At 60.8% G+C, this 55669-nt stretch carries 55 protein-coding genes (2 of these 55 only partly in view); 33 read left to right on the forward strand and 22 right to left on the reverse strand.

The window, feature by feature from the left end; translation table 11 throughout:
* The 4 genes in view from ANTHELSMS3_RS00335 to ANTHELSMS3_RS00350 are tightly spaced (each overlapping or abutting the next) and all read right to left on the reverse strand, a layout consistent with a single transcriptional unit that may run on beyond the window.
* On the reverse strand, nucleotides 1–172 hold the 5' end (the start) of the coding sequence (locus ANTHELSMS3_RS00335) for a metal ABC transporter permease (RefSeq protein WP_198319860.1). The gene continues 758 nt to the left of window position 1, outside the view; the window shows 172 of its 930 coding nt (coding positions 1–172); it begins with the start codon at nucleotides 170–172; its stop codon lies beyond the left edge, outside the window.
* The gene (locus ANTHELSMS3_RS00340; protein ID WP_094033136.1) at nucleotides 169–1386 is read right to left on the reverse strand and encodes a metal ABC transporter permease; all 1218 of its coding nucleotides are present in this window, start codon (nucleotides 1384–1386) and stop codon (nucleotides 169–171) included. Before ANTHELSMS3_RS00340 ends, ANTHELSMS3_RS00335 begins: the two co-directional genes overlap by 4 nt.
* Complete coding sequence (locus tag ANTHELSMS3_RS00345; RefSeq protein WP_094033137.1) at nucleotides 1383–2201, reverse strand: metal ABC transporter ATP-binding protein; 819 nt, start codon at nucleotides 2199–2201, stop codon at nucleotides 1383–1385. Before ANTHELSMS3_RS00345 ends, ANTHELSMS3_RS00340 begins: the two co-directional genes overlap by 4 nt.
* On the reverse strand, nucleotides 2198–3154 hold the full coding sequence (locus tag ANTHELSMS3_RS00350; protein ID WP_094033138.1) for a metal ABC transporter solute-binding protein, Zn/Mn family: 957 nt from the start codon (nucleotides 3152–3154) through the stop codon (nucleotides 2198–2200). The genes ANTHELSMS3_RS00345 and ANTHELSMS3_RS00350 overlap by 4 nt, the downstream gene beginning before the upstream one ends.
* A 366-nt stretch (nucleotides 3155–3520) precedes the next feature.
* On the opposite strand from ANTHELSMS3_RS00350, the gene ANTHELSMS3_RS00355 reads away from it, so the two are divergent.
* The 5 genes from ANTHELSMS3_RS00355 to ANTHELSMS3_RS00375 all read left to right on the forward strand — a co-directional run bounded on the left by ANTHELSMS3_RS00355 (nucleotide 3521) and on the right by ANTHELSMS3_RS00375 (nucleotide 7589).
* Nucleotides 3521–4273 (forward strand): pyridoxine 5'-phosphate synthase, encoded by a 753-nt coding sequence (locus ANTHELSMS3_RS00355; protein ID WP_094033139.1) that lies wholly within the window; start codon nucleotides 3521–3523, stop codon nucleotides 4271–4273.
* 88 nt (nucleotides 4274–4361) lie between these two features.
* Nucleotides 4362–5195 carry a 2OG-Fe(II) oxygenase gene (locus ANTHELSMS3_RS00360; RefSeq protein ID WP_254694811.1) on the forward strand — a complete coding sequence of 278 codons (834 nt, stop codon included), beginning with the start codon at nucleotides 4362–4364 and terminating at the stop codon, nucleotides 5193–5195.
* A gap of 85 nt (nucleotides 5196–5280) precedes the next feature.
* Nucleotides 5281–5742, forward strand: a complete 462-nt coding sequence (locus ANTHELSMS3_RS00365) for a hypothetical protein (protein ID WP_094033140.1) — start codon at nucleotides 5281–5283, stop codon at nucleotides 5740–5742.
* 23 nt (nucleotides 5743–5765) lie between these two features.
* Entirely contained in the window at nucleotides 5766–6167 is a 402-nt protein-coding gene (gene acpS / locus ANTHELSMS3_RS00370) for a holo-ACP synthase (RefSeq protein WP_094033141.1), read from the forward strand.
* Between the two features lie 342 nt (nucleotides 6168–6509).
* Nucleotides 6510–7589: an IS110 family transposase gene (locus ANTHELSMS3_RS00375; RefSeq protein ID WP_094033142.1), complete on the forward strand. Its 1080-nt coding sequence runs from the start codon at nucleotides 6510–6512 to the stop codon at nucleotides 7587–7589.
* On the opposite strand, the gene ANTHELSMS3_RS00380 is transcribed toward ANTHELSMS3_RS00375, so the two are convergent.
* Nucleotides 7568–9622, reverse strand: coding sequence for a trypsin-like peptidase domain-containing protein (locus ANTHELSMS3_RS00380; protein ID WP_157733367.1), 2055 nt, complete (start codon nucleotides 9620–9622; stop codon nucleotides 7568–7570). The genes ANTHELSMS3_RS00375 and ANTHELSMS3_RS00380 overlap by 22 nt on opposite strands.
* 139 nt (nucleotides 9623–9761) lie before the next feature.
* Between ANTHELSMS3_RS00380 and lepB the strand changes: the two genes are divergently transcribed.
* Genes lepB through rnc form a run of 3 tightly spaced genes read left to right on the forward strand, consistent with a single transcriptional unit; the run spans nucleotide 9762 to nucleotide 11545 of the window.
* Nucleotides 9762–10595 (forward strand): signal peptidase I, encoded by an 834-nt coding sequence (gene lepB, locus ANTHELSMS3_RS00390; protein ID WP_094033145.1) that lies wholly within the window; start codon nucleotides 9762–9764, stop codon nucleotides 10593–10595.
* A gap of 10 nt (nucleotides 10596–10605) precedes the next feature.
* Nucleotides 10606–10857 (forward strand): hypothetical protein, encoded by a 252-nt coding sequence (locus tag ANTHELSMS3_RS00395; RefSeq protein WP_094033146.1) that lies wholly within the window; start codon nucleotides 10606–10608, stop codon nucleotides 10855–10857.
* Nucleotides 10858–10867: 10 nt separating this feature from the next.
* A complete protein-coding gene (gene rnc / locus ANTHELSMS3_RS00400; protein ID WP_094033147.1) occupies nucleotides 10868–11545 on the forward strand; it encodes a ribonuclease III in 678 nt (225 codons plus the stop codon).
* 494 nt (nucleotides 11546–12039) lie between these two features.
* Here the strand turns inward: rnc and ANTHELSMS3_RS00405 are convergent, their stop codons facing one another.
* A complete protein-coding gene (locus ANTHELSMS3_RS00405; protein ID WP_254694812.1) occupies nucleotides 12040–12738 on the reverse strand; it encodes a thermonuclease family protein in 699 nt (232 codons plus the stop codon).
* Between the two features lie 97 nt (nucleotides 12739–12835).
* Between ANTHELSMS3_RS00405 and ANTHELSMS3_RS00410 the strand changes: the two genes are divergently transcribed.
* From ANTHELSMS3_RS00410 to recO, 4 genes are all read left to right on the forward strand, one after another.
* A complete protein-coding gene (locus ANTHELSMS3_RS00410) occupies nucleotides 12836–13708 on the forward strand; it encodes a DMT family transporter (RefSeq protein ID WP_094033148.1) in 873 nt (290 codons plus the stop codon).
* 172 nt (nucleotides 13709–13880) lie between these two features.
* On the forward strand, nucleotides 13881–14789 hold the full coding sequence (gene era, locus ANTHELSMS3_RS00415) for a GTPase Era (RefSeq protein WP_094033149.1): 909 nt from the start codon (nucleotides 13881–13883) through the stop codon (nucleotides 14787–14789).
* Between the two features lies 1 nt (nucleotide 14790).
* Nucleotides 14791–15120 carry a DUF1491 family protein gene (locus ANTHELSMS3_RS00420; protein WP_094033150.1) on the forward strand — a complete coding sequence of 110 codons (330 nt, stop codon included), beginning with the start codon at nucleotides 14791–14793 and terminating at the stop codon, nucleotides 15118–15120.
* Between the two features lie 133 nt (nucleotides 15121–15253).
* The gene (recO, locus tag ANTHELSMS3_RS00425) at nucleotides 15254–15985 is read left to right on the forward strand and encodes a DNA repair protein RecO (RefSeq protein WP_094033151.1); all 732 of its coding nucleotides are present in this window, start codon (nucleotides 15254–15256) and stop codon (nucleotides 15983–15985) included.
* Here recO and ANTHELSMS3_RS00430 read toward each other — a convergent pair.
* Nucleotides 15954–16355 carry an META domain-containing protein gene (locus ANTHELSMS3_RS00430; protein ID WP_094033152.1) on the reverse strand — a complete coding sequence of 134 codons (402 nt, stop codon included), beginning with the start codon at nucleotides 16353–16355 and terminating at the stop codon, nucleotides 15954–15956. The two genes, recO and ANTHELSMS3_RS00430, sit on opposite strands and share 32 nt — an antisense overlap.
* Before the next feature lie 96 nt (nucleotides 16356–16451).
* Between ANTHELSMS3_RS00430 and pgsA the strand changes: the two genes are divergently transcribed.
* Genes pgsA through ANTHELSMS3_RS00450 form a run of 4 tightly spaced genes read left to right on the forward strand, consistent with a single transcriptional unit; the run spans nucleotide 16452 to nucleotide 18628 of the window.
* The gene (pgsA, locus tag ANTHELSMS3_RS00435) at nucleotides 16452–17114 is read left to right on the forward strand and encodes a CDP-diacylglycerol--glycerol-3-phosphate 3-phosphatidyltransferase (RefSeq protein WP_094033153.1); all 663 of its coding nucleotides are present in this window, start codon (nucleotides 16452–16454) and stop codon (nucleotides 17112–17114) included.
* A gap of 2 nt (nucleotides 17115–17116) precedes the next feature.
* The gene (moaD, locus tag ANTHELSMS3_RS00440; protein WP_094033154.1) at nucleotides 17117–17362 is read left to right on the forward strand and encodes a molybdopterin converting factor subunit 1; all 246 of its coding nucleotides are present in this window, start codon (nucleotides 17117–17119) and stop codon (nucleotides 17360–17362) included.
* A gap of 3 nt (nucleotides 17363–17365) precedes the next feature.
* Nucleotides 17366–17809, forward strand: a complete 444-nt coding sequence (locus ANTHELSMS3_RS00445) for a molybdenum cofactor biosynthesis protein MoaE (RefSeq protein WP_094033155.1) — start codon at nucleotides 17366–17368, stop codon at nucleotides 17807–17809.
* 48 nt (nucleotides 17810–17857) lie between these two features.
* A complete protein-coding gene (locus tag ANTHELSMS3_RS00450; protein ID WP_094033156.1) occupies nucleotides 17858–18628 on the forward strand; it encodes an FCD domain-containing protein in 771 nt (256 codons plus the stop codon).
* Between the two features lie 542 nt (nucleotides 18629–19170).
* Here ANTHELSMS3_RS00450 and ANTHELSMS3_RS00455 read toward each other — a convergent pair.
* Both ANTHELSMS3_RS00455 and ANTHELSMS3_RS00460 read right to left on the reverse strand, forming a co-directional pair.
* Entirely contained in the window at nucleotides 19171–20526 is a 1356-nt protein-coding gene (locus ANTHELSMS3_RS00455; protein ID WP_094033157.1) for an ammonium transporter, read from the reverse strand.
* Nucleotides 20527–20555: 29 nt separating this feature from the next.
* Nucleotides 20556–20894: a P-II family nitrogen regulator gene (locus ANTHELSMS3_RS00460; protein ID WP_094033158.1), complete on the reverse strand. Its 339-nt coding sequence runs from the start codon at nucleotides 20892–20894 to the stop codon at nucleotides 20556–20558.
* Nucleotides 20895–21149: 255 nt separating this feature from the next.
* Between ANTHELSMS3_RS00460 and ANTHELSMS3_RS00465 the strand changes: the two genes are divergently transcribed.
* A complete protein-coding gene (locus tag ANTHELSMS3_RS00465; RefSeq protein WP_094033159.1) occupies nucleotides 21150–23306 on the forward strand; it encodes a transglycosylase domain-containing protein in 2157 nt (718 codons plus the stop codon).
* A 92-nt stretch (nucleotides 23307–23398) separates the two neighbouring features.
* Here the strand turns inward: ANTHELSMS3_RS00465 and ANTHELSMS3_RS00470 are convergent, their stop codons facing one another.
* Both ANTHELSMS3_RS00470 and ANTHELSMS3_RS00475 read right to left on the reverse strand, forming a co-directional pair.
* Complete coding sequence (locus ANTHELSMS3_RS00470; protein WP_094033160.1) at nucleotides 23399–23986, reverse strand: MlaC/ttg2D family ABC transporter substrate-binding protein; 588 nt, start codon at nucleotides 23984–23986, stop codon at nucleotides 23399–23401.
* Nucleotides 23987–24001: 15 nt separating this feature from the next.
* The gene (locus tag ANTHELSMS3_RS00475) at nucleotides 24002–24748 is read right to left on the reverse strand and encodes an MlaA family lipoprotein (RefSeq protein ID WP_094033161.1); all 747 of its coding nucleotides are present in this window, start codon (nucleotides 24746–24748) and stop codon (nucleotides 24002–24004) included.
* 195 nt (nucleotides 24749–24943) lie between these two features.
* Here ANTHELSMS3_RS00475 and ANTHELSMS3_RS00480 point away from each other — a divergent pair, with 195 nt between their 5' ends.
* The 3 genes from ANTHELSMS3_RS00480 to ANTHELSMS3_RS26585 all read left to right on the forward strand — a co-directional run bounded on the left by ANTHELSMS3_RS00480 (nucleotide 24944) and on the right by ANTHELSMS3_RS26585 (nucleotide 28312).
* Nucleotides 24944–26674, forward strand: a complete 1731-nt coding sequence (locus ANTHELSMS3_RS00480; protein WP_094033162.1) for a type I secretion system permease/ATPase — start codon at nucleotides 24944–24946, stop codon at nucleotides 26672–26674.
* Nucleotides 26671–27975, forward strand: a complete 1305-nt coding sequence (locus tag ANTHELSMS3_RS00485) for an HlyD family type I secretion periplasmic adaptor subunit (RefSeq protein ID WP_094033163.1) — start codon at nucleotides 26671–26673, stop codon at nucleotides 27973–27975. The genes ANTHELSMS3_RS00480 and ANTHELSMS3_RS00485 overlap by 4 nt, the downstream gene beginning before the upstream one ends.
* Nucleotides 27976–28141: 166 nt before the next feature.
* On the forward strand, nucleotides 28142–28312 hold the full coding sequence (locus ANTHELSMS3_RS26585; RefSeq protein ID WP_157733368.1) for a hypothetical protein: 171 nt from the start codon (nucleotides 28142–28144) through the stop codon (nucleotides 28310–28312).
* 95 nt (nucleotides 28313–28407) lie between these two features.
* Here ANTHELSMS3_RS26585 and holA read toward each other — a convergent pair whose 3' ends face one another.
* Genes holA through leuS form a run of 3 tightly spaced genes read right to left on the reverse strand, consistent with a single transcriptional unit; the run spans nucleotide 28408 to nucleotide 32628 of the window.
* On the reverse strand, nucleotides 28408–29433 hold the full coding sequence (gene holA, locus ANTHELSMS3_RS00495; RefSeq protein WP_094033165.1) for a DNA polymerase III subunit delta: 1026 nt from the start codon (nucleotides 29431–29433) through the stop codon (nucleotides 28408–28410).
* Complete coding sequence (gene lptE / locus ANTHELSMS3_RS00500; protein ID WP_368074427.1) at nucleotides 29430–29891, reverse strand: LPS assembly lipoprotein LptE; 462 nt, start codon at nucleotides 29889–29891, stop codon at nucleotides 29430–29432. The genes holA and lptE overlap by 4 nt, the downstream gene beginning before the upstream one ends.
* 13 nt (nucleotides 29892–29904) lie before the next feature.
* The gene (gene leuS, locus ANTHELSMS3_RS00505) at nucleotides 29905–32628 is read right to left on the reverse strand and encodes a leucine--tRNA ligase (protein ID WP_094033167.1); all 2724 of its coding nucleotides are present in this window, start codon (nucleotides 32626–32628) and stop codon (nucleotides 29905–29907) included.
* 287 nt (nucleotides 32629–32915) lie between these two features.
* On the opposite strand from leuS, the gene ANTHELSMS3_RS00510 reads away from it, so the two are divergent.
* Nucleotides 32916–34175: a glycosyltransferase gene (locus tag ANTHELSMS3_RS00510; protein ID WP_094033168.1), complete on the forward strand. Its 1260-nt coding sequence runs from the start codon at nucleotides 32916–32918 to the stop codon at nucleotides 34173–34175.
* 82 nt (nucleotides 34176–34257) lie between these two features.
* On the opposite strand, the gene ANTHELSMS3_RS00515 is transcribed toward ANTHELSMS3_RS00510, so the two are convergent.
* Nucleotides 34258–34770: a DUF3576 domain-containing protein gene (locus ANTHELSMS3_RS00515; protein WP_439098662.1), complete on the reverse strand. Its 513-nt coding sequence runs from the start codon at nucleotides 34768–34770 to the stop codon at nucleotides 34258–34260.
* 290 nt (nucleotides 34771–35060) lie between these two features.
* Here ANTHELSMS3_RS00515 and ANTHELSMS3_RS00520 point away from each other — a divergent pair, with 290 nt between their 5' ends.
* From ANTHELSMS3_RS00520 to ANTHELSMS3_RS00550, 7 genes are all read left to right on the forward strand, one after another.
* Nucleotides 35061–36035, forward strand: coding sequence for a porin (locus ANTHELSMS3_RS00520; protein ID WP_094033169.1), 975 nt, complete (start codon nucleotides 35061–35063; stop codon nucleotides 36033–36035).
* A gap of 92 nt (nucleotides 36036–36127) precedes the next feature.
* Nucleotides 36128–37588 (forward strand): tetratricopeptide repeat-containing sulfotransferase family protein, encoded by a 1461-nt coding sequence (locus ANTHELSMS3_RS00525; RefSeq protein ID WP_094033170.1) that lies wholly within the window; start codon nucleotides 36128–36130, stop codon nucleotides 37586–37588.
* On the forward strand, nucleotides 37579–38232 hold the full coding sequence (locus ANTHELSMS3_RS00530) for a YggS family pyridoxal phosphate-dependent enzyme (protein WP_094033171.1): 654 nt from the start codon (nucleotides 37579–37581) through the stop codon (nucleotides 38230–38232). Before ANTHELSMS3_RS00525 ends, ANTHELSMS3_RS00530 begins: the two co-directional genes overlap by 10 nt.
* A 67-nt stretch (nucleotides 38233–38299) precedes the next feature.
* Nucleotides 38300–39766, forward strand: coding sequence for a PLP-dependent aminotransferase family protein (locus ANTHELSMS3_RS00535; RefSeq protein WP_094033172.1), 1467 nt, complete (start codon nucleotides 38300–38302; stop codon nucleotides 39764–39766).
* 48 nt (nucleotides 39767–39814) lie between these two features.
* Nucleotides 39815–40747 carry a bifunctional riboflavin kinase/FAD synthetase gene (locus ANTHELSMS3_RS00540; RefSeq protein WP_094033173.1) on the forward strand — a complete coding sequence of 311 codons (933 nt, stop codon included), beginning with the start codon at nucleotides 39815–39817 and terminating at the stop codon, nucleotides 40745–40747.
* Complete coding sequence (locus ANTHELSMS3_RS00545) at nucleotides 40744–41214, forward strand: YcgN family cysteine cluster protein (RefSeq protein WP_094033174.1); 471 nt, start codon at nucleotides 40744–40746, stop codon at nucleotides 41212–41214. The genes ANTHELSMS3_RS00540 and ANTHELSMS3_RS00545 overlap by 4 nt, the downstream gene beginning before the upstream one ends.
* On the forward strand, nucleotides 41211–42278 hold the full coding sequence (locus ANTHELSMS3_RS00550; protein ID WP_094033175.1) for a threonine aldolase family protein: 1068 nt from the start codon (nucleotides 41211–41213) through the stop codon (nucleotides 42276–42278). Before ANTHELSMS3_RS00545 ends, ANTHELSMS3_RS00550 begins: the two co-directional genes overlap by 4 nt.
* 48 nt (nucleotides 42279–42326) lie before the next feature.
* Here ANTHELSMS3_RS00550 and hspQ read toward each other — a convergent pair whose 3' ends face one another.
* Nucleotides 42327–42653, reverse strand: a complete 327-nt coding sequence (gene hspQ, locus ANTHELSMS3_RS00555; protein ID WP_094033176.1) for a heat shock protein HspQ — start codon at nucleotides 42651–42653, stop codon at nucleotides 42327–42329.
* 248 nt (nucleotides 42654–42901) lie between these two features.
* Between hspQ and ANTHELSMS3_RS00560 the strand changes: the two genes are divergently transcribed.
* On the forward strand, nucleotides 42902–43498 hold the full coding sequence (locus ANTHELSMS3_RS00560) for a lytic transglycosylase (protein WP_094033177.1): 597 nt from the start codon (nucleotides 42902–42904) through the stop codon (nucleotides 43496–43498).
* 21 nt (nucleotides 43499–43519) lie between these two features.
* Here ANTHELSMS3_RS00560 and ANTHELSMS3_RS00565 read toward each other — a convergent pair whose 3' ends face one another.
* The 5 genes from ANTHELSMS3_RS00565 to ANTHELSMS3_RS00585 all read right to left on the reverse strand — a co-directional run bounded on the left by ANTHELSMS3_RS00565 (nucleotide 43520) and on the right by ANTHELSMS3_RS00585 (nucleotide 50702).
* On the reverse strand, nucleotides 43520–44113 hold the full coding sequence (locus ANTHELSMS3_RS00565) for a LolA family protein (protein ID WP_094033178.1): 594 nt from the start codon (nucleotides 44111–44113) through the stop codon (nucleotides 43520–43522).
* Nucleotides 44114–44181: 68 nt separating this feature from the next.
* Entirely contained in the window at nucleotides 44182–44769 is a 588-nt protein-coding gene (locus ANTHELSMS3_RS00570) for an exopolysaccharide biosynthesis protein (RefSeq protein WP_094033179.1), read from the reverse strand.
* 125 nt (nucleotides 44770–44894) lie between these two features.
* Nucleotides 44895–48029 (reverse strand): DNA translocase FtsK, encoded by a 3135-nt coding sequence (locus tag ANTHELSMS3_RS00575; protein WP_094036831.1) that lies wholly within the window; start codon nucleotides 48027–48029, stop codon nucleotides 44895–44897.
* A 22-nt stretch (nucleotides 48030–48051) separates the two neighbouring features.
* Entirely contained in the window at nucleotides 48052–49230 is a 1179-nt protein-coding gene (locus ANTHELSMS3_RS00580; protein WP_094036832.1) for an aminotransferase class I/II-fold pyridoxal phosphate-dependent enzyme, read from the reverse strand.
* Nucleotides 49231–49373: 143 nt separating this feature from the next.
* Entirely contained in the window at nucleotides 49374–50702 is a 1329-nt protein-coding gene (locus tag ANTHELSMS3_RS00585; RefSeq protein WP_094033180.1) for an amidase, read from the reverse strand.
* Nucleotides 50703–50749: 47 nt separating this feature from the next.
* On the opposite strand from ANTHELSMS3_RS00585, the gene ANTHELSMS3_RS00590 reads away from it, so the two are divergent.
* On the forward strand, nucleotides 50750–51997 hold the full coding sequence (locus tag ANTHELSMS3_RS00590) for an FAD-dependent monooxygenase (RefSeq protein WP_094033181.1): 1248 nt from the start codon (nucleotides 50750–50752) through the stop codon (nucleotides 51995–51997).
* Between the two features lie 58 nt (nucleotides 51998–52055).
* Complete coding sequence (locus ANTHELSMS3_RS00595) at nucleotides 52056–52808, forward strand: SDR family NAD(P)-dependent oxidoreductase (RefSeq protein ID WP_094033182.1); 753 nt, start codon at nucleotides 52056–52058, stop codon at nucleotides 52806–52808.
* A gap of 72 nt (nucleotides 52809–52880) precedes the next feature.
* Here ANTHELSMS3_RS00595 and ANTHELSMS3_RS00600 read toward each other — a convergent pair whose 3' ends face one another.
* Nucleotides 52881–54401: a DUF2125 domain-containing protein gene (locus ANTHELSMS3_RS00600; protein WP_094033183.1), complete on the reverse strand. Its 1521-nt coding sequence runs from the start codon at nucleotides 54399–54401 to the stop codon at nucleotides 52881–52883.
* A gap of 154 nt (nucleotides 54402–54555) precedes the next feature.
* Here ANTHELSMS3_RS00600 and ANTHELSMS3_RS00605 point away from each other — a divergent pair, with 154 nt between their 5' ends.
* Both ANTHELSMS3_RS00605 and ANTHELSMS3_RS00610 read left to right on the forward strand, forming a co-directional pair.
* Nucleotides 54556–55311: an SDR family oxidoreductase gene (locus ANTHELSMS3_RS00605; RefSeq protein WP_094033184.1), complete on the forward strand. Its 756-nt coding sequence runs from the start codon at nucleotides 54556–54558 to the stop codon at nucleotides 55309–55311.
* Nucleotides 55308–55669 carry the 5' portion of an enoyl-CoA hydratase/isomerase family protein gene (locus ANTHELSMS3_RS00610; RefSeq protein WP_094033185.1) on the forward strand. It continues 247 nt past the right edge of the window, so only the first 362 of its 609 coding nucleotides appear in the window; it begins with the start codon at nucleotides 55308–55310; its stop codon lies beyond the right edge, outside the window. Before ANTHELSMS3_RS00605 ends, ANTHELSMS3_RS00610 begins: the two co-directional genes overlap by 4 nt.

The following is a 55669-nucleotide window of genomic DNA, read 5'->3' on the forward strand; positions in this document are numbered from 1 at the left end:
TCAGCAGAAAGGCGACAACGATCCCCGGCAGCACAACATGGCTGATGGCATCGCCGATTAGCGCCTGCCGCCGCAGGATCAGGAAATTCCCCGGCAATGCGCAAGCGACAGAGGCCAGAATCCCGATCAGCATCGGCGTCAGCGAGAACATGACAAACTCACTTCCCATCACACGCCCTCCGCCACGGACCGGGGCCCGCCGATCCGCCGGTCGAATTCTGCGATTTCATCCGGGGCGAAGACCTGTTCGATCGGTGTCAGCCCGTCATAGCGCCCGGTCAGCCCGGTGTCCTGATGGATTTCCCGCGCGACGTCCCAGCGCCGCTCATCGCGCGCAATCTTGGCCGCCTGGGCGCGTCCCGTTTCGGTTGCGACCCCGTCGGCACGGATCAACGCCTCGGCCCGCAGGACGCGTAGGGTCAATTCGTCGTGGATTGGTTCGGACCGCGACAATGCCAGCAACCCTTGCCGCCGATGCACACGGCGCTGAAACCTGCGATGCCGCAACAGCGCAGCAGCCAAACCTCGCACCGGGGCAAACAACAGCGACACCACAAACAGCGCCGCAGAAACCAGCACGATGATCGGCCCCGTCGGCAGATCGGGGGCAGAGGCCGACAGTGCAGCGCCCAAATATCCCGACAGACCGCCCAGCGCGCCCGCGTACCAGATCACGATATTGCTGCGCTCGGTCCAGAAGCGCGCAGTCACTGGCGGGATGATCAGCAGGGCAACGATCAGGATCAGCCCAACGATCTTTAGCCCGATCACCGTCACGGCCATCACAAGGACCATCATCAGCCGGTCCACCGCAGGCACGTTGACCCCGTTGGCCGCCGCATATTCCGCATCGAAGGCCACCAGCGTCATCGGTCGCCGCATGATCCATGTCGCCAGCACCGCCAGCGACCCGCCCACGGCAATCACCACTGCGTCCTGAAACAGCATTCCGGCCGTCGACCCCAGTAAAAAGGACTCCAACCCCGCCTGACGCCCTGACCCCATGGTCTGGATCACTGTCAGGATCACGATGCCAAAGCCAAAGAACACCGACAGCACCGCACCGATGGCCGCATCCTCTGACAGACGCGTCCGTCGCGCCACCCACTCGACCGCAAGCAGACCGATTCCGGCTGTTATCGCCGATCCCAGCAACAAGCCCAGCAGGTTCCGGCCATCGCCGCCAAACGACACCATTAAAATAAAGGCCAGCCCGACACCGGGCAGCGTGGCATGGGCCACTGCGTCAGAGACCAGAGCGCGTTTGCGCAAAAACAGGAACGTCCCCGCCGCACCGGCAGCAAAGCCCAAGAGCGTGGCCCCAACCGCGACCAGCGCCGCGTTGTAACCGGCCTGCAACAGCAGCGCCTCGATTAAGGGAGTCACGCGCCCTCTGCCAGCCGCAACTGGTCGATATGCGTGGCCGCCAGCCGCCCGCCGTAGGTGGCGTTCAGTGCCTCGGAAGTAAAGGTCGTCTCAACCGGGCCTTCGGCGATCTTGCGCACGTTGATCATGAAGACGTGGTCAAAATAGTCGCGCACAGTTGCAAGGTCATGATGGACGCAAACCACCGACTTGCCCTCTGCCTTGAGCGATTTCAGTACGTCGATGATCGCCCGCTCTGTCGCGGCATCCACCCCGGCAAAGGGTTCGTCCAACAGATACAGGTCCGCATCCTGCGCCAGCGCGCGGGCAAGGAACACCCGCTGCTGCTGGCCGCCCGAAAGCTGGCCAATCTGACGATCCGCAAACCCACCCATGCCGACCCGGTCCAGACAGGACAACGCGCGGGATTTCAGACGCCCGGTAAAGCGGCCCAATAGACCCACCTGACGATATAGCCCCATCATCACCACATCGATCACCGTGGTCGGGAAATCCCAGTCCACGCTGGCCCTTTGCGGGACATAGGCGATGCGGGCGCGGGCGGCGTCAACTGGTTCGCCAAAGCTGGTAACGTCGCCCGACAAGCGCGGGATCACACCCAACGCAGCCTTGAGCAAGGTCGACTTGCCCGCCCCGTTGGGTCCGATGATCGCCGTCATCTGCGCCGCCGGAAAGGTGGCGTCCACAGAGAACACCGCCGGTTTTTCACCGTAAGAGACGGTCAACCCGCGCAGCGCCAAAGGGGCATCGGATTTCTGCGGCAGGCGCGCCGCCTGTCCGTCTGCGGCAGCAAGTGTTACTGGCGTGTCCGTCATCCGTTCAACAATCCTTTCATGCCCGCCGTTGGAGTATCCCCGCCCAGCGCACGCGCAATCACCGTCGCGTTGTGATCGATCATACCAATATAAGTACCGACATAGCTGCCGGGTTCCCCCATGGCGTCCGAGAACAGCTCTCCGCCGATCTGCACCTTGTGGCCGCGCGCAGCAGCCCCTTCGATCAGGGCGCGGATGTTGCGGTCAGAGACCGAGCTTTCGACAAAGACCGCCGCAATGTCGCGATCGACCAGCACATCCACCAGATCGGCGATGCGCCGCAAACCGGCCTCGGACTCGGTCGAGATGCCCTGAATCCCCAGCACTTCGAACCCGTAGGCTTTACCGAAGTAGTTGAACGCGTCATGGGCGGTGATCAGCACGCGACGTTCCGCCGGGACGGTGGCCATGATTTTTGCCGCATAGGTCGCCAATTCCTGCAATTCGTCCAGATGGATCGCCGCATTGGCGGCGAATGTGTCTGCGTGGTCTGGCTGCGCCTTCGTCAGCGCGGCGCGCACATTGTCAACGACATGAACCCAGAGATCGGGAACCATCCAGACGTGCGGGTCGAACTTGTCGTCATAGTCTTCATGTGCCAGTAGCAGGTCGCGCGGCAGGCTTTCGGCCACGGCCGTCACAGTGCCCCGGTCGCCAAGTTCATGCAGAAAATCCTGCATCTGCGCCTCAAGGTACAATCCGTGCCACAGTACCACGTCGGCACGCGCCAAGGCGACGATGTCGCTGCGGGTCTGGCGATAGCTGTGCGGGTCCACCCCCGGCCCCATAAGGGCGTTGACCTCGACCAGATCGCCACCGACCTGCCGTGCCGCATCCGCAATCATGCCTGTGGTCGCAACCACCGACAGCTTGCCCTGCGCCACAGCGGGCATGCTTGCTAGTGCAAGAGGAAAGGCGGCCAAGCCGGTCAGAAAGGTTCTTTTGGTCAGCATCACGCCTTTGGCTCCTGAATGGCGCACACCGGGCATTGCTTGACGCACGCGGAGTGCCTGTTTCACTCAACCCATATTGCGAACAACTCGCAAGAGTCAATGTTATTGCGAGGCATTCTCAATTACCTAGCGCATAGAACTCGGGATTCGCCCCGCAGGCGCCTGTTTTTTGGGCATCTCCCCGCCTCCCGCTGGGCCCATGCCCGACACTACGCTTTTTTTGTTCGCGCTTCGCGAACCGACATCATTCACCCTGACTGCCAGCAGCGGTTCGACGAAAAGCGGTTGGGCGCGTGTGGAATTCCTACTTTCCTTTCTACCGTCGTCATTCTAGCTTTTGATCAAATTGCAGATCGGGAGAACATTATGCCCCCCAACACCGGCCCCTTGCGCCTTGGCGTCAACATCGACCACGTTGCCACGGTGCGCAACGCGCGGGGCAGTGCCTATCCCGATCCAGTGCGCGCCGCCAAACTGGCCGAAGCCTCTGGTGCCGACGGCATCACCGCGCATCTGCGCGAAGACCGCCGCCACATCTCGGACGCGGATATCGATGCGCTGATGGACCATCTTTCGGTGCCGCTGAACTTTGAGATGGCCGCCACCGACGAGATGCAGAAGATCGCGTTGCGCCACCGCCCCCATGCGGTCTGCATCGTGCCGGAAAAGCGCGAAGAGCGCACAACGGAAGGCGGGCTGGAGGTCGCACGCGAAGAAAACAGGCTGGCCCATTTTATCGCACCGCTCCGCGAGGCGGGCTGCCGGGTGTCTATCTTTATCGCCGCCGACCGCCGCCAAATCGAGGCAGCGCACCGAATTGGCGCGCAGGTGATCGAACTGCACACGGGTGCCTATTGCGATTTCCACGCCGAAGGCCGGTTTGACGAGCGCGACGCCGAACTGGAGCGGATGCGCGAAATGGCCGGATTTGCCCACTCGCTGGGTCTGGAGGTGCATGCAGGCCACGGGTTGACCTATGAGACGGTCAAACCGGTAGCCGCCTTTCCCGAGGTAATGGAACTGAACATCGGCCATTTCCTGATCGGCGAGGCGATCTTTCTGGGATTGGGCCCGGCCATGGCCGAGATGCGGCGTTTGATGGATGCTGCGCGCGCCTGACACCTGAATTGATAGGTTTGTCACCATTTTCTTGCCGCAAATGGACAGTATGACCGCCGCATCGCGCCTGTCAGCAAAGGGTATCGCCATGCCAGTCATCCAGATGGATCCCGAAACACTTGCCATCGACGTCGAAGTGGCCAAGGCCGCTGGCGCGCGGGTTAGCGCAGAGTATCAAGCCCGCCAGCCCTATCCTTACGGCTGTTTCGATGACTTCCTGCCCGAAGAGGTTCTGGACCGTGTGCTGCAAGAGATCCGCACCCTGCCAGAGGCGGAAACCATGTTCGACCGGCCGCAGGAAAAGCTGAAGTCCAGCTACCTGCCCGAGCGTCTGCCGCCCTACACGCGCAATCTGTTCTATGTGCTGAACTCTCGCCCATTTGTGCGGTTCCTCGAAGAGATGACCGGCATCAGCGGGCTGATCCCCGACCCCTACTTTGCAGGCGGCGGCGTGCATGTGGTGGCCAATGGCGGGCATCTGGATATCCACGCGGATTTCAACCACAACGCCAAGCTGAACCTTGAACGCCGCCTGAACATCCTGATCTACCTGAACAAGGACTGGCAAAAGGAATACGGCGGTTCGTTCGAGATCTGGAACACCGACATGTCAGAGCAGGTCGCCAGCTTTGTCCCTGTATTCAACCGCATGTGCTGTTTCAACACCGGATCCGACACATGGCACGGCAATCCGGAGACGGTGAATCACCCAGATGGAGAGCCGCGCATGTCGCTGGCGCTGTATTACTACACCGCCACATGGGACTATACGCGCAAGTCGCACACCACCCTGTTCAAGCCGCGACCGGGCACGCAGGATCAGATCGACAAACAGGTGAAACGCGCCGACAGGTTGCAGGAAATCCTGCCGCCGGTGATCTTTCGCAAGGTGATCGGTCGGCTTCAACGGTTGGGTTTTTAGGCCGGGTCGGAAAAACCCGTCCTCGCTTTGCCAAACGGTTCGGCCTAGGGTTTCACAGAACCCCAGACAGCCCCGGTGATCCGCCATGCCCCGTTTTCTGACCGCTTTGCCCCTTGCTCTGCTGCCCGCACTGGCCGCCGCGCAGGAAGACCCCGTTGTCACCGTCAGCGACTGCGACTGGCAGGCAAGCGCGTGGAACCTCGCCGAGCCGTGGGAAGAGAACAGCCGCACCTTTTCCAACGGCAAGACCCGGCTGGCGCTGCTGGACACCATCGAACCCGCCGCAGCATGGGCGCATATCCTTGTCTTGTCGCCGCCCTATTCTGAGATGGGCGACCGCCAATGCAAAACCATCGGCTATGGTGGCATGGGGTTTGGCGGTATTCGCTTCAATGAGCTGACCTCGAGCTATGATCCTGCCACCGGCCTTAGTTTCAACGTGCCGGTACAGGCCTACAATTCGGCGATTGCCGATTTCGACTGGTATTCACTGCGGTTCACGCTCAATCAGGCGACGGGCGATATCACCACCGCCCTGACGCAGTGATCCCCGGACAGAGACCCTTCCATATGATCCTTGGCATTGGCACCGATCTGGCCAACATCGACCGCATCGCCGGCACGCTGGAGCGGTTCGGCGACCGGTTCCGCAACCGCGTCTTCACCGAGGTGGAACAGCGCAAAGCGGACCGCCGCCGCGACGTGGCGGGCACCTATGCCAAACGCTGGGCTGCGAAAGAGGCCTGTTCCAAGGCGCTGGGGACGGGTCTGCGTATGGGTATCGCGTGGAAGGATATGGCGGTGTCGAACCTGCACACCGGCCAGCCGGTGATGGAGGTGACAGGCTGGGCGAAGGAACGACTGGACGCCATGACACCCGAGGGGCATGAGGCGATCATACACGTCACCCTGACGGACGATCACCCCTGGGCGCAGGCTTTTGTGGTGATAGAGGCGCGGCGGGTGGGGTGATCCCCCCCCTGTTACCGCAAGGGTACTTTCACTTACGAACGATCGTTAAAACGGATAGTCATACGATTGATACCAGTTCTCGGATGGTTTGACTCAAACACTGATCGACCATTCGCTGGGTTGGTGCCGTATGGCTTCTCGGTTTGGTTTGACCCAAACAGCGACCGACCTGACACGTGTCTTTCCCTGGACCTGTCGATCATCCGGGAACGCCTGCGGCGAGCTTGTCTCAAAGGTGTTGCCGTGACCCCAGAAGGGCCTGACCATCCGGTCTCATGACTGTCCTGTCCCTGCATCCATCGAGGCGATGCTCGTTCTCTTGCCGCAGAAAAGGATCGTCAAATGGCTGAAACCCCTGAAACATCTCACGTCGTCGGAGGCGTCGATACCCACAAGGATTTACATGTTGCAGCTGTCGTAGATCATTACGACCGCGTGCTCGGCACCGAGAGCTTTCCCACGACCCGTCATGGCTATCGCTTGATGTTGATCTGGATGCGGTCTTTCGGGGATCTGCAACGCGTCGGCATCGAATGTTCGGGCAGCTATGGCGCAGGGTTGCTGCGCTATTTGCAGACAGCTGGTGTCGAAGTTCTGGAGGTGGTCACTGCCCCTGACAAAAACGAGCGCCGTCGCCGCGGCAAGAACGACGACTTCGACGCAGAAAGTGCGGCCCATGCCGCCTTCACCGAACGGCGCACTGTCACACCGAGAAGCCGTGACGGTATGGTCGAAAGCCTCCGTGTTCTAAGGGTTTGCCGAAAGACAGCCGTTCAGGCGCGCCGCATTGCTTTGCAAATGATCCAGACGACGATCATCTGTGCCCCCGATAGATTGCGAGAACCCCTACGTAAGATGACGCGAATGCAGTTGATCCGCACACTGGCAGCTTGGCGGCCCGATCTCACGGCCTTTCGGCAGGTCGAAGAAGCCTATCGCATCTCGCTCAAATCCCTGGCGCGGCGTTACCTCGAACTGCATGACGAGATCGCCGATCTGGATGACATGATCGAAGCCATCGTCAAAGATCTTGCCCCAGAGCTACTCGAACAGATCGCGATCGGCCTGAACAGCGCGGCGCAGCTGCTGCTGACGGCTGGAGACAATCCGGAGCGGTTGAAATCCGAAGCCAGCTTTGCCGCCCTTTGCGGCGTCAGTCCCGTGCCTGCGTCTTCTGGCAAAACTGTCCGGCACAGGTTGAACAGAGGCGGTGATCGCGCAGCCAATAGTGCGATCCACATTATCGCCATCGGACGTTTGCGACTGGACCCACGCACTCAAGCCTACGTTGCCAAACGGATCGCTGCCGGAAACTCGAAACTGGAAGCCATTCGCAGCCTCAAACGTTATATCGCGCGCGAAGTCTTCGGCATCATCATGCGCCGCTACAAAGAGATCAATCAGACACAAATCGCCGCTTGACTCTTAGAAGGGCGTCCAAGGCGATCAACGATCTTTTCGACGGTCTCAACCCACTTTTCATCGTCGGCCATTACGTAAACCTGAAACCAGTCATCGAAAGGAACCCAGTCGGTGATCTGCAAAGGATCAGCGTCTGGAGGCAGAAAAAGATACGGCTCTTGCCGACCGGATAGAGTTACGACGGCGTCGCAACGGCCCTCCAAGTAAGCAATCTGGACATCTTCTTCAGTCACAAACGGCCAAAGCAATTCATAACTTACTTTTTGGTTTCGCAAGAACTCCTTGAGAACAGGCGCTTCGATTGCAAGATCATGGCAAAAGCTCGGGTACTTCTTGCCGGTTGCTTCATTCAACTCGCTAACGGACTGAATGCCCAACGTCTTTGGAAGCAATATCGCCATATTTCCGCGCACCACACTGCCGACCTTTCGGTATTTCCTATCCGTCGACCAATTGGACAGGAGGTCCTCGGTGCTGACGAGCACTTCGGCTGTGCCCTTGTGAAGATGTGAAAGCCCATTCATAGGCCCCACGTCGAACCGTTTAACCTTGAACTGGTACTCTCCGAACAGGTGTCCGGCTAGAACATAGCAAAACGCGTCGTCCACCCCTTCGGACACGGCACAGTTGACACGCCCCCTTTCAATGATCTTGGCATGTGTTTTGCCCTGATCCTGTAACTGGTTCAGCAACGTCTGGGCCCGTTCGGCCTCCGGTGTGCCGGCAAATTTAGCCTTCACTTCTTCAAGCCGGGTCCGGCGGTCCTTCGGATCTTCGATGCGTTCCGCGGCCGCCAGTGCCCCTGCCGCATCGGCGACCAGGTCGACGGGAGCATCAAGCAGATCAAGCATGAAACGGGCATTGGCCGCCGCATCGGTTTCCGGGAATTGGGCGACGATTTCCCCCAGCCTGCCCCTGCGCGCCACGACGTCTGCAATCTCGCGCGCTTCGGTTAGGGCCGCGCGCGCCTCTGCCTCCACATCTCGTTCCGGTAGGGCTTTCAGCATGCCATTGGCGCGTGCTGCGATCTTGGTTCCCGGGTAGCGTGTCAGAATATCGGTCAGAACCTCCCGTTTCGGCGCCAACCCCTGCAGCGCTGGCAAGCCCTGCAAGGTCCGTTCCACCGCGCTCAAGGGCGCAAACCCAAGGTCCAGCGCCTCGTTTACCGGTTCGAACTTGAACCCGATGTTGAACCCGTCCCGGACCCGTCCAAAACTGTCTTTGACCACATCAGCGCCTTGATGCAGGCCTACCACGACGCGTTCATCCGCATCCAAGATCAATGCGCCCGAAGACCCACCGAAAGTTTCACACATGTGACGCAGGTTAGGTGCATGATCAGGCAGGTCCGATTGCTCACTGGCCACGGCGCAGGTGCCCGAGGAAAACTGGGTGGGCTGGGCAATCGGGTGATGAACCATTAGCAATGCATCCTGCGGCTGTGTTCGCGTTTGAAAAATTAGTGGAATATGCCCACCCATCGCTCCGTTGGCGTCGCCTTTGACCTTCAGGATCATCGCATCAACGTCGGTGACAGATGCAACTTCGACAGGCGAGACGTCAAAGCTTTGGACATCTCCAATGAAGTCCACCTGACGAAAGTCGAAGTGCACTTTCACTGCCTCGATTTCGGTGAACCCCAACGCGGCGACGCGATCATCATGATAGCAATGCCGGGCCGTGATCAGCTGATTGCCGGGCAAAAGGGTGGCCGTGCAGAGTCCGACAAACTTGTCACTCTTGACCCTGAACCCGCCGACCGGATCAAGGTATTCGACCTGCCGCCCATCGGGCGTCCGCAGGCAAACATCCAGACGCCCGACAAAGCGCGCCAACTCCTGGACCTCTTTCTGGGCCCTGCGAATAGGCTGCCAGAGGCCCCTAGCCTGCTCTGCCTCGTCAAGAAGGAGTTGCTTGAAGGTGGCTTCGAATTGCTTGGTTCTGTCCAGCCGGAAGTCACATGCGTCCCGGGCATGGGCCTGAACACCCAAACCTGCCAGAAGCAAGCCAAGCAACAAACAAAATCGAATCACGGCAACTACTCCGGCTTGAAAGTCGTTGACGCAGCGTAGGGTTCACCGGTTCAGCCGGTCAACGGCGGGACCTCCCACCTTGACACGCCTTGCCCTGCCGCCCATGAAACGCCGGAACGACAGGCAAGGGGCTCGCCATATGGCAACCGAAGAGAAAAAAGGCGGTCTCTGGGAGACCATCAAGACAATTGTCTACGCGCTGCTGATTGCGGGCGTCTTCCGGACCCTCCTGTTTCAACCATTCTGGATTCCGTCGGGATCGATGAAGGACACGCTGCTGATCGGCGATTTCCTTTTCGTGAACAAGATGGCCTATGGTTACTCCTACGCCTCCTGCCCCTCTGTCATCATCCCGAGCGTTGGCATCAACGTGGACGCGCAGGACCTGTGCGGATGGGCCGACGGCGACAATGCACGTCTGTTCGGCGGTGAACCGCAGCGCGGCGATGTTGTGGTATTCCGTCACCCGGTGTCGGGCCGCGATTTCATCAAGCGGCTTATCGGCCTGCCGGGTGAGCGCATCCAGATGCGCAATGGCGTGCTGCACATCGACGGCCAACCGGTGGAGGTTACCCCGGACGGCACCTTTGAAGAACTCGCCGCCCCGCAGGGACCGCAGGGCCTGCGGCCGCGCTGTGCCAATGGCACGGTTGGCGACGGAGCTACCTGCCACAAGGAAAAACTGATCGAGACGCTGCCCGGCGGCGTCAGCCACTCGATCCTCAACATTTCCATGCAGGGGTCGGACAACACCCCCGTCTACACTGTGCCCGAAGGCCATTACTTCTTCATGGGTGACAACCGCGACAACTCTTCGGACAGCCGGGTGCCCAGCATCGCGAACGGCGTGGGATTTGTCCCCTACGAAAATCTGATCGGTCGGGCCGACCGGGTGATGTTCTCCTCCGCGGGCCGGTCGATGCTGTACTTCTGGACATGGCGCAGCGATCGGTTCTTTGAAAAGATCGAATGAGCCGGATGCAATGGGCTTTGTCCGTGAGGTGTTGAACTGCCACGGGCTGACCGGACGAGGTCAGCTTGCGCTGTCTGTGATCCCAGTTTCTGGGCTAATGGCCGCACAGATGCTGGTTCCTGCCCAAAGTGGTGTCGGCGCCGCCATCGCCCTATTTCTGGCGCAGGTGGTGCTGCTGCTCCTGAGCCACTCCCCGCGACGGTTGCAGGGCCGGTTCGCCTGGTGCTCTATTCCCTGGAAGGACCCGACGGGCGTGACCTGAGGACTGTCGAATGAAACTATCCGTAGAACTGACCACTTTGCAGAAAGCGTTGGGCCATCATTTCGCCGATCCCCGGCTGTTGCTCCGCGCGGTCACTCATGGGTCGCGCTCTGGTCCGGGGCGCGAAGACAATCAACGGCTGGAGTTTCTTGGCGACCGGGTTCTGGGTCTGGTCATGGCCGAGGCGCTGTTGCAACGCGACAGCGCCGCGTCCGAAGGTCAGCTTGCGCCACGCTTCAACGCATTGGTGCGCAAGGAAACTTGCGCAGATGTTGCGCGTGATGTCGGGTTGGGCGATGCGCTGAAACTGGGCCGGTCAGAGCAATTGTCCGGTGGCCGGCGCAAACAGGCGCTGCTGGGCGACGCGATGGAGGCAGTGATCGCTGCCGTCTATATCGACGCTGGCTTTGACACGGCGCGGGACCTGATCCTTCGCCTTTGGGGCGCCCGGATCGACGGCGTGGACGAAGACGCCAAGGATGCCAAGACCAGCCTGCAGGAATGGGCACAGGCCCGAGGGCTGCCCCCCCCTGCCTACGTCGAAACCGCGCGCACCGGGCCGGACCATGCGCCTGTCTTCACTATTCAAGCCCGACTGCATTCCGGCGAGACGGCTGAAGCGACCGCCGGCTCCAAACGTCAGGCCGAGCAGATGGCGGCGAAAGCGTTGCTGGAACAATTGGGATGATGTTCCGCTAAGTTGAATCCTCCAACACCGTCTCCGGCAATGCGTCTAGTAGCCGTCCCTGGAACGATTTCATCTATCTTTTCAAGGTCGAACTCGCGGCCCGACAGACGCCCGCGCAGCGCCTGCTTGACATCAGGTGGATCAAGATTCCGCTCCACCTAGATCCGCATTGCAAGGGTGCGCGATGCTGCTTGCCTGTCGTGCCGGGACACGGCGTCCGCCCTCGCCAACAGCCCTGCGGTGAAGTCACTGCCGTGGCTGCAGGGCGACCGCCTGTGTCATCTGCCCGGACACCTCGCCGATTATCAAACCACGGCGCTGCCACCGTGGGCCCAGATGGTCCAACCGGGCATCACGCTCGTCCAATCTCTGCCGGGTCAAAGGGTTCGTATATCGTCCGCGACGTAACCCTTCCCCTTCAGACCTTCTGATGCGACTTCACCCCAACCGGCTCCCCCACTTCACTACGCAGATAATCTTATGGCGGGAGGGGCCTATGAGCGGTTTGCGCCTTTGTTGCCTTGCCGCGCGTCAAACGCCTCCCAGACATACATCCGGCCTTTCTGCCGCGCATCTGCCAGCCACATCTTTTTGCGGGCATCTGACGTTTCAAGGGCTGCGTAAATTCCACCAGAATATTTGGGCCAGCCAATCGCGAGCCCAAGCTTTACCATCTCGGCCGACAGGTCGCGTCCGTCAGGCAGATAGCAACGGGCCACTGTTCGTCCGTGTGCATCCTGACTGATCAGTTCAGCCCGGACCTTTTGCCCTTTGCATAGCCTGACCAATGCCCACTTCGCTTTCTTTCCGAAGGGATGATTCATCTCTGGCGCATCGACTCCGAATAAACGAATCTGCGTTTTCTTAACAACAATTGTATCCCCGTCCACGACGTAGGCCGCGCCTGTGCGCACCGCATCAATGGGCGCGCTCTCGACACTATCGTTTGGGTCGTAGGGCTTTGGATCCGGCAGCGGCGCTCTTACAACGCGGGGCGTTGGCGGCACGCTCGGAGCAAATGCCGGTTCATGGGGGATCTGGTTCCATTTTTCGCGTTCCTTCCGCCGCCGTAAAGCTTTCAAGCCATACACCAGTGCAGCCGCGCCGAAAGCCACGACAACAAATACCCAAGTTTCAAAATCATTCATGGCAGGCAGTTCAATCCATTTAAGACTGACGCCATTCAGGATCAAACCTGCCCCGAATTGCAAGTGGCCCGAGCGATATTAATTTGGCCCACTTGTCCATTCTCCATCGGTATGAAATGGCATCCACAAACCGGAGCCTCCTATGACCGACAATCGGCGCGGCGCATTCTACATGATCCTCGCCATGCTCGGCTTCGGGGTCGAGGATGCCTTTTTCAAATCCGCCACTGGTTCTGGAGGGATAACGCCTGGTCTGGGCACTCTGCAATTCGGGCTGCTGGCCATGGCGCTATACGCCCTGTACGCCCGCCTAAGCGGCGTGCCGGTCTGGACACGCGACTACCTGCGCCCCGGCCTGCTGATCCGCACCGCGTTCGAGATCACAGGACGCCTCTTCTTTGCACTTAGCCTTGCCTACACACCACTGTCGACCACGTCGGCGATCCTTCAGGCCGCGCCGCTGTTTGTCATGCTGGGCGCGGCGGTGGTCCTCAAGGAACACATTGGCCCGCGCCGCTGGATTGCGATGAGCATCGGCTTTCTGGGGGTGCTGCTGATCGTACGCCCCTCGCCTTCGGGGATTGAGGCAAACGCTATCCTCGCCCTTCTCGGCATGATCGGCTTTGCCGGACGCGATCTGGCGACGCGCACAGCGCCAACGCATGTGCACGCGGCGCAACTGGGCGTTCTGGGCTTTGCGGTCGTCAGCGTCGCGGGCTTGGTGATCCTAGCCTTTGAGCCCGGCACCCCGTCTCTGCCTTCCCCAAAAGCCGCCGCTCTGATCTGCGGCACAGCCCTGTGCGGCGTAGCGGGATACACCGCGATGACCTTTGCCATGCGCACCGGAGAGGTTGGCGTCGTCGCCCCTTTCCGCTACAGCCGCCTGATCGTAGCGCTCATCCTTGCCTATACCCTGTTCGGAGAACGCCCCGATACCATGACCCTGACCGGGGCGGCATTGATCGTGGGTGCCGGGATCTACTCGCTCCTGCGCGAGCGGCGCAAAATGCGTTAACCTGCGCGCACGGCGCGTGCCATGCGCCGCTTGCGCGTGGAATTTGCGCCAGAACTTCACGGCCACGACAAGGCGTAAATCTGATTCGCGGCGCGTCCGGGGAATCCACTAGCGTTGATCCCGGTTTTCCCCTAAATCACCACCTTCACCTTTTAGCCCCCCGGGATCCTCCATGACCACACGCGCCGGTTTCATCGCCCTGATCGGAGAGCCCAACGCGGGCAAATCCACACTCACCAACCACATGGTGGGGGCCAAGGTCAGCATTGTAACCCACAAGGTGCAAACCACCCGCGCCCGCATTCGCGGCGTGGCAATGGAGGGCGACAGCCAGCTGATCTTTGTCGACACACCTGGCCTATTCAAACCGCGCCGCAGGCTGGACCGCGCCATGGTCGCCGCCGCATGGGGCGGGGCGGCGGATGCCGATGTGACCGTACTGCTGATCGAGGCGCATCGCGGCGTCACCGAAGGCGTCGAACGCATCCTCGAAGGGCTCGCCGATCTGCCCAAGGGGCGCAAGATCGCCCTTGCCATCAACAAGATCGACCGGGTCGAGGCCCCTGTTCTGCTGGCCTTGACCAAGGACATGAACGACCGGTTTTCCTTTGCCCGAACCTTTATGATCTCCGCCGAAAAGGGCTATGGCATCGAAGAACTGCGCACATGGCTGGCTGCCGAAGTTCCCGAAGGCCCTTGGCTCTACCCCGAAGACCAGATCGCCGACCTGCCCATGCGCATGATCGCGGCCGAGATTACCCGTGAGAAACTGACCCTGCGTCTGCATCAGGAATTGCCCTACCAACTGACGGTCGAAACCGAGAATTGGGAAGAGCGCAAGGACGGCTCTGCCCGCATCGACCAAATTGTCTACGTCGCCCGCGACGGTCACAAAGGCATTATTCTTGGCCACAAGGGTGAAACAATCAAAGCGATCTCCAAGGCTTCTCGCGAAGAACTTACAGAATTCCTCGGTCGCCCAATCCACCTGTTCTTGCAGGTCAAAGTCCGCGAAAACTGGCTCGAGGAAAAAGAGCGCTACTCGGAAATGGGGCTGAATTTCAAAGACGGCAACGCCTGAGATGGCGCGCCTCACCGCGCGTTTCTGGGTCGATGCCTACCTCGCCCGCCTGCGCCTGACCGACATCCCGGCTTTCGTTATCGCCCATGGCGACGACAATGCCGGCGCCGTGCTGATCAAACTGAATTCCCTCGACGGACAGGCGCGCGCCTTCACACGCGGCTTTGACCTCATGACCGGCGACCGCAAATGGACCGACCTCACCTCAGGTTCCGAACGCGACGTCGATGAGGCGATCACCCGCCAGCGCCGCTTCGACCCCGACCTCTGGGTGATCGAGGTTGAGGACAAACAAGGCCGCCACCTGCTCGACGATCCCTCCCTCGCCTGACCTGTGGGTTTCTTCTCTGTCCAAATTCCCACAATCCGAGGCCCCGCAGGGGGCCGAGACAATCAGCGCAGCCGTAGGCTGCTCCGCTGGATCACACCTTGCCAAAGCACACGCGCGCCGTGATCTTGCATTCATGGACTGGCGCGACACCGGAATATTGCTCAGCACGAAAAAACACGGCGAAACCTCGCTGATCCTCGACGTGTTCACCCCCGGACATGGCCGCCACGCAGGCGTTCTGCGCGGCGGGACCTCGCGCAAACTGGCACCCCACCTACAACCCGGCGCCCAGCTGGATCTGGCTTGGCGCGCGCGGTTGGAGGATCACATCGGCAGTTACACCGCTGAACCGCAACGCTCGCGCGCCGCAGCGGCGCTTGGCGACCGGGTGGCACTGGCAGGGTTGAACGCGGTGACGGCCTTGCTAGCCTTTTGCCTGCCAGAAAGAGAGCCGCACCCCGCGCTCTACATCCGCTCCGAAGCGGTGCTGGACCTGCTCGACCGTCCTGATCTTTGGCCGCTGGCCTATCTGCAATGGGAAGTGGCGTTGCTGGACGAAATGGGCTTCGGCCTTGACCTGAACTGTTGCGCCGTGACCGGCGCAACAGACGGGTTGGCGTTTGTCTCCCCCAAAACCGGCCGTGCGGTGACGGCCATCGCGGCCGGGGACTGGGCCGACCGCCTGTTGCCGCTGCCGCCGATCCTGCTGGGACAGGGAGAGGCCGAGGACACCGACATCCTCGACGCTTTGGCCACAACTGGGTTTTTCATGGAAAAACGGCTTGCCCCGGACCTGCGCGACAGGCCCCTACCCGCCGCGCGGTCCGCGCTTGTCACTCGTCTAAAGGCGCGGGCAACGGGGTAAACACCATTTCTCGGCCTGCCGTGTCGGCCAGGACCAGATCGCCGTCCCGCATTGCGCCATGCTGCACGGACTGCAATGCCGTGAAATACAGATTTTCCTGATCCAGTTCCGGACAAGCCCGCCGGGTCGACCGCAGGGGGCCAATCGACATCGCGGGCCAATCGCCCTCCATCCGTCCGGAAAAGCCGTTGCAAGGGCCAGAGCCGCTCACGTGCCCGGCCCGCGACAGATCCAGTTCCGCGCGCGCCGTAAAGGGCGCATCGTCGATGCGTTGCAGAGCCCAACGCCCATCGACCGGCCCGTGGATCATATCATCCTGCGCCATGGCAGGTCCCGCCAGCACCAGCAGGGCAAACATTGCTTCACGCATACACACCTCATTGTTATCCTGATCAACTTACTTGGGTCCTTCGTCCCCTATCGGCAAGCCTTCCCCCTCCTCGGAGAACGGGTTAGGAAGGCGTCGATGAAACTCACTTTGCCCAACTTTCTGACCATCCTGCGCTTGCTCGCCGCCCCCGGCGTGGCGGTGATGTTCCTGTATTTCTCGCGCCCTCTGGCCGACTGGGCGGCGCTGATCCTGTTTGCCGGTGCCGCCATGACTGATTGGCTGGACGGCCATCTGGCCCGCAGTTGGCAACAAGAAACCAAGCTAGGGGCCATGCTGGACCCAATTGCCGACAAGGCGATGGTGGTCATCGCTCTGATGGTTATCGTCGGATTTTCCTCGTGGTCCCCGTGGCTTGTCCTGCCCGCGACCATGATCCTCTTCCGTGAGGTCTTTGTCTCTGGCTTGCGCGAGTTCCTTGGCGACACGGCCGGCACGCTGAAGGTGACCAAGCTGGCCAAGTGGAAGACAACCACGCAGATGGTCGCCATTGCGGTGCTGTTTGCACAGGGTATTTTTGAACACTACCTTGTGATGTCCAGTATGGGGATGGGCGATGAGATCATCGGTCAGATTCTCGACGGCGAACTCGCGGATGAGTTTGGCCTGCGCTGGAAACTGCAGGGCATGATCTGGTCCGGCAACGGCGGGCTTTTTCTACTCTGGTTGGCGGCGGCTTTGACCTTGATCACCGGGTGGGATTACTTCCGCAAGGCACTGCCGCACCTGAGGGAGGACTAATAGTGGATGTGCTGTATTTCGCCTGGGTGCGCGAACGCATCGGGCTGCCGCGTGAAACGGTCCAGACCGAGGCCGCAACTGTGGCCGAACTGGTTGCCGAACTGCGCGCGCGCGAAGATCGCTATGCCGCCGCTTTCGAGGATCTGAGTGCGCTGCGCGTGGCTGTCGATCAGGAACTGACCGACTTTGACGCGCCGCTTGCAGGTGTGCGTGAGGTGGCCTTTTTCCCCCCTATGACGGGCGGCTAGGCCATGCGGATTGTTGTGCAGGAAGCCCCCTTTGACTTTGGCGCAGAGGCGGCAGGTTTTGCCGCCGGGCGTCACGACATGGGCGCGGTCGTCACTTTTACCGGAATCGTACGCGACCGTCCCGGCGGCGGTTTGCAGGCGATGGAGATCGAACATTATCCTAGCATGACCCAAAAGGCGCTGGAACAGATTGCGGCAGAGGCGGTTGACCGCTGGTCGCTGGGCGACGCGCTGGTCATTCATCGCTATGGGCGGTTGGAGCCGGGTGAGCAGATCATGATGGTCGCCACCGCCGCGCCACATCGCAAGGATGCCTTCGAGGCGGCAGAGTACTTGATGGACTATCTCAAGTCTCGCGCGCCGTTCTGGAAAAAGGAATACTGTGCGGAAACCGGCACTTGGGTCGCCGCCAAGGATGAGGACGAAGCGGCGCTGACGCGGTGGTAAGATCCCCGCGGTTTTGGTAAAAATCCCTTACCGTGCGAAGGAACCATCATGCCGTTCGAAAAAGTCCAGTCCGAAAAGCTTTCGCATGCCGTTGTGCGGCAGATCGAAAAATTGATCCTGCGGGGGGTGTTGCGCCCCGGCGAGCGCCTGCCTTCGGAACGCGACCTGTCGGATCAGATGGGCGTCTCTCGCCCTTCGCTGCGCGAGGCGGTGGCGGAATTGCAGGCACGCGGTCTGCTGACCTCGCGCGCCAGCGCCGGAATTTTTGTGACCGAAGTTCTGGGCAGCGCCTTTTCCCAACCCTTGATCCAGCTTTTCGCAAATCACGATGAGGCGGTGTTCGACTATCTGTCTTTCCGGCGCGACATGGAGGGATTGGCCGCAGAGCGTGCGGCGATCTACGGCACCGACTGTGACTTGGCTGTGATTGCGGCCGTCTTTGCCAAGATGGAAACCGCACATACCAAGCGCAATCCGACCGAAGAGGCCGCTCTGGACGCAGAGTTTCACTTGGCGATCATCGAGGCAAGCCACAACGTCATCATGCTGCACATGATGCGGTCGATGTATCAATTGCTGCGCGAAGGTGTGTTCTACAACCGCCAGATCATGTTCAAGCAACGCACGAGGCGCGACACCCTGCTAGAGCAGCACCGCGCTATCAACGACGCGTTGCAGGCCCGCGATCCCGCTGCAGCACGCACTGCCGTCGAGACGCATCTGAACTTTGTCGAGGCCGCGCTGAGCGACAACCGCGAGGCCGAAAAGAACGAGGCCATCGCCCGTCAGCGCCTGCGCCGCGAGACGGAGCGGGGCTAACGCCGCTCCTTTTTGATGCCCCGCCGCTACTTCTGCTCTACGGTCAATTGATGCCGCTCGCGCGCTGCAAATCACGCACATAGGCGCCGATGACGCTAACGTCGGCGCGGGTCAGCCCCTATTGCGCGGGCATGTTGCCAAATGGCCAATGGTGGACGCGCACGCCGCACCACATGCGCCGATTGCCCCAAGGAATTGGGGGAAATGGACCCGATCATCGGGCGAGCAGCACAAATCACATCTTGGTCTTGAACGCGCGGTTCGGACGCACCGCAGTCAATGCATATTTCCATGCATGCGTCAGACAGACTGTCGCGGTTGGCGACGACCGGGCACGCGCCGCAAACCAAGAGGACTGTTGAAAACCGCAAAACGATCTAACGCTGCATCCGCCATGTCCCCTAGCCCCCAAGCATTTCGGTGCAATCGACGGCAGATGACAGACACTCATGCAGCAATCTGCATGCTAAAACCAACGCATAAAAAAACCCGGGCGATTGCTCGCCCGGGCCAGTGATCAAAGACTGAGTGGAAGGAGGAACTCAGCCTTTGGAAAACTCCGGATAGGCCTCCATACCCAGCTCGGCCATATCGAGACCCATGATCTCGTCTTCTTCCGACGCCCGGATGCCCATGATGGCTTTCAGGATGAACCAGACGATACCCGAGACCACGAAGACGAACACGCCGACGATGATGATCGAAATGATCTGGCCGCCAAAGGTCGCGTCAGGGTTGGTCAGAAGAACCGCAAGGGTGCCCCAGATACCCGCGAACAGGTGAACCGGGATGGCACCGACCACGTCGTCGATCTTGAGTTTGTCCAGGAATGGCACCGCGAAGACTACGATGACACCGCCCACGGCACCGATCAGGGTGGCCGAGCCCAACGTCGGGGTCAGCGGTTCTGCGGTAATGGACACAAGACCCGCCAGTGCGCCGTTCAGAACCATGGTCAGGTCGGTCTTTTTGTAGATGGCCTGCGTCAGGATCAACGCGGCAATCGCGCCACCGGCAGCCGCCGTGTTAGTGTTGGCAAAGATGCGTGACACGTCAGCCACATCGCCAACGGTACCCATGGCAAGCTGCGACGCGCCGTTGAAGCCGAACCAACCCAGCCACAGAATGAACGTGCCCAAAGTTGCCAGCGGCAGGTTCGAGCCCATCATCGGGACGGTGCGGCCATCTTTGGCGTATTTGCCAATGCGCGGCCCCAGGATCAGTGCCCCTGCCAGAGCAGCCCAGCCACCGACTGAGTGCACAACTGTCGAACCGGCAAAGTCGAGGAAACCGTACTGGGAGTCCAGGAAACCACCGCCCCATTTCCAGGATGCCTGAATCGGGTAGATGAGGCCGGTCAGAACCACGGTGAAGATCAGGAAGGGCCACAGCTTGATCCGCTCGGCCAGAGTACCGGACACGATCGACGCTGTGGTGGCGCAGAACATCAGCTGAAAGAAGAAGTCCGAACCGGTGGAGGCATAGCCATAGTCGTCGGCTGCATCGCGGCCAATGCCCACGGCTTCCATAACGGCGACGCCAAATGCACCAAGGTAACCACCGGTCTCATCCGTCCCGATCGACCAGTTGCCCAGCGGATACATCACGTTGTAACCGATCAAGTAGTACATGATCGCGGCAATCGCGAAGAGCGCGATGTTCTTGGTCAACTGCATGGTCACGTTCTTGGACCGCACCAGACCGGCTTCGAGCATGGCAAAGCCCGCCGCCATCCAGAACACCAGAAAGCCACCGATCAGGAACAGCAGCGAGTTGAAGATAAAGATTGAGTCGGTCGAGGCGTCAATCCCCGGCACAGGTTCAGCATCCTGTGCGAACCCGATGCTCGGCATGGCCAGCAACAGGGCGGCCGGCGCAAGCGTCTTAAGGTATTTCATGTCCGTTTCCCTCATGAATGATCTGCGCGTCACAGCGCGTCTGCGTCGGTTTCGCCGGTGCGCACACGCACGGCCTGAAGCACGTCGAGCACAAAGATCTTGCCGTCGCCGATCTTGCCTGTCTGCGCGGTCGTCTTGATGGTTTCGATCACTTGATCGGCCATCGACGCCGAGACGACGATCTCCAGTTTGATTTTCGGCACAAAATTCACGGCGTACTCCGCGCCGCGGTAGATTTCGGTATGGCCGGACTGAGAGCCGAAGCCCTTGATTTCCGTTACCATCATGCCGCGCACGCCGATACCGGTCAGTGCTTCGCGCACCTCCTCCAGCTTGAACGGCTTGATCGTTGCAATGATCAGTTTCACCTTGGTCCCCTTCGGTCTGGCAGGGCAGCGCCTGCAAATGCACCTGCAGCAGAACGGCGGCAGGGCACAAATTTGAAGGGATCAGCCCGAAAATCGGGCGGTTGGATGTACGTTCCTGTCTGTTTTTTGTGCGTATATTTAGTTTTGCTCATTATTTAGACTTAAAATAAACTCGGCACCGTGACAGGGATGGTCAACATTCCCTCTCAGGTTCGGTAGAGTCGTCGCCAAAGAAAAACGTGACGGGCAGAGTTGATGAGTTCCTCCAAAGGTAAATCCAAACGGCTCGTGGCTGACTCGCGCTATCCGCGCGGTGCTGCGACATCCAAAGCCAAGCCAACCCGGACCCGCAAACCTGCGGCCCGACGCAAGACGACGACCCGGCGCAAGCGCGGCGGCATTCTTGGCTTCTTTGGCGGGCTGGTGCGCTGGATCTTTCGGCTGATCTGGCGGGTGACGCTGTCGGCCACCGTGGTTGTGGCGCTGATCTTGGGCGCGGCGGTGCTGTACGTTTACAACACGCTGCCCGAACTGAACACGTTGCTGGACGGGCGCGCACGCGGGTCGGTCACGCTGCTGGATCGCAATGGTGATGTCTTTGCCCTGCGCGGCGACCAGTTTGGCGGCGTCGTCACTGCCGAGACAGTGTCCGAACACTTGAAGAACGCGGTTGTGGCGACTGAGGACCGGCGATTCTACTGGCATTTCGGGGTCAGCCCACGCGGTGTCGCCAGCGCGGTCCGCATCAACCTGCGCGAAGGGCGCGGGCCGCTGTCCGGCCACGGCGGTTCTACCATTACGCAGCAAACCGCCAAACTGGTCTGCCTTGGCGTGAAATATGATCCGGACGTCTGGAAGTCCGAGGCAGACTATGTGTCCGATTGCCGGGCAAGTTCGCTGACACGCAAAGCACGCGAGGCGATCTATGCAATAGCGATGGAGGCGAAGTATACCAAGAACGAGATCCTCTCGATCTATCTCAACCGGGCCTATATGGGTGGCGGTGCCTATGGTGCCGAGGCCGCGTCACAGCGGTATTTTGCCAAACCGGCGGCAGCACTTAACCCGGCAGAGGCGGCAATGCTGGCCGGACTGTTAACCGCGCCGTCCGTCCTTGCTCCCACTTCAAACCTCAAAGCCAGTCAGGACCGCGCCGCGACCGTGCTGCGCCTGATGTACGATCAGGGATACCTCTCAGAAGCGGAGATGCGCCAGTACCAAGACGACCCAGCGGTCCTGTCGAGCGGCGCGCAGCAATTGGGCGGCGGCTATTTTGCTGATTGGGTCATGCAGTCGGGGCCGGATTTCTTTACCCGCGACACGACAGAGGATGTGGTGATCGAAACCACGCTGGACCAACGCATTCAGCAGGTTACGGCAGCGGCGGTCGAAAGGACCTTTGCCGAAAAGGTAAAGGCCGGATCCAAGGCGCAAGTGGCCGTGGTGGTCATGTCCGCCGACGGGGCGGTGCGTGGCATGGTCGGTGGGCGCGACACGGACGCAACCGGCCTGTTCAACCGCGCATCGCAAGCGGTGCGTCAGACTGGGTCTGCGTTCAAACCGTTTGTTTACGCCACCGCGCTGGAACTGGGCTACTCACCGCTGGATACGGTCGAGGATGCGCCCTATTGCCTCAACATTCCCGGTTCTGGCCAGTGGTGCCCGGAAAACTACTCACGCCGCCACTACGGTGTCGTAACCTTGACTGAAGCATTGAAAAAATCGCTGAACGTCCCTGCCGTTAAGGTCTCAGAAACCGTGGGCCGCGATCTGGTTATCCGGGTCGCGCGCGATTTCGGCATCTACCGCGAATTGACGGACTCGCCAGCATTGGCGCTAGGCGCGTCTGAGGCAACGCTGCTGGAAATGACCGGCGCCTATGCGGGCATCCTGAACGGTGGCTCTTCAGTGACGCCTTACGGCCTACGCGTCCTGCGACTAAAGGGCCAGAACGATCCGCTTATGGGCTCTGGCGGCGGCATCGGAGAGCGTGTGGTCCGCGAAGAGGCGGCCCGGCAATTGGTCTGGATGATGCACAAGGTGGTCACCGAGGGCACCGGCGGACGCGCCGCTCTGCCCGACCGACAGGTTGCAGGCAAGACCGGCACCAGCACAGAGGCCCGCGATGCTTGGTTTGTGGGCTTTACCGCCGATTATGTTACGGGTGTCTGGATGGGTTACGACGACAACACCCCACTGACCGGTGTGACAGGTAGCGGGCTGCCCGCAGAAATCTGGCACGAGGTCATGCTGGGCGTTCAGGAGGGTTTGCCAGTGCAGCCTTTGCCGATGTCAGAGCCGGTGCCACCCAAGGTGCCAGAACCACAGCCGCAACCCGAACCGCAAGATCGCAGGCGTCAGAACCAATCCATTCTGGAACAGGTTCTGCGGGACATTCTGGGCGGCAACTGAGCCGAGTTCATACCGCTGAAAGCCATAGGCCCGGAAACCTGTCAGGTTTCCGGGCCTATGGCTTTCAGGCGTTGCCGCCGTCGTTATCGATATCAGCTTGCGTTGCGCAGATCTGCAATCAGCCTGTCCAAATCGCCGCGACGGGCGTCCAGCATAGAGCCGATCTCGCTCCGCTCGGTCAGCAGCATGTCCACACCTTCGATGAACAGGTTGTAGAACCGATTGGAATCCGAGACGTGAAAGGAAATCTCGAACGGATCAGTGCCGCGCAGGAACGCGGTACAGCGCACCTCATAGCCGCGTCTGATGGAACCGACCGATTTCACCTCAAGCCGGCCACCGATGAATTCACGGAAACGCTTGCCATACTTGCGAGAGATGTAGCCGGTGAACGCCTCGGTAAAGGCCTTTTTCTGCGTGTTGGATGCGCGCCGCCCATCCACGCCCAGCGCGTTGGCTGCGATCAAGGGCGTGTCACCGTATTTCTTGAAGATCCGCTCAAACTCGCGGTACATCGCCGATTCGGATTTTCCCGAAGAGATAACCGCGTTGATCTCATCCACCATCTTGCTGATCAGGCTGGACGCCTGCCCGCTTGTCAGGGCGAATGCAGGAAGCGCCGGCAACGTAGCTGCGACCGTGCCGACCGCGAGGAAGTGGCGGCGTGAAAAAAGCGTCATAACAAGGCTCCTTACCTAGAATCCTTCGGTGTCCACGGCCAACGGATCGAAATCCGCCCCCGGAGCGTCTTCGCCCAGTTCGTATCTGCGGTTTTGCAGATACATCAACCGGAACTGCAGATAGCTGTCGGCGCTGCCGTGCAGGATCGAATCGACGGTTCCCCCGAATTTGCTGCGTTCCCCAACCGTGTCCAGCCCCTTGGCCACCGTTCCAATGTAGCGTTCAGGCGTCGGCACCACATATTTCAGCGGGTCGGTGAACAGGTCTACAACGTCTCCGGCCGTATCTCGTTCCGTCGATGGGCCAAGAACCGGCACCTCAAGATACGCGCCCTCTGGCACGCCCCAGACGGCCAGCGTCTCACCAAAGTCGGATTCATCGGGGTCAAGCCCCCATTCCTTCGCCACGTCGAACATCCCGCCGACGCCAATGGTGGCATTGAGGGTAAACCGCAACGAATTATTGGTTGCGCGCACCAGACGTCCCTGGAGCAGCTGATTCACAACCGTCTGCGGCAAAGAAACCGTGTCGGCAAAACTCGAAACGCGCTCTTGCACAAACGGCGGAACGGTCCCGGCGTACCCCGGGCCATCGCCGCTGAAGAGTTTCTTGTCGAGATTTCGGTTGAAATCGTGCACCTTGCGATTTTTCACCTCATAGGGATCGTGAATCCCATCGGGTGCTCCGCCGGGTCCGGGTACCGAACAGCCAGCCACAGCCGAAACGACTGCCATCAGAACGACCGGCCTGAAATTCAACATAACGCAGAGTCCTCTTCAAACCACTTGGGAAAGCTGCACAGCTTGCCTAAAAGGGTAGATAATTTCATCTCCGCTTGATCCCAACGAAGGATGCCGGAATACTCGCCCATGTGGCACAATGGCGACATGAGGCAAGTCAGGACACCACTGTCACAGATTCCGGCCCGTGACACAACGAGGGGCTGACACAGGCGCATGAGCACCGCACAAAGAGACACCGGGCGCGACGAACTCATCGCGGCCCGAAGACAGAGTCGGCCATACTATTGGTTTGTCGGCATATTCAGCTTGTTCGTGAACATCTTGATGCTCACGGGGCCGATGTACATGTTGCAGGTCTATGACCGTGTTCTGGGCTCACGGTCCGAGGCGACGCTGATCGCGCTCTCGGTGCTGGTGATTTTTCTGTATTCGATGATGGGTCTGCTGGACTATGTCCGAGGCAGAATCATGGGGCGCGTGGCGGCACGATTCCAGGCGGCGCTGGATTTGCGGGTCTTCGACGCGGTGCTGCGGCGGGCGGCGGTTCAGAATGATGAACTGGCCCAGACCGGCCTGCGTGACCTCGAATCGGTGCAGCGTCTGATGTCGTCGCCGGTATTGATGGCGTTTTTCGACATACCGTGGACGCCGTTGTTTATCATCGGGATCATGATCTTTCACCCGTGGATGGGTTATTTGGCAATTGCCGGTGGTCTGCTTCTGATCACCGTGACGGTGGCCAACCAGTTGGTCAGCAAGACTCCGACGCTGAAATCCAACACGGCTGTCATGCAGGCCGAACGCACCGCGGATCAGATCCGCCAAGAGGCGGAAATGGTGCAGGCGCTGGGGATGCGCGGTGATGCATTCAAGCGTTGGATGCAGGCGCGGTCTCAGGCTCTGTCCGGTCAAATCGCCTCGGCCGATCTGACCGGCACTTTCTCCACCATGACCAAAACGCTGCGGATGCTTTTGCAATCCGCGATGTTGGGTCTTGGTGCCTATCTTGTCCTGCAGGGCGAACTGACACCGGGGGCGATGATCGCCGGGTCGATCCTGATGGGCCGCGCCCTTGCTCCGATCGAGCTTCTGATCGGCCAATGGGCCTTGGTACAGCGCGCGCGCAAGGGCTGGGATAACCTGTCCCAACTGCTGAGCGAAGTGCCAGAGGCCAACCAGCCCACCCAACTGCCCAAACCCGCTGCCAAGCTGGAGGTTCAGCAACTGACCGTGGTCGCGCCGGGTGAGCAGCAAGCGGCGCTGCGGCTGGTGTCGTTCAATGTCGGCCCGGGTCAGGCCTGCGGCGTGATCGGCTCTTCAGGTGCGGGCAAGTCAACTTTGGCGCGTGCGCTCACCGGCGTCTGGCGGCCGGCGGGCGGCAAGATCCGGCTGGACGGAGCCTCACTTGATCAATACGGGGCAGAAACACTGGGCAAGCACATCGGCTATTTGCCGCAGCGCGTGACCTTGTTTGATGGCACCATCGCTGAAAACATCGCACGCCTGTCGCCCGAACCCGACCCGGAACAGGTGGTCGCGGCCGCGATGAAGGCCGATGCCCATGAAATGATCCTGAAACTGCCGCAGGGCTATGACACGCGGGTCTCCGCCTCTGGCGGGCGGCTTTCCGGCGGCCAAATGCAGCGTATCGGTCTAGCCCGTGCCATGTATGGAGACCCGGTGCTATTGGTGCTGGATGAGCCGAATTCGAACCTCGACAATGAGGGGTCCGAGGCGGTGAACAAGGCGATTAAAACCTTTAAGGACGCGGGCAAGGCGGTGCTGATCATGGCGCACCGGCCAGCGGCCATTAAGGAATGCGACCTACTGTTGATGCTGGAAAACGGTGGCCGCGCCGCCTTTGGTCCAAAGGACGAAGTGTTGCAGAACATGGTCAAAAACCACCAACAGTTGCAAAAAGCCGGACCTGGAGGTGTGCGATGACAGCGGATACACAGTTTTCTCTGCGCGGGCCGATGGTTGCGGGCGTCTTGGGGCTGGCGATCCTAGTTGGGGGTTTTGGCACTTGGGCCGCGACCACCAATATCTCGGGCGCAATCGTAGCCTCTGGTTCGATCGAAGTGGATCAGAATCGACAAATCGTTCAGCACCCAGATGGCGGCGTCGTTTCAGAGATCCTCGTGGACGAGGGGGATACGGTCACATTGGGTCAGCCGTTGATTCGGCTGGATCCGACTTTGCTGCTGTCCGAGATGACCATCATCGAAGGTCAGCTGTTCGAGATCATGTCCCGCCGCGCGCGACTACAGGCGGAACGCGACGGCAAAGACGAGATTGTCTTTGCCGAAGAGGTCCTGCAACGCACTTTGGTGGACGCGGAAGTCGCCGAACTGGTCGAAGGCCAGCGGAATCTCTTTTTCGCCCGCCGCGATTCCATCGAAGGCGAGATCGAGCAATTGCGAAAACGATCCGACCAGATCACCGATCAGGTCATCGGCATCGACGCCCAGCAGACGGCGCTTACCCGCCAGTCGGACCTGATAAAGCAAGAACTGGTCGGCAAGGAAGAACTGCAACGGCAGGGCCTCGTCCGCGCGCCGGAAATCCTTGCGCTGCAACGCGAAGAGGCGCGATTGGCCGGCTCCGTGGGAGACCTCAAGGCGCAAAAAGCACAGGCAGAGGGCAAGATCACCGAGATCGACATCCAGATCCTCAGCCTTGAGACTCGTCGCCGAGAAGAGGCCATCACCACACTGCGTGATCTTCAGTTTCAGGAACGCGAGCTGGCCGAGCAACGCCGGGCCATCAAAGAACGGCTGAGCCGGATGGTCATCACCGCGCCCGTCGGTGGCATCATCTACGGACTGACGATCTTTACCCCGCGCTCTGTCATCCGGCCCGCCGATCCGGTGCTCTATATCGTGCCGCAGGACCGCCCGCTGGTGATTGCGGCGCAGGTGGAACCGATCCACATCGACAAGCTGTTTGTCGATCAGGAGGTCAGTCTGCGATTTTCCTCACTGGATCAGCGTCAAACACCGGAACTGTTCGGGTCTGTGGTGCAAATCTCTGCCGATGCCTTTGAGGATCAGAATTCTCGCGTGCGCTATTACCGTGCCGAGATCGTGCTGAACGAAGGCGAGATAGACCGTCTGCCAGAAGGTGCCGCGCTGATCCCCGGCATGCCGGTTGAAACGTTCATCCGCACCGATGATCGCACTCCGCTGGGTTATCTGGTGAAACCGTTCATGGACTATTTCGCCAAGGCTTTTCGAGAGAGTTGAGCAAACAAGTGGGGGCTGCATCTGTCCCCATCCACCTTGAAATAGAGTCTGCGCCAACACTGAAGGAGCAGACTCGTACGAAAGAACCGTTCCACCGAGGCTAAAGTCATCGGGATGATCAATCAGCAAGATGCCCGCATGCCGACAGCCGAGGTGCGCCGCGGGCATGGGCCGAAGCACGGCGCCGTTCTACGAATTCAAGTCCAAGTATGGCGGCCAGAAAGTGTCCGAGGGGTTGAACAAGACGGTATCGCCCTCTGCGAGCACCCTGACATTGCCCAGCGGGTTGATCCTGCGGACTTCTTCGGACTGCGGTCCGACGGCCACATGGGTGTAGGGCACAGCCAGTTCCTCTAGCAGCTACAGCACGCGAAACGCACGACTCCGGACCGCGCCGTAAACGGGATACCTCACTATCAACCCTCTCAGAAATCAGCGGCGCGCCAGAAAGGCCAGCCGCACAAACGCGCGCTCCACCAGCGCCATTTGCGGTGCTTTCTGACCAGCTGAGCGCAGCGTCAGATCCGTATCCATCAACAACGTCAGCGCGCCTTCCAATCGAGAAGCCGACCAGTTCTGGGCTTGCCGCAACATCCGGTCCCGACGCGGACCAAATATCGGTGGGCGCAGCTTTCCTATGCCTTGCGCGGGTCCACCAGGGGCAGAAGCGATGGCAAAGAGCGTCCGAAAATGCCGCGTGCCCATAATCAACAACGTGACAGGCGCAACACCCTGCGCGGTCAGCCGCCGCATGACGGGGGCAATGTCGCTGGTCCGGCCCTCTGCCAGAACGTGAAAGATCTCATCCATCTGCGCCTCGACCGAAGCGGGGGCATTTAGCGTGACCTCATCCGGGGTCAGGGCCACGGGATCCTGATATTTATATAGCGCGATCTTTTCCAACGTCTGGCGAAAATCGCCCGGCGTCAGGTCACGAGACAAATGCTCTAGCGCTCCCATCGCGTCACGGTCGACACCGGTCAGTCCGGCGCGGGACAGTTCCGCTTCGATTTCCGCGCGGCCCATCGGGTCATTGTACAGCGCCGCGGCATAGGCATTTTTTGCCCCCTCAAACAGCTTGCGCAGTGAGGACCGTGCCGTCAGAGACCCGGCGGTGACGATGATCTGCGCATCGCCTTGGTGCCAGTCCGACAGCGCGGATTTGACTGCCTCAGAGACCCCGTCGGCGGCCTCTTCGACCAGCACGGCACGCGGACCGGGGAAAAAGCCGGTGGCCTTGACCGCATCCATCAGTTGCGCCGGATCGCGCCGCAGATCCCCGCCGTTCATCCGGGTCAGGCGCATTTCGGCCTCTCCCTCCGGACCGGTGATGGCGGAAATCACCTCTTGCCGCTTCATCGCGACGCGCATCACGTCTTCGCCGTAGATCAGCAGCCCGGCGATGGCAGGGTAAGGTTTGCGAAAAAACCCATTCGCGTCACGCGGCGACAGTTTCATGTGTCAGAGATATCGGACAGCAGAAGATCATCAATGACCTGATCGGCCAGTAGAACCATCAGCCGTTCCGAGGCATCGGTTTCCGCGGCGCGGGTGGCAACAGTCGAGCCAGTGGTGGAATAGCCGGTAAAGGCGTTTGTCCGCCCTTCAAACAGCGTCGCCCCGGTTGCGGTATCGACAAGGCTGAAAAACGCGCGCCCAATAAGACGATAACGCGTGGTGTTGCCCGCCGAAGTCGAACCGATGTCCTGATCGTCCGTCTGGATGCGAAGGGTCAAACTGTAGGGTGCGCCCGGCGCAGCGCGCCCCATCCGCTCTTCAAACCGGCGGTTGAAGTGATAGGCGTTCTCATTGCCCGGCTTCGGCAAGAGAACCGCGTTTTGTAGCGCGGTGCCGCCGCCCTGCGGTCCGTAAACCGGGGTAAACCCGCAAGCGGCAAGCGCCAGCGGGCTAAACAAGAGCGTTCTACGATTACACCACGACATTCACGATCCGCCCCGGAACCACGATCAGCTTTTTCGGCTGGGCCCCGTCAAGAACCCGCACCACAGCTTCGTGCGCCAGCGCCAGCTTTTCAACCTCTTCCTTGGGCATGTCGCGCGGCACCGTGATCTCACCCCGGCGTTTGCCGTTGACTTGGATCGGCAGCGTCACGGTGTCATCGACCAGCATCGTCTCGTCCGCCTTGGGCCAATGTGCGTTGGCGATCAGACCCTCACCGCCCAGCAGTTGCCAGATTTCCTCGGACAGGTGCGGGGTCATGGGGGCCATCAGATGGGCCAGCGTTTTCGCGGCAAAGGTTTTGGTGTCCTTGCCCGCGCGCGATTTCGACAGCGCGTTGGTAAAGGCATAGAGCCGCGCAATGGCTGCGTTGAAGCCAAAGGATTCGACGCCCATGGTGACGTCGTGGATGGCTTTGTGCGTCTCCTTCAGAAGCGCGGCATCTTCCTTGGTTTCGGGCGCATCCGAGGCGGCGATTTCCGCCGCGATCCGGTAGACGCGCGACAGGTGCCTATACGCGGCCTCGGCCCCGGACGCCGTCCATTCGACGTCGCGTTCCGGTGGCGAGTCGGACAGCACGAACCAACGCGCGGTGTCAGCGCCATAGGTGGCGATGATGGCCTGCGGATCGACGACGTTGTTCTTGGACTTGGACATCTTGGCGGAGGGGACAATACGGATGAAACGGCCTTGTTCATCCTCCTTCAGCCAAAAGTCATTGAGCTGGATCGCATCTCCATCAGAAACCCCTGCTTTTTCAGCAAGCGTCCGGAGAACCGCCCGCTTCTCTTTTGGTACTACCGGATCGGTGAACTCGATAACGTCTTCGGGATAAAGATACTTTTGACGAACAATCGGCAGTGACTTTTTATATTCCTCAAACTCTTTGTCAGCCTCGGGGCCGCTTCCTTCGACACCCTGCGCACTCACATCGACCATTTCATAAATCGCGTGCGTGACCATGCCCTGCGTGAAGAGCGCATTGAACGGTTCCTTGGCGCTGTCCGGCAGGTGGCCGGTCTTGATCATCGCGCGGGCGAAAAAGCGCGAATACAGCAGGTGCAGGATCGCGTGTTCGATGCCGCCGATGTACTGGTCGACGTTCATCCAATAGGCGGCCTCGTCGAGGTCAGTCGGGGTCTTGGCATGGGGCGCGGTGAAGCGAGCATAATACCATGACGAATCGACAAAGGTGTCCATCGTGTCGGTTTCGCGCTTGGCGGGTTTGCCACAAGACGGGCAGGCACAATCGCGCCACGTCGGGTGACGGTCCAGCGGGTTGCCCGGCGTGTCGAAGCTGACATCATAAGGCAGTTCGACCGGCAGGTTTTCCTTTTTCTCCGGCACCACACCGCAGGTGTCGCAATGCACGACCGGAATCGGGCACCCCCAGTAGCGCTGGCGGCTGAGGCCCCAATCACGCAGGCGGAACTTTTCGACACCTTTGCCAAGCTCCTTGGCCTCCATCCAATCGATGGTGGCGTCGACCGCCTCCTGCCCCGTCGCCTCGTCGAGGCCCGCGAAATGGTCGATCCACTTCACCTTTTCGGTCTTGGGCGGGACAAAGGCGGCGTCCTTGACCGGCTGCGGATCGTCCAGCGCCACGAAGGTGTCGATCACCGGCAGGTCATACTTGCGGCAGAAATCGAGGTCGCGCTGGTCATGTGCCGGGCAAGCAAAGATCGCGCCGGTGCCGTAGTCCATGAGGATGAAGTTGGCGACCCAGACCGGGATCTCCCACGACGGGTCCAGCGGGTGCTTCACGGTCAGCCCGGTGTCGAAGCCCAGCTTTTCTGCCTTCTCCAACGCCTCTTCCGTGGTGCCGCCCTTGCGCATTTCGGACACGGCGGCGGCCAGTTCAGGATTGTCCTTTTCCAACTTTTTCACCAGCGGATGGTCCGGCGAGACCCCAAGGAAAGACGCCCCCATCAGTGTGTCAGGACGGGTGGTATAGACATCAATCTTTTCAATGCCATGCACAGGATTGCTTAGATCCCACGCGAACTCCAGACCGCGCGAACGACCGATCCAGTTGGCCTGCATCAGCTTGACCTTTGCCGGCCAATCCTCAAGCTCATCAATGGCGTCCAGCAATTCGCCCGCCATGTCGGAAATCTTGAAAAACCACTGCGTCAACTCGCGCCGCTCGACCTCGGCACCAGAGCGCCAGCCTTTGCCATCGACCACCTGTTCGTTCGCCAGAACGGTCATGTCGACCGGGTCCCAGTTCACGATCGCGTTCTTGCGATAGACCAGACCCTGTTCGAGAAAATCGATGAACAGCGCCTGCTGCTGGCCGTAGTATTCCGGATCGCAGGTGGCGAACTTTCGCGTCCAATCAAGACCAAAGCCCAACGGTTTCATCTGCTCGACCATCGTGTCGATGTTGTTGTAGGTCCAGTCCTTGGGATGACCGTTCGACGCCATCGCGGCGTTTTCCGCAGGCATCCCGAATGCGTCAAAACCCATCGGGTGCAGCACGTTGTGCCCGGTCGACAGCTTGTACCGCGCGATCACGTCGCCCATCGTGTAGTTGCGCACATGGCCGATGTGGATCCGCCCCGAAGGATAGGGAAACATTTCCAGCACATAATACTTGGGCTTGTCGCCAGTCCGGCGCGCCTTAAAGGTCTCGGCCTCGTCCCAGGCCTTCTGCCATTTCGGCTCGATCGTAGCGGGTTCGTAACGCGACATGGGATGTCCTCCGGCGGGCAATTCTTCGGGCGGGTGATAGGGCGCGCGGAACGGATCGTCCAGAGGCTCAACAGATTCGAGGGGGCCGCCCGACGATTGCCCCGCACATCACTCCCGGCTTCTTTTGTCCTAAAATATCCCGGGGGAGGCGACCGAAGGGAGCCGGGGGCAGCGCCCCCTGCCCGCCAATAGACGTGCGCACAACCGATTCCCTTTTGCCCCGCACCGTTTATACTGGCCCCGAGGCACACCAAAAATAAGGGCGGCACAGCCCAAGGGACGCGCAGATGAAGATCCTCCTGATTCACCAGAATTTCCCTGGTCAATACAAACACCTTGCCCCGGCACTGGCCGCGCGGGGCCATCAGGTTGTCGCGCTCACTTGCAAGATCAAGGAACCGCAGACATGGCAGGGCGTGCGCATCGCCCCCTATGAGGTCAAGGGAGCATCGACCAAGGGCATCCACCCGTGGCTGGCGGATTTCGAAACCAAGCTCCTGCGCGCCACTTCCTGTTATCGCGGCGCGATTGCGCTGAAGGAGCAGGGGTTTGAACCGGATGTGATCTGCGCTCACCACGGCTGGGGCGAAAGCATGTTTCTCAAGGACGTCTGGCCGACCGCACGGCTGGGTCTGTATTGTGAATTGTATCATCTGACCACCGACACCTTCATCAACTTCGACCCCGAGTTTCCGTCAAAAAACCCCGCGGCCGACACGTTGCGAATTCGGATGAAGAACCTCAACAACCGGATGCACGAAGAGATCATGGACGCTGGTATCTCTCCGACACGGTTTCAGGCATCGACCTTTCCCGACCGCTGGCAGGACCGTCTGACCGTGGCCCATGACGGCATCGACACCGACATGGTCCGTCCCGATCCAATGGCGCGATTGCAGATCGACGATAAATTGACCCTGACACGCGACGATGAGGTCATCACCTTCATCAACCGCAATCTGGAACCTTATCGCGGTTATCACGTCTTCATGCGCGCCTTGCCCGATCTGCTGCGGCGGCGTCCGAAGGCGCATGTTGTCGTGTTGGGCGGCGATGGAACGTCTTACGGGTCGAAACCGCCCAAGGGGCAAACGTGGAAACAGATCTTTATTGATGAGGTGCGCGGGCAAATCCCCACGCCGCACTGGAATCGGGTCCATTTTCTGGGTCGGGTGCCCTACGACAGGTTTCTAGCGATGATGCAGGTCAGCCGGGTCCATGTCTATCTGACCTACCCGTTTGTGCTGTCGTGGTCGCTGCTTGAGGCAATGAGCGCCGGGGCCGCGATTGTCGCCAGTGATACAGCGCCGGTGCGCGAGGTCATGACAGAGGATGAAACTGGCTGGATGGTGGATTTCTTTGACCGCCAGACACTGGTGGATCGGATAAGCGCCCTGCTGGACGATCCCGAAACGCGGACCCGTCTGGGTGCAAATGCCCGCTCGCTGGTGCGCGACAGATATGACCTGCAAAGCATCTGTTTGCCGCAGCATCTGTCCTGGGTCGAACAGCTGGGCGCATCGCCCGCCCGGCCACCGCGCGACTAAACCGTCGCCGAGCCGCAAAAAACCGCTCCCGGTGTCGGAAGCGGTTTTAGCAAAAGCCGTGTCGTCCCTTTGGGTCGCCGGTTCAGAACCTGCTGTCTTCCTTGCGCAACTGTCGCGCGCGGGTCAGAATCGCGTCCTCGATCGCGCGCACGGTCGCTGGGTCCACCGGACCGGACCGAGTGTGAAGCGCAAGGTTGAGCGACCGCGCATCCAGAGCCGGGTCGCTGATCAGAATCGTTGCGCGATAAGCCCGACCGCCACCCGGAGGTGTGCCGTATCCCGTGGTGATCACACCCGAGAACGGATCAATCGTCTCCACTGGCAGGAAATCCAGCACGTCCAGCGAGGAATTCCATAGATAGCGGTTCACCGCGCCGACGCGACCTGGATCCTCACGCTTCTTGAAGATGTCCCATATTGTGCTTTCCGGTCCTGCATCGCCCTTCTCGGCGTCCAGTTCCTTGAATATCTCTTCTGCAGAGGGCGTTTCGACGGGTTGGCGCGGTTTGCCTTTCCCACCGAAGGCGCCGCAACCCGAGGTCACAAGCATGATTGCCACCAAAGAGGTGCCAACAAGGATTCGCGACATGGTCATGACAGGCCCTCTTGTATCGAAAACATCGAAGCCCTCCATACAAGCGCACGACACTTGCGGCAAGCGCGGATCATCGGCGGGTTTTCGCCCAAAAAACGCCGCAAGACGCTGCGATAGCATACAAAGATACGGGGGGCATAAAAGCCTTGTGGCATTAACGCATCACTGGCGTCCTTGTTGCGAATGCCAATTCCCGATGGCTTGCATTGGCCACCTGCCAAAGCGCATAGAAAGCTCATCAAGGCCGGAGCATCGGTCTGGTACGTGCCTTTGAACACATGAGGGAAACAATGAAAAAGATCCTTTTGGCGACCACTGCCCTGGTCGCAACCGCCGGCTTCGCCGCGGCAGAAGTTAAGATTTCCGGCGCCGCCGAAATGGGTATCGTCGATGGCGATCACCTCGCCACCGCCGGCTTCCACACCGACGTAGGCGTCACCTTCACCCTGTCGGGCGAAGCAGACAACGGCCTGACCTTCGGCTCCGCCATCGCTCTGGAAGATGGTGGCTCGGCCAACGGTACGACCTCGATCTCGACCACCGACGGTTCGGATGACTACACCGTGTGGATCGCATACGGCGGCGCCAAGCTGTCCATGGGTGACACCGATGGTGCATTCGACTGGGCCATGAAAGAAGTTGGCATCGGCGGTTCTATCGCTGACGACCACACCACTCACGCCGGCTTCAACTTCAACAGCGGCCTCGACGGCACCTTCGACGGTCAGATCGCTCGTTTCGATTACTCCTTCGACGCGTTCTCGTTCGCGATCTCGGCTGAAATCGACGACTCCGGCACCTTTGACCCAGTTTGGGGTATCGGCTTCAAATACTCGGGTGAGCTTGCTGGCCTCGACCTCGGCGTTGGCCTTGGTTACCAGTCGGTTGACCTCGGCGTCGACGTCGAAGTCATTGGTATCTCGGTTGACACGACGTTCGACAACGGCCTCCAGGCCATTGTGAACTACTCGGAAACCGACGTTGGCGGCACCACCGTTGACCATTGGGGCCTCGGCGTGGGTTACACCATGAACGCCCTGACCCTGTCGGCCAACTACGGTGAGTACTCCGGCCCCGGCTTCACCAACAACGGTTTCGGTATCGCAGCCAACTACGATCTGGGTGGCGGTCTGGAAGTTCAGTTCGGCTACGGCTCGAGCGATGCAGACATCCCGCTGGCAGTCTTCGGTCTCGGCGACGGTCGCTTCGGCGGTGTTGCTGGCGACAACGACAGCTACTCGTTTGGTCTGGCAATGTCCTTCTAAGGACACCAACCAACTGGTTTAGGGAAGAGCGGGCGCTTGCGTCCGCTCTTTTCTTTTGGAACAACGGGCGCACAGCGGAATAGAGAGCATTCATGACGCCCCAACAGATCAAGGCGCAATTCGCCCGCGCGCTGACCCAAATCGAAAAAGGGCAACTCGGCCCCGCCGAAAGCACCCTGAAAGGGCTGCTTTTGCCCACCAAGGGCGCCGCAGAGATTCATTTCCATCTGTCGCGTATCGCCGAAGCCAAAGGCGATACCCCAACACAGATCCGGGAACTGGACCGCGCTCTGGAAAAAAAGCCCAACGAAAAACTGGTTCTGAAATCCGCGATTGAGGCGAACGCCCGTCTTGGCAATTCCGACCGCGTTCTGGAATGCCATGACCGGCTGATCATGTTGGAGCCAAACAATTTCCAACCACGCGGCGAAAAGGCCGTCTATCTCCAGCACATTGGTGAATTCCAAAAGGCCGAGGAAATCCTGCGGTTCCTGATCAAACGAGTCCCGAAAGAGGGGGAAACCTATCGGGTTCTGACGACGGGGCGGAAAATGAAAAAGGATGAGCCCCTGATCGGCCAAATGCAGGCGCTCTGGAAGGACAGTTCCATCACGGAACTGTCGCGGATGCATCTGGGCTATGGGCTGGCCAAGGCGATGGAAGAAACAGACCAGCGCGAGCGCGTCTTTGACTACCTCACCCCTGCCAACCAGTTACAACGCAAGATCATCCCCTTTGATGCGGAAGAACGGAATGCCGAATGGCAGGCCTTTCTCGATGCGCAGGAAACTGATGACTACTCCCCTGTCGGCGAGGCACAGTCACCGCGCGCGGTCTTTGTCACCGGGATGCCCCGATCCGGCACGACGCTGGTCGAGCAGATCATCGCCAGCCACAGTCAGGCCCATCCGGGCGGCGAGCTGGGCCATGCGCTGAAACAGGCAGTGCTGCAGTTTGGCCCGGCGCACAAGATGGCCCCTTTGGCCAAGCTGTCCTCGATGAAGCTGGGCCGCTGGGCCGACGCCTATACCCGTTTGGTGCGGCGCGACACCGGTCGCACCACCGGGGTTGTCACCGACAAGTCGATCCAGACGCATATGATTTTCGGCCTTGTGGCGCGTGGCCTGCCCGGCGCGCGGATCGTCGTGGTTCACCGCGACCCGCGCGACACCGCGCTGTCGATCTACAAGAACCACTTCAAGATGGGTACGCATCGCTACGCCAACGATCTGGCGGACATTGCCGATGCCATCAAGATGTTCCGCCGGTCGGTCGATCACTGGAAGGCGCGCCTGCCCGGCCGCATCCACGAGGTACGCTATGACGAATTGGTCAGCGACCCAGAACCACAGGCGCGCGCGCTGGTTGCGGCAGCGGGACTGGATTGGGAAGAGGCCTGCCTCAACTTCCACACCTCAAAGAAGAACGTGAAAACACTGAGCCTGACCCAGGTGCGCCAGCCGATCCACGCCGGGCGACGTGAGGCTTGGCGAAAGTTCGAGTCGGAGCTGGCGCCCTTTATCGAGGCATGGGGAGACGAACCATGGGACTGAATGACATTCAGACACGGATTGCGGCGGCCTGTGCCGAAGCGGGCCGCGCCGTTGATGAGGTCGCGCTGATCGCCGTCAGCAAGGTGCAACCGCTTGAGCGGGTCGAGGCAATTCTGGAAGAGGGGCACCTCCTTTTCGGTGAAAACCGGGTGCAGGAGGCCGCGGGCAAATGGCCAGATTTCCGGGTACGTTTTCCGGATGTGTCCGTGCATCTGATCGGCCCGTTGCAAAGCAACAAGACGCGACAGGCCTTTGACCTTTTTGAGGCGATCCATTCAGTGGACAGGCCCAAGCTGGCGCAGTCCATCGCGCGGTTGGCACAGGAAGAGGGCCGCTGTCCTGAGTTGTTCATTCAAGTGAACACAGGGGAGGAACCGCAAAAAGCGGGCATTTTGCCAGGAGACGCGGACGCGTTCATTCAGGATTGCCGCGCGATGGATCTACCCTTGCGCGGGTTGATGTGCATCCCGCCGGTCGACGAAGCGCCCAGCCTGCATTTCGCACTGTTGAAGAAGATTGCAGAGCGCAATGGGCTGAACGGATTGTCGATGGGGATGAGCAACGATTTTGAGCAGGCCATCGCCTTTGGTGCGACGCATATCCGCGTGGGATCGGCTATCTTTGGGGAACGGGTTCCGACCTAAACCAACTCGTCTGCACCGTCGATCAGTCCAGATTGCACCCAGGATCAGTCCAGCCTAATCTGCCTACATGGCTATCCCTGTCGAAACGTTTCACCTGTCCCCCAGCGCCCAAGGCACTCTGCAGGCTCGCATCCAGCAGATGGTAGCCGAAGGCATTTTGGCGGGGCGGTTTCGACGGGGGGAAAAGCTGCCCTCAACCCGCAAGCTGGCGCGGCATCTGGGCGTCAGCCGGATCACGGTGACGCTGGCCTATACTGAATTACAGGCGAATGATTATCTGACCTCACGCGGTCGATCTGGCTATTTCGTTAGCGAAAACGCGCCAGAGCCACCCGATTTTGGTGCCCCGCCAGAACGCGCAGACCGGGTAGACTGGGGGGCGGCGTTGGCGCAGCGGTTCGACGATGGACAGCCGTTGGGCATGGGCAAGCCTACCGACTGGACCAAGTACCGCTATCCGTTCATCTACGGACAGGCCGATCCAACACTGTTCGACCATGCCAACTGGCGGCTTTGTGCGATGCAGGCTTTGGGCGCGCGGAATTTCGATGCGCTGACGCAGGATCAGTACGACGCGGACGACCCAGAACTGGTGAGTTTTATAGCCAGGCACACCTTACCCCGGCGCGGCATCCTAGCGCGCCCGGATGAAATCCTGATCACCATGGGGGCGCAGAACGCTCTGTGGATCGCGGCGCAGGTTCTGGCAGCAGGGCGGCCTGTGGCGGTCGAAAACCCGTGCTATCCGGCGCTACGCCAGATCCTGCGGCAGGCGGGCAGCCCCTTGCGCAGCGTGCCGGTGGATGAGCACGGTTTACCGCCTGAGCAGGTGCCTGCTGGCACGCGAGTCATCTTTACCACGCCCAGCCACCAGTGCCCCACATCAGCGACGCTGCCCTTGGCCCGACGCAAGGCGCTACTGGCGCGTGCGGCGGATCTGGGCGCTCTGATCGTGGAGGACGATTATGAGTTCGAGATGTCCTATTTGAACCCGCCTTCTCCGGCACTGAAGAGCCTTGATGAGGACGGGCGGGTGATTTACGTCGGCAGCTTTTCCAAGTCCCTCTTTCCGGGGCTGCGGCTGGGCTATCTGGTGGGATCTGCTCCGTTCATCCGTGAGGCGCGCGCGCTGCGAGCCAGCGTGTTGCGCCATCCTCCGGGGTTGATCCAGCGTACCGCTGCGCAGTTCCTGAGCCTTGGCCACTACGACGCCTTGATCCGGCGTATCGGCAAGGCGCTGGCAGCGCGGAGGCAGGTGATGGAAGAGGCGGTAGCACAGCATGGGTTGCGCGTTGCGGGGCGTGGTGCACATGGCGGATCCAGTCTGTGGATGCAGGCTCCGGAGGGCGTCGATACAGGTGTTTTGGCCGCACGCCTGCGCGCAAACAGCGTGATGATCGAACCGGGCAAAGCGTTTTTCGCCGGAGAGACACCGCCACGACAGTTCTACCGGCTGGGCTATAGCTCTATCCCGTCAGAGCGGATCGGCGCGGGTGTAGAACGGATCGCGGCAGCGCTAGAGGGTTTGTCCTGACCCGGCTTGCGCTTGCGCGCGACGCCACAGCCCGGTAACGGAAAACCCATGCGGATCATTCGAGACTATCAGTACACACGGGCCGAAGACCGGGGCGCCAGCGCCGCCATAGGCAATTTCGACGGTGTCCATCTGGGCCATCAGGAAGTGATCGATCTGGCGCGCAAGGCGGCCCCAGATGCGCCGCTAGGCGTCATGACGTTTGAGCCGCATCCGCGCGAGTTTTTCTCGCCCGACGCGCCGCCCTTTCGGTTGATGAACTCCGAGGCACGCGCCGCGCGGCTAGAGAAACTGGGGGTCGACCGTCTGTACCAACTGAATTTCAACAACGCGCTGGCCTCACTGACGCCGCGCGAGTTTGCAGAGCGCGTAATCTGCAAGGGCTTCGGTTTGGTCAATGTAGTGGTCGGCGCAGATTTCTGCTTCGGTAAATCCCGCGCGGGCAATGTGACGTCGTTACAGCGATACGGCGAAGAGATGGGGTTCGGGGTGACAGTGGCGAATTTGCTGGAATCAAACGGCGTACAGGTGTCCTCCACTGCGATCCGCGACGCGTTGAGCGCGGGACGACCGCGCGATGCTGCTGCGCTTTTGGGCCATTGGCACCGGATCGAGGGTGAGGTGATCGGCGGCGAACAGCGCGGCCGTGTGCTGGGCTATCCCACGGCGAACATGTCCATCGAAGGGCTGCACCCGCCGCATTTTGGCGTGTATGCGGTGCTGGTCGACGTTCGCGATGGGCCACACAAGGGCAGCTATCACGGCGCCGCCAGCATCGGCGTGCGGCCCATGTTCAACGGCGAGGTGCCCAATATCGAGACGTTCCTGTTTGATTTCACCGGCGATCTGTATGGCGCGACACTGTCGGTGGGTCTGGTCGACTATCTGCGGCCAGAGTTGAGGTTCGATGGATTGGACGCGTTGATTGCACAGATGGACGCGGATTGCCTACGCGCCCGTGAGATTCTGGCAACCCTATGAGTGATCCCATCGACCGCAGCGGGCTGACGCCCCGTTTTTGGGAAAAGAAGCGCCTGCGCGACATGAACCCGCGCGAATGGGAGGCGCTGTGCGACGGCTGTGGCAAGTGCTGCCTGAACAAGCTGGAAGATGAAGAGACCGGCGAGGTGGCCCTGACCAGTGTCGCCTGTCGTTTGTTCGACGATACCACCTGCCACTGTGCACAGTATGAAATCAGGCACCAGTTTGTGCCGGAATGTATCGTGATGTCGCCGTCGAATATCCACAAGCACGTCTACTGGATGCCGGAAACCTGCGCCTATAAATTGCTGTGGAACGGCGAGCCACTGTATGACTGGCATCCGTTGATCTCCGGCACGGCGGATTCGGTCCATGAGGCAGGCGTGTCGGTGCAGGGCATGACGGTGCCCGAGTTCGAGATCGACGAAGACGACTGGGAAGACCACATCATCGAGGAGCCGAGATGAACTTTGCATCCGACAATGCGGGACCGGTCCCGGCGCAGGTGCTGGAGGCTTTGGCCCGTGTGAACACCGGCTACGCGGCCAGCTATGGCGGCGACGATGTGACGGCGGAGGTGGCCGACCGGGTCCGTGATCTGTTCGAGGCACCCGGGGCGGCGGTTTATCTGGTGGCCACCGGGACGGCGGCAAATGCTCTGGCGCTGGCGACGTTGTGCCCGCCGTTCGGGACCATCTTTTGCACGCAGCACGCGCATATCCACGAGGATGAGTGCAACGCACCCGAGTTCTACACCGGCGGGGCCAAGCTGACGTTGGTGCCCGAGGGGGACATGATGACGCCCGCTACCCTGCGCGCAGCGATCGAAGGAGAAGGCAACCGGGGCGTCCACGGACCGCAGCGCGGGCCGGTGTCGATCACCAACGTGACCGAGGGCGGGAATGTCTATTCGGTGGGTGAGGTCGCGGCGCTGTGCGATGTGGCCCAAGAGTTCGGGCTGCCCGTGCATCTGGACGGCGCGCGGCTTGCCAATGCCTGCGTTAAGCTGGGCTGTACCCCCGCCGAAATGACGTGGAAGATTGGCGTCGATATTGCCGTCTTTGGGGGCACCAAGAACGGTTTGATGGACGCCGAGGCGGTGGTGATCTTTGACCCCGACGCGCCCGCCAGCAGCGGCTACACCCGCGCGCAAGAGTTCGAACTGCGGGTCAAGCGGGCCGGGCATCTGTATTCCAAGCACCGCTTCGTCGCGGCGCAGTTTCTGGCCTATCTGGAGGATGGCCTATGGCGCGATCTGGCGACACGGGCCAATGCGCGCTGCGAGACACTGGCCGCGGGGTTGGAGGCAATGGGGGTCGAGATCGTGAACAAGACCCGCGCCAATATGCTGTTCTTTCGTGCGCCGCTAGGGGTGCATGACGCGGTCAAGGCTGCCGGTGCTGTCTATCACCTGATGGGCAATGCGCCGACATCGCCCAAGGCAGTGGCCACCGGTCGTCTGGTGTGTAGCTGGTCCACGACCGAGGCGGATGTGACGAGTTTCCTTGAAGCGGTGAAAGCGGCGCACTGATTTGAGAGCACCTGATCGGGTGGCACGCCTGAAACGGCGTGCCAGTCCTTAGTTCATCTGGAAATGCAGCTCGTAAGAGCCGTCTTCGAACGCGCCGAAAAGATCCGGAATGTCCGGGTGATCCACCGGCTCACCGGAATAGTCGGCGACAAGGTTCTGTTCGGACACATAGGCCACATAAAAGCTTTGGTCGTTCTCGGCCAGCAGATGGTAGAACGGCTGCTGCTTGGAGGGCCGGCTGTCCTCGGGAATCGATTCATACCACTCTTCGGTGTTCGAAAACTCCGGGTCCACATCAAAGACCACCCCCCGAAAGGGATGCTTGCGGTGGCGGACGACCTGACCAAGGTGATACTTCGCGCGATTGTGCAACATGACAGACCTCTTCATACCCCTTGATACCGTCAACGCCGGGGCGTTGTCCAACTTTCGCCTCAATTTGCTTAGAAACACTCTGTGACTCACACGCCAACAGTGCAGTTCGCAGGCCATTACCTTACACTGGCCAAAAGTGCGAGACCTGCGCAGCGGTGATACGCTTCTTGAAGGAAATGTGATTCCCTCCAAAGGCGCAATCAGTTAAAATACCTCATAACAAAAAGACATAACGAGGCGAGTGGCAAATGAGCAGAGTCCTTCGCGCCTTGGTGATCGTACTGCTGGCTGCCTCCTGTGGGGGCGGTGGCGGTGGTTCGGGGTCATCACCGCGCAACCTGGACAACGCCTGTTCCATTTTGGAACAGCGACCAGGATACTATCGTGCTTTCCGCAATGCAGAGCGCCGTTGGGGCGTGCCGGTGCATGTGCAGATGGCAACCATTTATCAGGAAAGCAAATTCGACAGCGATGCGCGGACGCCGTTCCAGTACAGTCTGGGCGTGATTCCAATTGGTCGGCAGAGTTCGGCCTTTGGCTATAGTCAGGCGCTGGATGGCACCTGGAAAGAATACCTTGCCGATGGGGCCCGCCGTGGCGCCCGCCGCGATGACATCCGTGACGCGACCGACTTCATGGGCTGGTACATGAAGCTGTCGAATGAGGAACTGGGCATCCCGATGGGGGACGCGCGGCGGCATTATCTGGCCTATCATGAGGGGCGGACAGGTTATCGCCGGGGCAGCTATAACGCCAAGTCGTGGCTGCTGCGGGTCTCTTCACAGGTGGGAGAACGGTCCGTCATGTACCAACAACAGCTTCAGGGATGCCGGGCCGCCCGCTAAGGCGGCCCCCCATCTTCGATCTCAGGGCTTCAGTTTCGCCAATTCGGCGTCGATCGAAAAACGGCTGTTGGGCACGTTTGTCTTCTCCAAACCGCCTAAAATCACGGTTGTCTGAGAGCCGTTGCCATCCGTGATGATCCACTGACGCAACTCCACCGGCGCGCCGGTGAACTTGAGCTGGATGGTGCCGTATTCGGGGTTGTCCGGATCCTGTGCGGTGACTGTTGTGGCTGTGCCGTCAAAGCCATGCCCCACGACCATGCCCGCACGGCTTAGATCCACGGTGCGGTCGAGGATGATCGATAGCGGCGTCTTGCGCAACGGGTAGGTGTCCGGGCGCGAGTTCAGTTTGCGATCAAGGATATAGACTGCGCCTGCCGTCGCCATGACCAGCGAGCGTTCCGGCGGGTTGTAGTCGAACCGCACCTTACCTGGGCGCTTGATGGCGATTTCCCCGGTCGAGATCGTGCCATCCGAATTGATCTGGGTGAACGTACCGGTCGCCGAGGTGATCCCGTTAAGGTACTTTGACACCTCATTCAGCGACAACTGCTGCGCGGAGGCCGGCAACGCAAAAGTCACCAAAGTGACGAGGGTGAGTAGCGTGCGGATCATGGTCTTCCTTCCTGCTCTTTCAGCCGTTTTGTGGCATGAAGCCTTTTGTCATGCGATAGCGGCCGGGCTTAGCCTGATATCATGAGCCATGTCCCGCCGATCAACCCCGCCAGCGAAATCAGTCCCGCGATGGCCATCACTAGCCCGTCCCGGAGCGTGATCGCCAGGCCCAGCAACGCAATGCCAGAGACCGGAAGGATCGCGCCGAAAGGGACAAGTTCCATCGGTGGAATGGTGAGGCACAGCATCAGCACCAGGCCCGCCGCCACGCGCGGCGCGGGGGCGCGGGTCAGCCCCTCAAATCGCTTGCCAAAAAGCCCATCGAGCTTGCGCGCTACCGGCCGCGCCTTTTCCGTCGCTTGCATCAAGCGCTGCCTTGGCAGAGCTCGGCTGCGGATCACGTCAGGCAGCCAAAGCGAATTGCGCCCAAAGATCACCTGAAGGGCCAGCATGGCAACCATCAGGGCAAATAAGGTCGGCAAAACGGGGATGCCGCCGATGGGCGTGACCAGAACCAGTGCCGGAAGCAGAATAAGCGGGCCAAAACTGCGCTTGCCAATGTGGTCGAGCACGCCGCCCACCGATACCTCACCTTGTCCGCAGGCCTCGTCGCGCAGGGCGTCCACTATCTGTTCGACGGTTTCATGCTCTGCCACCCTACGCCCGTCCTTTGCCTGTTTTGCCCTGTCGCCGGAACCCTCTGATCAAGCTCTGGATATAGGAAAAGGCCGCCCGGTTAGAAGGGGCGGCCTCTTTTGAAGTGGTGCGACGTGGTGGCAGCCTATTGCTGTTCAGGCACCAGAATCTCACGCTTGCCGACGTGGTTGGCGGAGGAGACGACCATTTCATCTTCCATTTGCTCGACCAGTCGCGCGGCCTTGTTATAACCGATGCCCAACTTGCGCTGGATGTAGGAGGTCGAACATTTGCGGTCTTTGATAACGATCGCCACCGCCTGATCGTACAGCGCGTCTTCGCCGGTAGTATTCCCGCCAGTGTTGAGACCAAGAACCGCGTCGATATCATCGGCCTTTTCGTCGTCAGGCCCCTGCACCACGCCACCGACATAGTCGGGCGGGCCGAATGCCTTAAGGTGGTTGACGATTTCCTCGACCTCTTCGTCGCTGACGAAAGGACCGTGGCAGCGCGTGATCTTTGCTCCGCCCGCCATGTACAGCATGTCGCCCATGCCCAGCAGTTGTTCGGCACCCATCTCACCCAGAATCGTCCGAGAGTCGATTTTGGAGGTCACCTGGAAAGAGATCCGGGTGGGGAAGTTCGCCTTGATCGTGCCGGTAATGACGTCGACCGACGGGCGCTGCGTGGCCATGATCAGGTGAATGCCAGAGGCCCGCGCCATCTGCGCCAGACGTTGAATGCACGCCTCAATCTCTTTGCCCGCAACCATCATAAGATCGGCCATCTCATCGACGATGACCACGATATAGGGCATTTTCTTGGGCTCGAATTCATCGGTCTCGAACACCGGCTCTCCGGTGTCGTCGTCAAAGCCGGTCTGCACCGTGCGGCTGAACATCTCTCCTTTGGATAGCGCATCCTCTACCCGGCCATTGTAGCCGTCGATGTTGCGCACCCCCATCTTGGACATCTTCCGGTAACGATCTTCCATCTCACCCACGACCCATTTCAGGGCGACAACCGCCTTTTTCGGGTCGGTGACAACGGGGGACAGCAGGTGAGGGATGCCATCATAGACCGACAGTTCCAGCATCTTGGGGTCGATCATGACCAACCGCAGATCCTCAGGCGTCAGTTTGTAGAGCAGCGACAGAATCATTGTGTTGATCGCCACCGACTTACCCGAGCCGGTGGTCCCGGCGATCAGCAGGTGAGGCATCTTGGCCAGGTTGGCCACCATCGGCGCACCGCCGATGTCCTTGCCCAGCGCCAGCGGCAGCTTGTGCTTGCCGTCGCCGTAATCGCGCCCGGCAAGGATTTCACGGAACGACACCATCTCGCGATTGTCGTTGGGCAGTTCGATGCCGATCACGCTGCGGCCCGGAACGGTAGACACGCGGGCAGACAGCGCCGACATGGAGCGCGCAATGTCGTCGGCAAGGCCAATCACACGCGATGCCTTGAGCCCCGGCGCCGGTTCCAGTTCGTACATGGTGACAACGGGACCGGGGCGGACGCTAACGATTTCACCCTTTACGCCGTAGTCGTCCAGCACGGTTTCCAGCATCCGCGCGTTTTCCTCCAGCGCCTCGTCGCTGAGAACATGACGCTCAATCTGGTCGGGAGACATCAGCAGCGACAGCGGCGGCAGTTCATAATCAGGCGTGTTGTCGTCAAAGCTAAGCGAGGGCTGCGCCTCGGCCTGTGCGCGCTTGGACGGCAGGATCGGCTTGCGGATCGGCTGCTGGACCACCTTCTTGGGTTCGGGCAAGGGCACCGCAACCCGCGCTTGCGGTTCAGGGGCGGGTTCAGGCTGGTAGTCGTCAGTCAGGACTTCGGCATCGTCCTCGTCGCCGTAGTCGTCAAAATCGCTGAGGTCGGAATAGAGGTTCGTATCCAGCTCCGGGTCGACCTCGGGCACACGCGGCAGCACGCGGGGCGCTGCATCTGCCATCAGCTCTGCCTCGGACGCACTGTCGTCCCAGATTGGGTCCGGTTGGCTGTCGGGCAGAACCTGCGGCGACAGCGGTGCAGCAGTCAGCGGCGGTTGTGTGGGCATCGCGCGGGCAGAGGCCGTCAGCGGCGGTTCGGGCGGCAATGCCCCCACACGCGGCGTGTCACGGAACACGATGGGTTGCGGGCCATGCCCCCTGCCCCGGGTCAGCGGTTTGGTGGCGTCGATATTGGGGGTCGGACGGCCCGGCAGTACCGTATGGCGCGACTTGACAGCCTTGGCGATCTTGGCACGAATGCGGTCCTCTCCGGGCACCTCGACATCGTGGTCGATCTGGCGGTCGACCAGTTCCGGCTCCGGCATCGGGCCCGGTTCTGAGCGGCGGATCATACGCGACAGGAAGCCCGGCTTTTCGGGCATCGACGCCGGGGCCAGTTCAATCAGATCCTCGTCGGGATCAAAAAGGTCGGCCTCAGGCGAGGGCGGCACACCGATGTCTGCCCGCAACACCCGCGCGGCTGAAGGCGCAGAGGGAACGGCGGCGGCGGTTGGCTCAATCAGAGTCTGTGCATCTGCCCTGGCAATGGCATCGGCCGCGCGGCGCTCTGCCTTGGCGGCGCGACGTTCGGAACTGGCGGCCTGAACTCGCTGTGCCGCACCCATTGCTCCACTGGCCCCATGCCCCAGCAACCGCAGCAGCGTGGCGTAGACCAGGACAAGGCTGACGACCAGAAAGCGCGCGATCCGCTTCAACTCATTCCGGGTAAAGCCCAGCACAAAGGCCCCCAGCACGATGATCCCCGCGCCTAGACCCAGTTGCATGACTTTCAGCCCGATCGCGGGCGAAACCGGCAGCACATTCAGGGCGGACCCCATCATCATGTCGCCAAACAACCCGCCAAGGCCGAAATCATGCGTCCAACTTGCGGATTCCGACAGGCCAGAGGCATAGACCGCCGACAGCGCCACCCAGATCGGCGAAAAGATCAGGCAGGTAAAGGCGCGGCCATTGCCCTTGTGCAGGGCCATGCGTGCGCCCCAGACGGTCAGAACCGCAGCCAGAGACCACGCACCAAGGCCGATGATCATGAACAGCGGTGCCGCGATATAGGCCCCCAGTCGGCCCATCCAGTTCTGCACCGGCGCATCGGTCGCCGACAGCCACGACGGGTCATCCGGCGTGTAAGAGGCGATCATGGCAGCCACCATCAGCCCCAGCGCGATCAGCGCCAGCCCGATTAATTCGCGGCCCCGCTTTTCCAGCGTGGCGGCCGTATTGGTGTCGAACAGGGGATCGCGTCCCCGTGCCTGAAAAGTTGCCATTTTCGCCTCGTCGGTCTTGTTTTTATACAAACAGGCAGTCCCGAATCCGGGTCAGCCCATCTTTTGTTTCATCGTAGGGCGCCACCAGCGCCACGCGGATATACCCCTGCCCCGGGTTTCCCGCCTTTGTATCGCGCGACAGATAGGCACCTGGCAGCACCCGAACGCCTGTGTCGCACCACAGCTTTAGCGCTGCGGCCTCACCGTCCTGAACCGGCAGCCACAGGAACATCCCCGCCATTGGCGACATATACCCCGGCACATGGCCAAGGATCTCATCCGCCAGCGCGTATTTCTGCGCCCAAAGCCTACGGTTTTCGGCGACATGCGCCTCATCGTTCCAAAGCGCCGCTGAAACCCGCTGCAAGGGCAGCGGCACCGGCGCGCCCGAATAGGCGCGCAGCTGGCGCAAACGGGCGATACTGTCAGGCCCACCGGCCACAAAGCCAGAGCGCAGGCCGGGTAGATTGGAGCGTTTCGACAACGAATGCAAGGAGATGACGCGTTCTGGGTTTGCGCCCATCGCGGCGGCCACCTCAAGCGCGCCGTTGGGCGGTTCGCTGCGGTACAGTTCCGCGTAACACTCGTCTGCGACGATCTGAAAGTCGTGTTTCTCGGCCAGCGTGATCAACGCACGCCAGTATGCTTCGTCCGCCATAACCCCTTGGGGATTTGCGGGCGAACAGATGTAGCACAGCGCGGCACGGTCCAGCACATCCGTTGGCAACCCGGCGTAATCTGGCAGGTGGCCGGTGGCGGCGGTGGCCGGGGTAAAGACCGGCTCTGCCCCCACGGAAATCGCCGAGATCATGTAGACCTGATAAAACGGGTTCGGCATCAGCACGGTCGGCCGCTGCCCGTTCTTGCTCTCAGGACAGAGCGCCATACCGGTGTTGTACAACCCCTCACGCGTGCCGTTCAGCGACATGATCTGCGTGTCAGGGTCCATCGTCACGCCGTAGCGCCGTTGTAGCCAACCGGCGATGGCCGCGCGCAGTTCCGGCGTCCCCTCATTCGACGGATAGCGGCCAAACTCAGCCGCGTGGTCGGTTATGATCTGCGTGATCCACGGCGGAAAGGCGTGTTTCGGCTCTCCGATGGACATGTGCAGCACCGGACCGCCGGGTTCTTGCGAATCCAGAAGGGCCCGCAGACGCGGGAACGCATAGGCCGGTAGGTTCGAAAACCGTTCGGGGAACATCTGCCAGTACTGCCTCAAGGTATGCGGGATCATTTTCTGCCCCGCGTTTGACCGCAGGATACGGAAAAACAGGGGGTTCTGTCCAGAATCAAGGACCGGCCAAAGGGCGATGTGACGTGAAAGCCGCAGTGTGCCGTGTTTTGTCAGGCCAGAGCGGCCTCTGCGGCGGCGGCCAGCCGCAACAGGCGATGCTCTCCGTTGGGGGTGCCCATCAATGAGATCCCGCAAGAGGGCGTGCCGGTGGGCAGGGAAATAATCGCCCCGCCCAGTAAATTGCCGATCCGGGTATTGCGCAATGTGCGTAAGTTGGCCTGCACATAGGTCTCCCCCAGTTCCATTAGCGCCTCAACCTTTTCGGGCAGGTTAGGTGCTGTCGGACACAGGACCGCATCGTACCCGGCGGTCGCCTTGGCCCAGTCGGCGCGCATCGCGTAAATGCGCTGCCATGCGGCGATGAAATCGGCGGCGCTGTGGGCGGCACCGGCCTCAAACCGCTCGCGGATGGGGGCGAACATGACGTCGGGCTGTGCGATGATCGCATCGCGCCATGTGGCCCAAGCCTCGGACGTATAAAGCATGCCAGAATCCGCGTGGGGCTGCGCGATCTGTGGAAAATCAATCGGTTCGATGGTGGCTCCGGCAGCACGCAGGCGGTCGAGGGACTGGGCGTAGGCGCGTGCCGGGGCCTCATCCAGATCGTCCATGACAATGGTCTGGAGCGCAGCAAAACGACGGCCTTGCAGGTTGGTCCCGGTCAGGTCGGGCGCGGGTGCCCCTTCGAGCGCGGAGAGCATCAGCGCCGTGTCCTCGACCGTGCGGCACAGCGGGCCGACGGTGTCAAAGCTGGCAATCAGCGGCACCACACCCGACAGGCTGAGCAGACCGGAGGTGGTTTTCAACCCGACAAGGTCATTCCAGCAGGCGGGCAGACGCACGGAGCCCCCCGTGTCAGAGCCCACACCGGCGGGGGCGAGACGAAACGCGACAGAGGCTGCCGCGCCAGAAGACGATCCGCCCGCAACAGCATCGGAGTCGTTCACACAAGGGGCCGTGGCGGTGACAGGGTTCAGACCAAGACCGGAAAAGGCCAATTCGGACATATGCGTCTTGCCCAAACAAACCAGACCGTTCTGGGTCGCGTTACGCAGCACTTCTGCGTCCTGGTCGGGGATGCGCCCCGCCAACAGGCCAGAGCCCGCCTCGGTCGCAATCCCGGCAGTATCATAGAGGTCTTTCCAGCTGATCGGCACGCCGTCCAGCGGATGGCGGCGCAGGCCCAGTTCCGCACGCATCTTGGCGGCCTTTGCCTCTGCCAAGGCACGATCCGGGGTGAGACGTGCATAGATTCGGTCGCGCATGGGGTGCGCGTTGATCTCATTCAGAAAATCCTCCGCCAGCGTGACCGGATCTATTTCACCTTTGGCGATGCCGCGTCCCAGATCGGCGGCTGTCTGTTCGGTCATTTTGGTCATGATGCGGTCCCCTTGTCTGCCGCGCGACGGTAGCGGCAGGCGGGCGCATGGACAATCCCGCGCGCACGGCCATATTGCGGCATATGGAACATGACCTGATCATCGTCGGCGGAGGCCTGAACGGACCCGCCCTTGCTCTGGCCGCCGCTCAGGCGGGGCTGACCTCATGTGTGGTGGATGCGCTGCCGCTGGCGACGCGGCAGGACGCAGAGTTTGACGGGCGCTCTTATGCGTTGGCGCGGTCGTCGCAGCGGATGCTGGACCGGCTGGGGCTGTGGGAGTCGCTGCAGGATCACGCCCAGCCGATGACCCAGATCAAGGTATCGGACGGACGTGTCGGCGATGCCGGGGTCTTTCTTGGCCTGCACTTCGACAGTGCCGAGATCGAAGACGGGCCGATGGGATTTATGGTCGAGGATCGGTATTTGCGGCGCGTGCTGCTAGAGGCGCTGGCCGGGTCCGACCTGATCACGCAACGGGCCGAGGCAATGGTCGTCTTCCAAGAGACCCGGCCCGAGGGCGCGTCGGTTACGCTCGCCGATGGTGAGGTTCTGACAGGTCGGTTGCTGGTGGGCGCGGACGGACAGAAAAGCGGTGTCGCCACCCGCGCAGGCATCCGCCGGATGGGCTGGGGCTATGGACAGGTGGCGCTGGTCTGCGCCATTGCGCATGAGGAACCGCATGGCGGCGTGGCGCATCAGCTGTTCCTGCCCGCCGGGCCGCTGGCGATCCTGCCGTTAACGGGCAATCGCTCGTCCATTGTCTGGAGTGAGCGGGACGGTCGCGCGCAGGCGATCAACGCACTGCCGGGCGCGGAGTATCTTCAGGTCCTGCGGCCACGGTTTGGCGATTTTCTGGGTGAGATTTCGTTGGCGGGCGCGCGCTATACCTATCCGCTGAACTTGTCGCTGGCGCGGGCCTTTACCGCCGAACGCGTGGCGCTGGTGGGTGACGCGGCGCACCGGATGCACCCGATTGCCGGTCAGGGATTGAACGCGGGGCTGCGCGATGTGGCGGCGCTGGCGCATGTGATCGCACATGCGGCGCGTCGGGGCGAGGATTTTGCATCTCCGGCTGTTCTAAGCCGCTATGCGCAGTGGCGCCGGTTTGACACGGCATCACTGGCGACTTCGACCGACCTGTTCAACCGGCTGTTTTCGAACGACAACCCCCTGCTCCGTCTGGGCCGTGATCTTGGCATGGTGGCGATCAACTCCGCCCCCGGATTGCGCCGCAGCTTTATTCGTGAGGCGGCGGGGCTGACCGGCGACCTGCCCGACTTGATGCGCGCCTGAGGGGCTTTCCCCCGGCGCGGGCCCTGCCTAAGCTGCGGCCAAAATCGGGAGGACACCCATGGACAAGAAATGTGCAATCGTCACCGGGGCCGCGCGCGGCATCGGGTTGGCCACGGCGGACCTGTTTCTGGAAAACGGCTGGCAGGTCGCGATGTTGGACCGCGACGGCGACGCGTTGCTGAAGCAAACCGCCCAACGGGAAAACGTGCTGGCGCTGGTGCGCGACGTGTCGAACCCGCAGGACGTGAATGCCGCGATGCGCGAAACCCACGGCTGGGCCGGACGGATCGACGCGCTGGTGAACAACGCAGGCGTGGCTGAATTCGGCCCGATCGACGGTTGCGACTTTGAGATGTGGCGGCGGGTGATGGAAACCAACCTTGATGGTGTTTTCCTGTGCTCACAGGCCGCAACACCGCATCTGAAGGAAACGCAGGGGGCAATTGTGAATATCGCCTCGATCAGCGGCTTGCGCGCCTCAACCCTTCGGGTGGCCTATGGCACGTCAAAGGCTGCGGTGATCCATTTGACCAAACAGCACGCCGCAGAGCTGGGCGAGCACGGCATCCGGGTCAATTGCGTGGCCCCCGGCCCGGTCAAGACCAAGCTGTCGATGGCAGTGCATAGTCCCGAAATCATCAAATCCTATCACGATTCCATCCCGCTGAATCGCTACGGGTCAGAGCGCGAACTGGCAGAGGTGATTGTCTTTCTCGCCTCGGAAAAGGCGTCTTATGTCAGCGGGCAAATCGTTGCCGTGGACGGCGGATTTGAATCGACCGGCGTTGGCCTACCGGCGCTGCGCAGCTAAACGAACCCGGACCATGCGGTACGAAAAAGGGCGGGGGTGTCCCCCGCCCTTTCGCAGTCCGGATCAGGCGCGTTACTGGATGCGCTGACCATTGGCCAGGATGTGGCCCTCTTCGTTGATCTCGATGGTCGAGGTCATGGTGTCCGGCTCTTCGCCCGGCACGGTGAACATCGACATCATCATGCGGAACCCCATGGCGTCCTGTTCCGGCAGAAGGCCCATGGCGATCAGGTTGTCGATCACCCCATTGGCACCCGACACTTGCAGGTCAAGCTGGCCATTCGGGCGCGGCAGACCGTCGAAAGTTTCCAGATCGCTGTTGTCGAAGGTGAATGAGCCCGACCCCAGAACCGCGGCACCGACCATGTCGATCACAAAGTCGCTGAGCGTCAGCGAGTTCAACTCACCCGGCATACCGCCGGTACGGCCCAGATCCTCCATCGCCTTTGTGTCCAGCAGGCTGATGAATGGCGTGACTTGTGCATCTAGGTTAAACGCAACGGTGGCAGGCGCACGCGACAGCACCTCTGCAGGGTCAAAGATGTTCCACAGCATGTCGGCCATGGCGAAGTTGCCGATCACAACCGACAGAGAGGCATCCTGCGGGGTCTCGGACGGGGCCAGCGGCATTTCCAACGCAAAGCCGAACTCACCCAATTCTGCATTGACAGGCAACGGCAATTCCGGACCGGACAGTGCAACAGTCTGGCCGGTGCCAGAGATGGCATAGGTCAGCGCCTCCTCAGAGACGGCCACGGCAAATTCGCCCCCGGTCGATGTGAACTGGCCTGCGGTCGGGCCATCGCCCTCATCAAAGGTGAACTGCGTCGCACCACCGGTGTGCTTGAGCACGGCATCCACAGAACCGCCGTTCTTGAACATCGAGGTCGGATCTTCGTAGTCCAGTTCCTCTGGCAGAACGGTCTTGCCTATGCTGGACAGCCCGGTGAGCTGCATGTTGAACATACCGCCCTCATCGCTCTCGGGATCGTCAAAGATCATGTCGAGCGCCAAGGTGCCCATCGACATGTCCTGGTCGATCGAACGCATGCCACCCACGGTCAGGATATGCGACGTGCCGGACAGCGGACCGATGTTCATGGACACGCTCAGCATGTCGCGCGTGATTTCTTCGCCCTCGGCCATGAACTTGATCAGTTCCAGCGCGATGTTGTCGCCGCTGTAGGTATAGGTCAGATCGCCGGGCGCGCCCGAGACGTTCAGCGCCACGTTGGATTGCATCATCTGAACGATGGCTTCGCCAACGGTTTCGTCACGTTCCACAAAGGAAATCGCGATTTCGCCGACATCGGGGTATGAGATATTGACCGAACCGTCGCCCGCGTCGGCAAAGGTAATGTCGGGCATGGCCACATGGACAGTACCGTCTTCTTCGGGGATCGTGATGACCATGGTCAGGTCGGACACAACCAGATCAGAGCCTTCCATCATTTCGGTGGCAGTGACTTCGTATCCAAAGTTGCCCATGTAAGCGTCGAAGTCGTCCCAGACCTGTTGCGGCGTGACATCGGCCCAAGCCTGTCCTGCCATGGCAACGATAGCCAGCGCCGAGGCTGTAACGTAGCGGTTCATAATTTTTTCCTCTCTGTCGGTGCAAACGAATTTTGCCAGTCTCAAGGGCTTCCCCCGCCCGGTCAAGGGACTGGATTCCATACTATTGAGCGATTACGACAGTGGCGAGACGCCATTTGCGGCGCAACCCACGAATTATCGGAGAGAGCCAAGGATGAGCGGTAGTCTGCACGACAAGACGGTGATGATCACTGGCGCAAGCCGGGGCATCGGGGCAGAAGCGGCGCGGGCCTTTGCAGCTCAGGGCGCGCGGGTGGCGCTGGTTGCGCGAACCGCCGAGGCGATCGCCGATCTGGCAGGGGAGATCGGGCCGCAGGCGGTCGCGATCCCCTGCGATATCGCCCGCTACTGGGAGGTCGAAAAGGCCGTAAGTAACTGCGTCGGCGCGCACGGCGGGCTGGATATTCTGGTTAACAACGCAGGTGTGATCGAGCCAGTGTCGCGTCTGGCCGAGGCCGATCCTAAAGCCTGGGGAGAGGTGATCGACATCAACCTCAAAGGCGTGTTTCACGGCATGCGCGCGGCGCTGCCGGTGATGCTGGCGGCGGGTGGCGGCACGGTGCTGACCATCGGATCGGGGGCAGCGCATGGCCCGGTCGAGGGGTGGTCGCACTATTGTTCGTCCAAGGCGGGTGCGCTGATGCTGACCCGGATGCTGGACAAGGAATACAACCAACAGGGTATCCGCGCCCTGTCGTTGTCGCCCGGAACGGTAGCCACTCAGATGCAACGCGAGATCAAGGCAAGCGGCATCAATCCTATTAGCCAGTTGGATTGGTCCGACCATATCCCTCCCGAATGGGTTGCCCGGGCCTTGGTCTGGATGTGTTCCGACGCGGCGGAGGCCTATCTTGGCGGTGAGATTTCGTTGCGCGATGAGAGTGTGCGCGCGGCGGTCGGGCTGACATGATCCGCCTGAAGCAGGAAGGCGGATTGTGGATCGCCACAATTGACCGGCCGGACAAGGCGAACTCTTTAACAGCCCCGATGCTGGAAGAGCTGTGCCGGATTGCCGAGGACGCGCTGACAGGTGCCCGGTGTCTGGTTCTGACTGGCGCGGGCAAGGTGTTCTCTGCTGGCGCCGATCTGGAAGCCGCAAAGGCAGGGTTGGCGGTGTCGCCGCTGTGGGAACGTCTGTCCGGCGCGATTGTCCGTCATCCGGGCCTGACCATCTGCGCCCTGAACGGCACGGTGGCAGGCGGGGCCATGGGCATGGCGCTGGCCTGCGACCTGCGGATTTCGGTGCCCGGAGCCAAGGTGTTTTATCC

Origin of the sequence: Antarctobacter heliothermus, assembly GCF_002237555.1 — a bacterium.
Lineage (GTDB): Bacteria > Pseudomonadota > Alphaproteobacteria > Rhodobacterales > Rhodobacteraceae > Antarctobacter > Antarctobacter heliothermus_B.

Coding starts and splice junctions, on each gene's coding strand:
- ANTHELSMS3_RS00480 (WP_094033162.1), top strand. CDS start 24,944: ATGAGCACCGCACAAAGAGACACCGGGCGCGACGAACTCATCGCGGCC.
- ANTHELSMS3_RS00450 (WP_094033156.1), top strand. CDS start 17,858: ATGCCGTTCGAAAAAGTCCAGTCCGAAAAGCTTTCGCATGCCGTTGTG.
- ANTHELSMS3_RS00485 (WP_094033163.1), top strand. CDS start 26,671: ATGACAGCGGATACACAGTTTTCTCTGCGCGGGCCGATGGTTGCGGGC.
- ANTHELSMS3_RS26585 (WP_157733368.1), top strand. CDS start 28,142: ATGGGCCGAAGCACGGCGCCGTTCTACGAATTCAAGTCCAAGTATGGC.
- ANTHELSMS3_RS00470 (WP_094033160.1), bottom strand. CDS start 23,986: ATGACGCTTTTTTCACGCCGCCACTTCCTCGCGGTCGGCACGGTCGCA.
- ANTHELSMS3_RS00455 (WP_094033157.1), bottom strand. CDS start 20,526: ATGAAATACCTTAAGACGCTTGCGCCGGCCGCCCTGTTGCTGGCCATG.
- ANTHELSMS3_RS00420 (WP_094033150.1), top strand. CDS start 14,791: ATGGCGCGCCTCACCGCGCGTTTCTGGGTCGATGCCTACCTCGCCCGC.
- ANTHELSMS3_RS00350 (WP_094033138.1), bottom strand. CDS start 3,154: ATGCTGACCAAAAGAACCTTTCTGACCGGCTTGGCCGCCTTTCCTCTT.
- ANTHELSMS3_RS00520 (WP_094033169.1), top strand. CDS start 35,061: ATGAAAAAGATCCTTTTGGCGACCACTGCCCTGGTCGCAACCGCCGGC.
- ANTHELSMS3_RS00560 (WP_094033177.1), top strand. CDS start 42,902: ATGAGCAGAGTCCTTCGCGCCTTGGTGATCGTACTGCTGGCTGCCTCC.
- ANTHELSMS3_RS00365 (WP_094033140.1), top strand. CDS start 5,281: ATGCCCCGTTTTCTGACCGCTTTGCCCCTTGCTCTGCTGCCCGCACTG.
- ANTHELSMS3_RS00550 (WP_094033175.1), top strand. CDS start 41,211: ATGAACTTTGCATCCGACAATGCGGGACCGGTCCCGGCGCAGGTGCTG.
- ANTHELSMS3_RS00535 (WP_094033172.1), top strand. CDS start 38,300: ATGGCTATCCCTGTCGAAACGTTTCACCTGTCCCCCAGCGCCCAAGGC.
- ANTHELSMS3_RS00375 (WP_094033142.1), top strand. CDS start 6,510: ATGGCTGAAACCCCTGAAACATCTCACGTCGTCGGAGGCGTCGATACC.
- leuS (WP_094033167.1), bottom strand. CDS start 32,628: ATGTCGCGTTACGAACCCGCTACGATCGAGCCGAAATGGCAGAAGGCC.
- ANTHELSMS3_RS00475 (WP_094033161.1), bottom strand. CDS start 24,748: ATGTTGAATTTCAGGCCGGTCGTTCTGATGGCAGTCGTTTCGGCTGTG.
- holA (WP_094033165.1), bottom strand. CDS start 29,433: ATGAAACTGTCGCCGCGTGACGCGAATGGGTTTTTTCGCAAACCTTAC.
- ANTHELSMS3_RS00410 (WP_094033148.1), top strand. CDS start 12,836: ATGACCGACAATCGGCGCGGCGCATTCTACATGATCCTCGCCATGCTC.
- acpS (WP_094033141.1), top strand. CDS start 5,766: ATGATCCTTGGCATTGGCACCGATCTGGCCAACATCGACCGCATCGCC.
- ANTHELSMS3_RS00510 (WP_094033168.1), top strand. CDS start 32,916: ATGAAGATCCTCCTGATTCACCAGAATTTCCCTGGTCAATACAAACAC.
- ANTHELSMS3_RS00585 (WP_094033180.1), bottom strand. CDS start 50,702: ATGACCAAAATGACCGAACAGACAGCCGCCGATCTGGGACGCGGCATC.
- era (WP_094033149.1), top strand. CDS start 13,881: ATGACCACACGCGCCGGTTTCATCGCCCTGATCGGAGAGCCCAACGCG.
- ANTHELSMS3_RS00575 (WP_094036831.1), bottom strand. CDS start 48,029: ATGGCAACTTTTCAGGCACGGGGACGCGATCCCCTGTTCGACACCAAT.
- ANTHELSMS3_RS00580 (WP_094036832.1), bottom strand. CDS start 49,230: ATGTTCCCCGAACGGTTTTCGAACCTACCGGCCTATGCGTTCCCGCGT.
- ANTHELSMS3_RS00590 (WP_094033181.1), top strand. CDS start 50,750: ATGGACAATCCCGCGCGCACGGCCATATTGCGGCATATGGAACATGAC.
- rnc (WP_094033147.1), top strand. CDS start 10,868: ATGAAACTATCCGTAGAACTGACCACTTTGCAGAAAGCGTTGGGCCAT.
- ANTHELSMS3_RS00395 (WP_094033146.1), top strand. CDS start 10,606: ATGGGCTTTGTCCGTGAGGTGTTGAACTGCCACGGGCTGACCGGACGA.
- pgsA (WP_094033153.1), top strand. CDS start 16,452: ATGAAACTCACTTTGCCCAACTTTCTGACCATCCTGCGCTTGCTCGCC.
- ANTHELSMS3_RS00600 (WP_094033183.1), bottom strand. CDS start 54,401: ATGAACCGCTACGTTACAGCCTCGGCGCTGGCTATCGTTGCCATGGCA.
- ANTHELSMS3_RS00355 (WP_094033139.1), top strand. CDS start 3,521: ATGCCCCCCAACACCGGCCCCTTGCGCCTTGGCGTCAACATCGACCAC.
- ANTHELSMS3_RS00530 (WP_094033171.1), top strand. CDS start 37,579: ATGGGACTGAATGACATTCAGACACGGATTGCGGCGGCCTGTGCCGAA.
- ANTHELSMS3_RS00430 (WP_094033152.1), bottom strand. CDS start 16,355: ATGCGTGAAGCAATGTTTGCCCTGCTGGTGCTGGCGGGACCTGCCATG.
- ANTHELSMS3_RS00360 (WP_254694811.1), top strand. CDS start 4,362: ATGCCAGTCATCCAGATGGATCCCGAAACACTTGCCATCGACGTCGAA.
- ANTHELSMS3_RS00565 (WP_094033178.1), bottom strand. CDS start 44,113: ATGATCCGCACGCTACTCACCCTCGTCACTTTGGTGACTTTTGCGTTG.
- lepB (WP_094033145.1), top strand. CDS start 9,762: ATGGCAACCGAAGAGAAAAAAGGCGGTCTCTGGGAGACCATCAAGACA.
- ANTHELSMS3_RS00540 (WP_094033173.1), top strand. CDS start 39,815: ATGCGGATCATTCGAGACTATCAGTACACACGGGCCGAAGACCGGGGC.
- hspQ (WP_094033176.1), bottom strand. CDS start 42,653: ATGTTGCACAATCGCGCGAAGTATCACCTTGGTCAGGTCGTCCGCCAC.
- ANTHELSMS3_RS00545 (WP_094033174.1), top strand. CDS start 40,744: ATGAGTGATCCCATCGACCGCAGCGGGCTGACGCCCCGTTTTTGGGAA.
- ANTHELSMS3_RS00525 (WP_094033170.1), top strand. CDS start 36,128: ATGACGCCCCAACAGATCAAGGCGCAATTCGCCCGCGCGCTGACCCAA.
- ANTHELSMS3_RS00445 (WP_094033155.1), top strand. CDS start 17,366: ATGCGGATTGTTGTGCAGGAAGCCCCCTTTGACTTTGGCGCAGAGGCG.
- ANTHELSMS3_RS00515 (WP_439098662.1), bottom strand. CDS start 34,770: ATGACCATGTCGCGAATCCTTGTTGGCACCTCTTTGGTGGCAATCATG.
- ANTHELSMS3_RS00605 (WP_094033184.1), top strand. CDS start 54,556: ATGAGCGGTAGTCTGCACGACAAGACGGTGATGATCACTGGCGCAAGC.
- ANTHELSMS3_RS00345 (WP_094033137.1), bottom strand. CDS start 2,201: ATGACGGACACGCCAGTAACACTTGCTGCCGCAGACGGACAGGCGGCG.
- ANTHELSMS3_RS00595 (WP_094033182.1), top strand. CDS start 52,056: ATGGACAAGAAATGTGCAATCGTCACCGGGGCCGCGCGCGGCATCGGG.
- recO (WP_094033151.1), top strand. CDS start 15,254: ATGGACTGGCGCGACACCGGAATATTGCTCAGCACGAAAAAACACGGC.
- ANTHELSMS3_RS00465 (WP_094033159.1), top strand. CDS start 21,150: ATGAGTTCCTCCAAAGGTAAATCCAAACGGCTCGTGGCTGACTCGCGC.